Source organism: Streptomyces sp. NPDC046931, assembly GCF_040644655.1.
Lineage (GTDB): Bacteria > Actinomycetota > Actinomycetes > Streptomycetales > Streptomycetaceae > Streptomyces.
In genome coordinates this window covers 112,782-170,452 of sequence record NZ_JBEYWX010000013.1, presented here as the reverse complement: position 1 = coordinate 170,452, position 57,671 = coordinate 112,782, and the positions used below count along the sequence as shown (strand labels likewise).

Below are 57,671 nucleotides of genomic sequence, written 5' to 3'. Positions count from 1 at the left end.
CAGGACGGCCGTGAGCGCCGCGTCGTAGGGGGTCGCGGGCGTCCAGTGGCGGGCCCGTACCCGCCACAGCAGCAGCAGCGCGAAGGCGACCGCGGTCAGGGCGAGCGAGCAGACGGCGACGGCGTGCACATGCGGGCCGACGAACTCGACGGCTCCGTACTGGTAGCGGGTGCGCCCCGGCCAGCCGGCCCGGCGCGCCAGCATGAGCGCCGTACCGCCCAGTGACTCGATCTGCACGCCCCGGCCACCCTGTTGGCGCAGGAAGTCGAACGGGTTGCGGAACAGGGCCGCGAGCAGGGCGAGCAGCGTGACCGCGGTGACCGCGGCCGCCGTCCACGCCTCGCGGGTGCCGCGGCCGCGCGGGGTGCCGAGGAGCGCCAGCGCCGGCCACACCTTCACCAGGGCGCCGAGTGCCGCGAACGCGCCACCCGCGCGCGTGGAACGCGACAACGTCAGCAGCGAGACGACCGCGAAGGCGGTGACCTGGATGTCGTACCGGGCGAGCGGAACGTGCAGCAGCAGCGGCAGGGCCGCCGTCCACAGGGCCGCGCCGCGCAGCGAGCGGCCCGGGCTGGTGCCCGCGCGGGCGAGAACGAGGGTGATCACGGCGTCGGTGAGCAGGGTGAGGACGACGAATGCCTGAAAGTAGGTCAAACCAGGCAGCAGTGCGGGGGACAACAGGACCGCGCCCGCTCCCGGCGGGTACTGCCACAGCCGGTCGCCCGACGGGAACGCGCCGTGCGAGAGGATCCCGTACCAGTGGAAGTACAGCATCCGCACCTCGCGTGCGACCCCTCCCCGGCCGAGCAGGGGGTACTGGTCGTGGGCCAGCAGCCACAGCATCAGCGCCCGGGTGGTGAGCCAGCCGGTGGCGAGCAGAAGCAACCGATGTGTCGTCCGGCCCCTCTTCCGGAATGGTGGCGGCGATGCCGGCACGGGCGGGGGTGCGGGGGGTTCCTTGGCACTCTTCAAAGCACTCATCAAGCCCGGATGGTAAGCCGCTTCGATGACCCGAGTGTGCAGATATATCGTCCATCCGCGGTAAACGTTAGTTAATAGTACTAAGTCAGCACATGTTGAATGCCCTCATGACTGGCTCACCGTTGAGGCGTACGGAGCGCGTGGCTGTCCTCGTGCCCGTGGCCGTCATGTTCGTCCTCGGGCTGTGGGGACTGGACCGCGACGGCATGTGGCGCGACGAGGCGGCCACCTTCCAGGTCGCGCGCCGTTCGCTGCCGCAGATCTGGCGGCTGCTGCACCATGTGGACGCGGTGCACGGCCTGTACTACCTGCTGATGCACGGGGTCCTCGCCGTCCGTCCCGGTGAGGTGCTGCTGCGGCTTCCCTCGGTCTGCGGGGCGGCCGCCGCGGCCGGACTGGTCGCCGCGCTGGGCACACGGCTGTGCCGTCCGCGCGTGGGGCTGTGGGCGGGACTGCTGTACGCGGTCACGCCGATGGTCGGGCACTACGCGCAGGAGGGGCGCAGCTACGCGCTGGTCGCGGCCGGCGTCACGGGCGCGACGCTGCTGCTGGTGCGGGCGATCGAGGGCGGGAGGTGGTGGCCCTACGGCGTCGTCCTCGCCGTCACCTGTGTGCTGCACGAGTTCGCGGTGCTGGTGCTGCTCGCCCACGCCTGCACGCTGGCACTCGCCCGGGTGCCGGGCAGGGTGTGGCGGGGGTGGGCCTGCGCGGCCGGGGCCGTGGCCGTGGTGCTGCTGCCGCTGGCGCTGGTGTCGCGGGGGCAGGCGGAGCAGGTGGCATGGCTGATGCCGCCGGACGGGCGGAGCGTGTGGCGGCTGCTGCGGGGCTTCGCGGGCCCATCGTGGGCGGTGCTGGGGCCGTACCTGGTGCTGATGGCGCCGGCGGTGCGCAAGTCCGGGGCGCGGCAAGGGGTTTCGCCGGCCGGGGTGGCGTTGCCGCTGCTGCTGGTCCCGCCGGCGGTGCTGATGGCGGCGTCCCAGGTCAGCCCGCTCTACGACGACCGGTATGTGCTGTACTCACTGGCCGGGGCGCCCCTGCTGGCCGCGGCCGGTGCCGAGCGGGTGGCCGGGATGTTCTCCCGGCCGGCCGGGAGGACCGCAGCCCCTGTGCGGAGCGGCGCCCCGCACGGCGAATACCCGGCCGCGCGGGTCCCCCTGCCGTCCACGCCGCGCGGACCGGTGCCGGACGGTGCGGGAGTGGCGGCACGGGAGCGGCCACGGATCTCCGTCCCCGGCATCCGCCTGGTCCCGCGGCGGTCCTCCCGGGGGCGCCGGCACGTCGGGGCCCTGGTCGGGGTGTTACTCGTCTGCGGGGTGCTGGTCGCGCAGTTACCCCTGCTCAGGGCCGACCGCAGGGCCGGCAACCGGCCCGACGACCTCGCCGCCGTCTCGGCCGCGGTGGGCCGCACCGTACGGCCCGGAGACCCCGTGCTGTTCCTTCCCTCGCTGGAACGGCGGTCGGCCCTGACCTATCCCGCGGGGTTCCGGGGGGTCCGGGACGTGGCGCTGGACGTGCCCGCGGCCGAAGGCGGGACGCTGTACGGGCAGGAGGTCGGTCCCCGTGAGCTGCGGCGGCGGCTCGGCGGGCTGAAGTACCTCTGGGTGGTCGCCCAGGGCTATGCGCTGCGGCCCTCCTGGACCCCCTGGAACGCCACCGACCGCGCCAAACTCGCGGCCGTGAACGAGGGGTTCGTCACCCGCGCGGAGTACGTGCACCGCGGTGTCACCCTTCGACTCTACGTGCGCCGCGAGGGGGCTCGCGGCGGCGGGCGAACCGCCGCGGACCGCACCCGACCGCGTCCCGCAGGCGGTCCAAGTCCCGCGGGCGGTCCTGGTCCTGCGGGCGGTCCAAGGTCCTACAGGCAGTCCGGAGTCTCGTCCAGCGCAGCCGCGTCCAGCGCCCGGGTCAGCCGGTCGAGGCGGGCTCGCAGATCCGTGATCTCCGCCAGGTCGAAGCCCGTGGCCGCGGAGATCCGGCGGGGCACCAGCAGCGCCCGCTCCTTCAGCGCTGCGCCCTCGTCCGTGAGGTGGACGTGCACGGACCGCTCGTCCCGCGTGCTGCGCTCGCGCCGCACCAGCCCCGCGGCCTCCAGCCGCTTCAGAAGCGGCGACAGCGTCCCGGAGTCCAGCCGCAGGTGCTCACCGAGCTTCTTCACCGGCAGCTCTCCCCGCTCCCACAGCACCAGCATCACCAGGTACTGGGGGTAGGTGAGGTCCAGCTCCTTGAGCACGACGCGGTAGACGCCGTTGAAGGCGCGGGAGGCGGCGTGCAGCGAGAAGCAGATCTGGTGCTCGAGGCGCAGGTACTCCTCGGCCGCGGGGGCGGCAGCGGCCGCCGTGCTGGGGGTCGGCGTGGTCGTCATGGCTCCAGGGTAGCTCCGGCGGCCCACTTAGTTGTACACAACTGAATTGTGTGCTCTAATCACCTCTGTGAGGCGGTCCGGACGGAAGGAAGGCCGGCCGCCGGAAGAGACTTTCGAGAGGGATGGTTTTCCATGGACGCGCTCTACACCGCCGTCGCCACCGCCACCCACGGCCGCGACGGGCGCGCCGTCAGCTCCGACGGCAAGCTCGACCTTCAGCTGGCCATCCCGGCGGAGATGGGCGGCAGCGGCCAGGGCACCAACCCCGAGCAGCTGTTCGCCGCCGGGTACGCCGCCTGCTTCGCCAGCGCCCTCGGTCTCGTCGGCCGTCAGGCCAAGGTCGACGTCAGCGACGCCGCGGTGACCGGCGAGGTGAGCATCGGCAAGCAGGGCGAGGGCTTCGGCCTCGCGGTCACGCTGCACATCGAGCTGCCGGACTCGGTGGACCAGGAGACCGGCCGCAAGCTGGTCGAGCAGGCCCACCAGGTCTGCCCCTACTCCAACGCGACCCGCGGCAACATCCCGGTCGAGCTGGTCGTCGAGTAACCACCGACCCGCGCCCGGCGCCGGTGAGAACCCCTCCCGGCGCCGGGCGCGTTCTCATGCCGTGGTCAGCGCACCCACGTCGCCCGCCGCCGGGGCCGGGATGGACACCGGGACGTCCGGCTCGCGCAGCATCAGCGTCCGCACCACCCGCCGGGCCGCCTGCCCGTCGTCGAACTCGCAGAACCGCGCCCGGAAGCGGGCCCGCAGCCGTGCCGACTCCGCGTCCCGCCAGCACCCCGAGGCGAACAGCCACGCCAGGTCCCGGTACGAGCGCGAGACATGACCCGGCGCCTGTGCCGTGATGTCGAAGTACGCGCCCCGTGCGGCCGTGAACGCGCCCCAGTCGTCGGCGTGCACGACGATCGGCCGGTCCAGGTTGGCGTAGTCGAACATCAGGCCCGAGTAGTCCGTGACCAGGACGTCCGAGGCGAGCATCACCTCCTCGACATGCACCTCGTCGGTGGCGTCGACCAGCACGCCGCGCCGGTGCAGCTCGGCCAGGCCCAGGCCGCGGGCCGGACCCTCCGCGAGCGAGGGGTGCAGACGGACCACCAGGGTGCGGCCCGTCCCCAGGTCCTCGGCGAACCGGGCCAGGTCGAAGCGGTCGGCGTGGCCGCCCCGGACGTGGTCCCGGCGGGTCGGCGCGTACAGCACGACCGTGTGGTCCTCGGGGATGCCGTGCCGGGACCGGAAGGCGGCCCCGTCGCCGGGCCGAGCGCCCACCAGGACGTCGTTGCGGGGGCTGCCGGTGCGGACCGAGGAGAAGTGGCAGGGGTAGGCGCGGTCCCAGACCAGCTCCGAGTGGCGGTTGGCGACCAGGCTGTAGTCCCAGCGGTCGGCGCGGCGCAGCATCTGCGGCACGTCCGCCCCGTAGCGGGCGCCCGGCTTGCCCAGCAGATCGGCCCCCATGTACTTCAGCGGGGTGCCCTGATGGGTGTGGATGTGGACGGTGCCGGGGCGCTTCACAAGGGGGCCGGGCCAGTTGACGTTGTTGACGAAGTACGTGGCCCGCGCGGTGATCCGGTGGTAGGCCAGAGAGTCCGGCAGCACGTACTCGATGTCCGGCGGAAGGTGCTCCGCCTGGTCCTGGCGCACGACCCACACGCCCCGGATGTGCGGGGCGAGCTCACCTGCCGCGCGGTGGATGGCGGCCGGGTCGCCGAGGACGCCCCGGTGCGAGAACGCCGAGTAGACGGCCAGGTTCGGGTCCAGGGGCCGCAGCGCGTGCGCCCGGGACCAGCCGCTCTTGACGCAGCCGGCCACCACCCCGCGGACCTGCTCTTTTCGCCGGCCGAGCGCGCCGCCGAGCGCGGCGGCCCGCTGCCGGGCCCGGTAGCGGGCGTAGCCGCCCTGAAGAACGCGCAGTTCGGCCGGGACCGGCTCCTGAGTGCGGTGCCGGCGGAACAGCTCGGCGGTGCGGCGGAAGAACTCGCCCTTGTCGGAGGCGGGCAGCCGGTCCGGTTTGGCGAGGATGTCCAGACAGTGCTCGCCCATCTTGCGGTGCAGACAGGGGCGCCAGCGGTCCAGTTCCGGGTGGGCGTCGACGTACGCGAAGACCCGCTCGTACTGGTCGTGGATGTCGAAGTGCTTGCGGCTGGTGGTGGACAGGATGTTGCCCTGGCGGCGCTGCCGGTAGTTGAGGCAGATCCGGTCGAGGGCCGCGATCCGCCGGGCGCTCAGCAGAGTGGGGAACGTCCAGGGCGTGTCCTCGTAGTAGCCCGGCGGGAAGCTGAGGTCGTGCGCGGTGACGTAGTCCCGGCGGTAGACCTTGTTCCACACCACCATCAGCAGGTCGAGGATCTCGGGCTTGTCCGCCGCCGTGAAGGTCCCCGCGCCCGCCTCGGCGAGCACCCGGGCCAGGACGTTGCGACGGGTGCCGCCCCACCAATAGGTGCGGGCGTAGTCGAAGACGAGGACGTCGGGGTCGCGGGTCTCCTCCAGCCGGTCGGCGATCGCGCGCAGCGCCCCCGGGGTGAGCGTGTCGTCGCTGTCGAGGAAGAACAGATAGTCCCCGGTGGCGTACGGCATCCCGGCGTTGCGGGCCCGGCCGAGACCGACGTTCTCGGGCAGGTGCAGCACCCGTACGCGCGGATCGCGCGCGGCGTACTCGTCGAGGATCGCTCCGCAGCCGTCGGGCGAGCGGTCGTCGACGGCGATCACCTCGAAGTCGGCGTAGGACTGCCCGAGCACCGAGTCCAGGCACTCGCCGAGGAAGCCCTGCACCTTGAAGACGGGGACGATGACACTGAAGCGGGGCACGAAGGTCAGCTCCTCACCAGGCAGTGGGCCGGGGCCGGGACACGCTCGGCGAGCGGGATCACGGGCGGGATCGACTCGGGCGGCTGCCCCAGCAGCACCCGGCGCACCACGCGCTCGGCGGCGAGCCCGTCGTCGAACTCGCAGAAGCGCTGCCGGAAGGCGGCCCGCAGGGCGGCGGCGGAGGGGTCCGCGTACGCGCCGTCGCGGAAGACCGCCGTGAGCTCCTCGGGCGTACGCGCCACCCGGCCCGGCGGCGTCTCCATCAGGTCGAAGTAGACGCCCCGGACCTCCCGGTAGACGTCCCAGTCGTCCGCGTACACGACGATGGGCCGGTCCAGGTTGGCGTAGTCGAACATGATCGACGAGTAGTCCGTGATCAGCGCGTCGGCGGCCAGGCACACCTCTTCGGAGGAGCGGTGGCCGGTGACGTCGATGATCCGGCCGTCGCCGCGCGCCGGGCCCCGGTCGTAGAAGTAGTGGGCGCGCAGCAGCACCACGTACCCGTCGCCGATCGCCTCGCAGAACGCCTCCAGGTCCAGGCGCGCGTCGAAGCCGGTGTCGTGGTCGCGGTGCGTGGGCGCGTACAGCAGGGCCGTCCTGCCCTCGGGGACGCCCAGCTCACGGCGGATCCGGGCCACGTCGTCCGCGGTCGCCGTGTAGTACACGTCGTTGCGCGGATAGCCGTACTCGAGGGTCTCGTACGACCCCGGGAACGCTCGCTCCCACATCCGGGTCGAGTGCCGGTTGGAGGAAAGGTTGTAGTCCCAGCGGTCCACCCGGGTGAGCAGCTTGGTGAAGCTCCCGGAGGCGGCCGCGACCACGGGATACGTCGACTGGTCGACGCCCATCTTCTTCAGCGGGGTGCCGTGCTGGGTCTGGAGGTGCACGCTGCCCGGGCGCTTGACGACACCGTCCGCGAAGTTGGCGTTGTTGATCAGATACTTGGCGCGGGCGAGCACCTCCCAGGCGGCGCGGCTGCCGATCACCGCGTACTCCACGTCCTTCGGCACGCCGGCCACCGCGTCCGGCTCCACGAGGAACACCGAGCGGATGTGCGGGGCCAGTTCGCGGGCCTTGGCGTGGATCGCGGCCGGGTTGCAGGCGTAGCCCCGGCCCCAGTACGCGCAGTACACGGCGAGTTCACCGTCGAGCGGGCGGTGCAGGTGCAGCGCGTACCGGGCGCGGGTGCGCAGCCCCCGGGGCCGGGGCGTTCGCCGCGCCGCCTGCGCCGCGCCCTGGTTGACGGCCCGCAGCGCACGGAAAGCGTCATAGGCACCGGACGCGAGCAGCCGGTGCTGTACCCCGACACTGCCCGCCGGCGGCCGGAACCCGGCCGGGCGGTGACGGCGGTACAGGCGGCCCGCCCGCCGGAAGAACGCACGCCGCAGATGCGCGGGCAGCCGCTCCGGATGCGCGGCGGTCCGCAGGACGGCGGAGAAGAGCTGCTCGAACAGAGGGCCCAACCGGTCGCCGGGCAGGGCGATGTCGGCGGCCCGGGTGAGGACCAGCTCGACCTGGTCGAGGAGGTCGAGCTGATGGGCTCCGGGGCTGTGCAGCCGGCTGCCCTGCCGGCGCACCAGATGCCGTACGCAGACCGACCGCAGAACCGCCATGCGCTCCGCGGCGAGCGTGACCAGACCGCCCCAGCCGATGTCGGTGAAGTGGCTCGCCGGGAACGTGAGCCGGTGCCCGGTGACGAACGCGCGACGGTAGGCGGCACTCCACGCGGGCACGGACACCCCGGTCAGCGCCGGCGCCCGGCCGGGCGCGAACGCCCCGTCGGGCGCCGGGCCCAGCGGGGGCGTGGACGTCTCGGCGTCCCACCAGTGGACCCGCTCGTGGTCGAAGAAGAGGACGTCCACGTCACCGGTCCCCGTCAGGCGCGCGTCGATCGCGGCGAGCGCACCGGGTGTGAGGACGTCGTCGCCGTCGAGGAACAGCAGATACGTCCCGGTCGCCGCCGCCATCCCCGTCGTACGGGCCACGCCCAGGCCGCCGGAGGGCGGCGAGGTCAGCGCGACGACTTGGGGGTGCCGTTCGGCGTACGCGGCGGCGACCGAGCCCGCGGCGGAGTCCGGGGCGTCGCAGACCGGAATCAGCTCGAAGTCGCCGAAGGACTGGCTGAGAACGGAGTCGAGCGCCTGGGACAGGCGGCCGGCTACCCCGAAGGCGGGGACGATGATGCTGAAGCGGGGCATTCTGGTCTTTCTCTCGGGCCCCGGTTCCTGTGCCGGGGCCTGTGCGTCGTGGGCGTGCGGGTATGTCAGCGCCCGGGCCGTCCGGCGGGGCGGCAGGTGAACGGCCTGGTGGGGGAGGGTCTGCGCGGCATGGGGATCTCCGGGTGGTTCAAAGGGTCACAGGCGCTCGGCGACCGGGACGGGACCTCCGGGTGCCGGGACGACGGCAAGCGGTACGGCGGGCAGGCCCGCGGCGGCGGACGGGACGGGGTGGCGGCCCGCCAAGGGGACCACCGACGGCAGTACGGCGCTCTCCCCGAGCACGATCCGGCGCACGATCCGCTCGGCGGCGCGCCCGTCGTCGTAGGGGCAGAAACGCTCGCGGAACGCGGCCCGCAGCCGCGTCGAACGCGAGCCGTACCAGTGGCCCGTCGCGAAGATGTCGATCAGTTCGTCCTCGCTGTGCGCGACCGCGCCCGGTGGGAAGGCCCGCACGTCGAAGCAGGTGCCGCGGGCCGCCTCGTACGCCTCCCAGTCGTCCGCGTACACCACGATCGGCCGGTCCAGGTTGGCGTAGTCGACCATCAGCGAGGAGAAGTCGGTGACCAGCGCGTCCGAGGCCAGGCACACCGACTCCACGCTCGGATGGTCGCTGACGTCGATCAGCCGGCCGCCGGTCGCCCGTGTCAGCGGCTCGCCGTACGAGGGGTGTGCCCGGGTCAGCAGCACGAAGCGGGGGCCGAGCCTGCTCAGGACACGCTCGAAGTCGAGGCCGGGGCGCGGGCCGCGGCGGTAGTCGCGGCAGGTCGGCGCGTACAGGATCGCCACCGAGTCCGCGGGGATGCCGAACGTCTCGCGCAGCCGGGTCACGTCCGCCGAGGTCGCCCGCGCGAAGATGTCGTTGCGCGGAAGGCCGTACTCCAGGGTCGTGAACCGGGACGGGAACACGCGCTCCCACACCAGGGTCGAGTGGCGGTTGCCGGACACGACGTAGTCCCAGGTGTCGGCGGAGCGGAGCATCCGCGTGAAGTCGGTGTCGCGGGCGGCGGCCGGACGGTCCCGGAGATCCAGGCCCATGCGCTTGAGCGGGGTGCCCTGCCGGGTCTGGACCAGGATCTGTCCGGGACGCTTGACCAGCCGCGGGCCGAAGTCGGCGTTGTGCACGAGGTACCGGGAGCGGGCCAGCGCCGTCCAGTACGCGGCCGAGTCCGGCCGCAGCCGGCGGGTGGCCGCCGGGATGGTGTGGTGGTGCTCGGGGCGGGCGATCCACGCGGTGCGGATCTGGGGGAACAGCCTGCGGAACGCGGACTCCAGGGCGGCCGGGTTGCAGCCGTACCCGTTTGAAGCGTCACTGGCGAAGACGGCCCGGTCGGCGCGCAGCGGGAGGCACCGCTGGAGGCGGTAGTGCACCCGCAGCGCGGCGCGGGCCGACCGGCGTCCCACGCGGGTGGTCAGGCGCCGGACGGCGCGCGCGAGCCGGGAGGTCAGGGACAGCAGCCGGAAGGTGCGGTGCGCGCCGAAGCGGACCAGCAGATGGCGCGGGCGCAGGGGGGTGCCCGGGACACGGTGGCGACGGTGGTGGGCGCGGGCCCGCCGCAGGAACTCGGCGTGGCTGCCCCGGGGCAGCCGGCCGCGCCGGACGAACACCGTGGCCAGGTGGTCGACCATCCGGCGGAACAGCACGGGCCGCCAGTGCGCGAGCTCAGGATGCGCGTCCAGGTGCGCGAAGACCCGGTCGTACTGGTCGAAGACGTCGAAGTGGCTGCGGCTGGTCGAGCCGAGGATGCTGCCCTGCCGGCGCTGGCGGTAGTGGACGCAGACCCGGTCCAGGGTGGCGATGGTCTCCGCGGTCAGCAGCACCGGGAACGTCCACGGCGTGTCCTCGTAGTAGCCCGGCGGGAAGGTGAAACCCTCCCGCTCGACGAACTCCCGGCGGTACGCCTTGTTCCACACCACCATCAGCAGGGAGAGCAGGCCGGGCCGGTCGTCGAGGCGGAAGGGCGCCGGGCCTTGTTCGGTGAGCAGGCCGGAGAGCCGGTTGCGGACCGTCCTTCCCGTCCAGTACGTGCGGGCGTAGTCGAAGACGAGGACGTCCGGTTCGCAGGTCTTCTCCAGCCGGTCCGCGATGTCCTGCAGGGCGTCCGGTGTCAGGCTGTCGTCGCCGTCCAGGAAGAGCACGTAGTCGCCCCTCACCAGCTCGAGCCCCGCGTTGCGGGCCCGGCCGAGTCCCACGTTCTCCGGCAGGTGCAGCGGGCGGACGCGGGCGTCGCGGGCGGCGAACTCGTCGATGACGGCGCCGCAGGCGTCCGGGGAGCAGTCGTCGACGACGATCACCTCGAGATCGGGATACGACTGGTCCAGCACGGATGTCAGGCATTCCTCCAGGTACGCCTGAACCTTGTACGCGGGAACGATGACACTGAACCTGGGCAAGGGGAATCCATGGGTCGGCGCGGGCATACTGCCCGAAAACGGCCGAGGGACTGGTTTGGTTACGCCCGGATGCGACATGCGGGGCAACAGTGAAGGAAACCCCAGGTGAACGGCGTGGGGTGGGCCGCGGTCCGGCCCACCCTGTGAACTGCCGTCCGGGCGACGCTATTTGACGGCACCCGCCATGACCCCCGACACGAACTGGCGCTGGAACGCGAAGAACACGGCCAGCGGGATCACCATCGAGATGAACGCGCCGGGCGCCAGGACGTCGATGTTGTTGCCGAACTGGCGTACCTGTGTCTGGAGGGCCACCGTGATCGGCTGGGTGCCCGACTTGGTGAACACCAGCGCGACCAGCATGTCGTTCCACACCCACAGGAACTGGAAGATGCCGAGGCTCGCGATCGCCGGGCCGCCCAGCGGCAGCACGACCCGTGCGAACAGCCGCAGTTCGCCCGCGCCGTCGAGGCGGGCCGCCTCCAGCAGCTCCCGGGGGATCTCCGCGAAGAAGTTCCGCAGCAGGAACACCGCGAAGGGCAGGCCGAAACCGGTGTGGAAGAGGATCACCCCGAAGACCGTCCCGAACAGGCCGATCCTTCCGAACAGTTCCGCGATCGGGATCAGCGCCACCTGCACGGGCACGACCAGCAGACCGACCACGGCGAGGAACCACCAGTCGCGACCCGGGAACTCCATCCAGGCGAAGGCGTAGCCCGCCAGGGAGCCGATCACCACCACCAGGACGGTCGCCGGGACGGTGATCAGGACCGTGTTCACCAGGGAGTTGGTGATGTCGCCGTTCTCCAGCAGCTTCTGGTAGCTCTCCACGGTCAGCTGCGAGGGCTTGCCGAAGACCGTCCACCAGCCGGACGCGCTCATGTCCGACGGCGAGCGCAGCGAGGACAGCAGCAGGCCGATCGTCGGCACCAGCCAGAACAGGCCGACCACGATCAGGAACAGACGGAGCAGGCCGCCGCCGACGCCTTCCGCGAGCCGCGCGCCGAGGGAGCGCCTCGCCCGGACGACGGTGACGGGCGCCCGCTTCGGCAGAGTTCGGACCTGCGTGGTCATCGCCTGACCTCCCGCCGCAGCCGACGGATGTTGAACAGCATCACCGGGATCACCAGCAGCAGCAGGAACACCGCGATCGCGCTCGCGATGCCCGGCCGGTCCTCCGAGAAGCCCTTGCGGTACAGCTCCAGGGCCAGGACGTTCGCGTCGTCCTGGGACGAGCCCGGCGGAATGATGAAGACCAGGTCGAAGATCTTCAGCACATTGATCATCAGTGTGGCCGTGACCACCGCGAGCACCGGCGCGAGCAGCGGCACGGTGACCCGGCGGAACACCTGCCATTCGTTCGCGCCGTCCACTCGTGCCGCCTCCAGCAGTTCCCGGGGCATCCCCGCGAGCCCCGCAGCGATCAGCACCATCGCGAAGCCGGCCCACATCCACACATACGCGCCGATGATGGCCGGCGTGACCAGCGACGGCCCCAGCCAGTCCACGCCGTTGTAGGGCTCCTTGAAGTTGGCCGCCGGCAGCCGAAGCCGGGCGCCGTCGGCCCGGGCGGGCAGGGTGAACGTGCCGTCGGCGGCGGCCTTCGTCGAGGCCACCACCCTGCCGTCCTTGACCGCCTCGATCCTCATTCCCGCGTAGCCCAGCTCCGGCGGGTCCACCGCGCCGAGCCTGCCGACGCCCTTGCCGCGTGTGAAGTCCTGCCAGGTGGTTCCGGTGATCCTCCCCGGCTCGGGCCCGGCCTGCACGGCCTTCTTCGCGCCGCTCGGCAGCTGGTCGGGGGCCACCCCGACCAGGGGCAGGGCGACCGGGCGGCCGGTGCGGACGGCGGTCCGCGTGATGAAGCCGCCCGCCTGTGCCGTGAGGGGCGACTCACGGCCGGGGTGCGCCTTCGGGAACGCGGACGACTGCGCGAAGGTGTCGTGTACCCCGACCCACACCGCGTTCGCGACGCCCCTGTCCGGATCCTGGTCGTACACCAGCCTGAAGATGATCCCCGCGGCGAGCATCGAGATGGCCATCGGCATGAAGACGACCAGCTTGAACGCCGTGCCCCAGCGGACCCGTTCGGTGAGCACCGCGAAGACCAGCCCGAGCGCGGTGGACACCGTCGGCGCGAACACCACCCAGATGATGTTGTTCTTCAGGGCGGTGCGGATGCCGTCGTCCGTGAACAGCGCCTTGTAGTTGTCGAATCCGGCGAAGCCGTCGCCGGACGCGTCTGCGAAGCTGCGCACGACCGAGTACCCGATCGGGTAGACCACGAGCGCGCCGAGCAGCACCAGGGCGGGCAGCAGGAAGAGGGCCGCCACGGTCTTCCGGGTGCCGGTCACACTCTTGCGACTCTTCGGAGCGGCGGGGGCCGCGGAGGCCCCCGCCGCCGTGGCCGACGTCATCGCCGGTCAGCTCCCGCTCGCGTACGCCGCCGCCGCGTCCTTCTCCAGCTTCGCCTGCGTGCCCGCGATGTCCGCCGGGTTCTTCAGGAAGTCCTGGAGGTCCTTCCACTCGCCCTTGCCGGGCGTGCCGCCGAAGGCCTGCGGGGCCTGGTCGGACATGTCGAAGCGGAAGTCGTCGCCGGCCGCCATCAGCGCCTTGGCCATCTTCTGCTGCACCGCGTTCGGATACGCGGACAGCGGGACCGCCTTGTTCGGTGAGAGATAGCCGCCGAGCCTGGCCTGGATGGTCGCCGCGTCGGGCGAGGCCAGGAAGGTGACCAGCGCCTGCGCCGCCCGGGAGTCCTTCAGGACGACCGCCGCGTCACCGCCGGAGACCACGGGCGCCTGGCCTCCCACCGCCGGGAAAGGGAACACCTTGGCGTCCGCGCCCACCTCGGCCTTGGTCTCGCCGATGTTGACCTGCACGAAGTCGCCCTCGAACACCATCCCCGCCTTCGGTTGGGTGCCTCCGGTGAAGGTCTGGGTGACCGAGGCGGGGAACTCGGTCTGCAACGCGCCGTCGGGACCGCCCGCGATGTAGTCCTTCTTGCCCCAGATCCGCGCCAGCGTGGCCAGCGCGTCCTTCACGGACGGATCCGTCCACTTGATCTTGTGCTGGGCGAGCTGGTCGTACTTGTCCGGGCCCGCCTGGGAGAGATAGACGTTCTCGAACCAGTCCGTCAGGGTCCACCCGTCGGCGCCGCCGATGGAGAAGGGGGTGACCCCGGAGTCGGAGACGTCCTGGGCCACCTTCAGCAGCTCCTCCCAGTGCGCCGGCTCCTTGGTCGCCGCGTTCTGGAAGACCTTGGCGTTGTACCAGATCAGGGACTTGTTGGCGGCCTTGTAGTACGCGGCGTACTGGGCGCCGCCGACCTTGCCGATGTCCTGCCAGCCCTGGGAGTAGTTCTTGGCGATCTGCGCCCGGGCCTCGGCGCCGAGGGGCTTGGCCCACTTCTTCTGCACGGCCTGCTTGATGGCGCCGGGCTGCGGGAGCAGGGCGACGTCCGGCGGCTGGCCGCCCGCGATCTTCGAGCCGAGGAAGTTGATGATCGGGTCCTGGGCGGGCACGAAGGTGACCTTGGCGCCGGTGCGTTTCTCGAACTCGGCGAGCACCTTCTTGAAGTTGGCCTGCTCGCCGCCGGTCCAGACGGCGGCGACCTCCAGGGTCTGGCCGTTCAGCTTGGGGAGGGTGACGGTCGTCGCGGTTTCCGTGCCTTTGCTGCTCTTGTCACTGCTCTTCTTGTCGTCGTCGCTTCCGCCGCACGCGCTCAGCGAGAGCGCCAACGCTCCCGCGACGACGGCGGCTGCGGTCCTGGCGGCCCGGTGTGTCCGGATGGTGCTGCTCGTACTGCGCATCACTGCCCCGTTCTTCGTTCCTCGTCGAACGTCGAGCGCTGTCCCGTGCGCTCTGGTCTACGCGGAGTCGATCGGGGCGGCAAGAGCGCCTGCGCCGTCAACCGGGCGATCGTGACCGCCTCGTGACGTACCGTGAGTGTGCTCTTGCGGTCGCGGAACCTACAGCAGCGAGGGCACCTCCGTGGCCGACACCGAGCGGGCCGCCCGCTCCAGCGCGCTGGCGAGAAGAGCCAAGTCCGTGGGTCCGTTGCCCAGTTCGCGGACCGGGCGGCGCGCGGGCGGGTCGCCCATGCGGTGCCACTCCAGGGGGACGACCGTGGGGCGCAGCGTCGCCGTACGAGGGATGCGTCCGGTGATCCGGCCACCCTGGAAGGGCGTCACCCGGCCGTCCGCACCCGTCAGACGGCCACGCCCGGGCGCCGGTTCGTCCGGTCCCGGCGTCACCGCGTCCAGGGCGATCCGAAGGCAGGCCGTGCGGGCCGGCTCCCATCCGGCCGTCCGTCCGCCCGGGCCCGCGGCGGCGACGAGATGCACCCCGAGCCGCTCCCCGTCCCGGGCCACCGCCTCCAGGGCCCGCACGACCGACCCGGCCGCCGGGCGGCCCGGTGCGCCGAGCGCGGGGGACAGCAGTGCGTCCAGGTCGTCCACCAGCACCACGAGACGGGCCATCGGCGGACCGGTCCGAGCCTGCTGCCGCGTCGCCGCCGGCCGCAGTCGCAGAGTCGTGCTCGCCGGGGAGTCGAGGTCGCCCGAGGCGGAACCGCCCGTGCGCTGCGGTCCGATCCGCTCCGACACCTGCCGCTGGGTGTGCCATTCGGCGAAGCCGAGCCGCCCCAGCAACTCGGCACGCCGCTTCAGCTCGGCGCTGAGCGACTGCGCGAACTCCCGCATGCGGACCGGGTCGTTGGCCGCCAGGAGGGTGGTGACGTGCGGCAGGTCCGTGCAGACCCGCAGGCCCTCGCCGTCGGTGGCGCCGTTCGGACCGCAGCCCCCGCCCTCGACGAGCACGATTCCCAGCCGGTCCGGACGCTCGGCCGCCGCGAGCGACGCGGCGATCGAACGCAGCAGCTCCGTACGCCCGCTGCCGGGCGGCCCCTCCACCAGCAGATGCGGTCCGTCGGCGGCGAGGTCCGCGGTCACCGGACCGCGGGGCCCCGCGCCCAGGACCGCCCAGGCGCGCCCGCCCGGCGACCTCGTGTCGTCCGCCGCGTCGGCCCAGCGCGCCATCAGGGAAGCAGGGGTGGCCCGTGCCAGGCCCAACTCGTCCAGCAGCCGGGCTGTCTGCGGCAGCGGCGCCGACACCCGCGGGTGCCGGTCACCGCCGCCGTCCGTGCGCAGCGGGGCGAGCGCCCGCGCGAACCGCTCCGCCCATGCCGGGGACACCGCGTCCACGACGGCGACCGTGCCATGCCCCAAGGGGGCCCGCCGCCCGCGTGCGGAGTCCCCGCCCCCTCCCGGCGCGACCCGCAGCAGCCGTAGTGCCGTCGCCACGTCACCGCACAGCAGCGCGACGGCGCCGCACTCCCGGAACGCGGGCGACGCCGCACACGCCGCCTCGTACGTCTCGGTGACCGGGGAGGCGGGGGAGGCGGACGGCGCGTCGGCCAGACACAGGACGTGGATACCGGCCCGCGCCCCCTCCTGCGCCAGCCGTGCCACGGCCTCGCGCACCCCGGAGCCACCGGGGTCGCCGTCCACGACCACCACGGTGTACGGCCCGGGGAAGGCGTCGCTCGCCTCGTCCTCCTCCCGCGCCCAGGAGGGGCGCCGGAGGGCACCTCGCACCCCGGGACCGGCGTGCGGGTCGGGCCCGGGGGAGGGGGCGGCGGATTTCTCCATGCCGGGAGTGGTTGTCTCGGAGCCGGGGCCGGCCGGGGGGCGGCCCCCGGAGGGTGTGTGGTCCGACAGGTGGTCCTCGAGGCGGCGCAGCAGCTCGTCGGTGCGGGCCGTGGCCTGTTCGCGGTCGTACGCCAGCAGAAGCCGGCAGTCCTGGCCGTGCGCCGGGCGCAGGTGTGGCAGCCAGCCGAGCCAGGCCCAGTCCGCGGTGCGTTCCTCCAGCGGACGTGCGCGGTCGGCGCTGATCAGGACCAGCTCCAGCGTGTCGGGGGAGTGCAGCGCGGCGAGCTGTGCCACCACCGCGCGCGCCAGCCCGGTCAGCCGCGCGCGGGGCCCGGCCAGGCCGAGCGCACCCACCTCACGCAGCCCGGCCGTCACCGGCACCGCGGGCAGCAGCGCCCCGCCGTCCGGCGCCGTACGGTCGGCCGTGCCCAGCCGCACGGTGAGTGTCTCCGGGTGGCCGGGTCCGCGCTCCCACAGCCGGGGCCCGGGACCGAGCGCACTGAGCAGCAGCGCCGCGAGGTCGGGCCACATCTCGGGGACCGGGGCGGCGAAGGACGCGGGCGGCGATGCGAACCGGTCCCCGTCGACGCCCTGTCGTGCGGTGCCGGCCTGTTCCCCGCGGCTTCCGGTCAGACGCCGCGCCCAGGCGGTGAGGCCGCCGCGCCTGCGCACTCCCGCGGGCGGCTCCGTGCCCCGCGGCGGGGTGCCCCTGCGGGTGCCCCCGGCGGAGGGACCGGACGCCGGACCCCGGTTCCCGGTTCCCACGGCTCCGTCCTGCCCGGGTACGACGGGTGTGGGGACGGGCGGCTCCACCGGGCCGTGCTCCTGTGCCCCGGGGGCGGTCCCGTCGGAGGCGCCCCAGGCGCTGACGCCGAAGCCGTGATGGGTGTCTCCGGAGGCGATGCCGTCCGCGGCCGGGTGCCCCGCGCCGGTGGGGCCCCCGTCCGTGACGCGGAGTCCGTCGGGGGCAGAGGTGCCGGGGTGGTGCCCGTCCTGGGGGCCGGTGAGCGGCCCTAGGCCCGTGCCGTCGGCCCCCGCGATCCCTTGGGCCTCAGCGACCTCATATGCCCCAGTGGCCCCCTGGGCTCCCGTGATCCATCGGGACCCCGCGGCCTCCGCGTCCCCCGCCGTGCCGTAGGCGCCGGGGAGGTCCATTGCGCCGGAGTCCCCGCCCGAGGTGCTCCCCGCGCCCGCGTGCGGCACGGTCGCCGGGCCCGTGGAATCCGCAGGGCTCGCCGGAGCCTCCTCGCCCAGGATCCGCACCTGCCCCTCTCCGTCCGGTGCCGTCCGCAAGGGCAGCGCCGCGCCGGGCGGGGCCAGCCGCAGGGCCGATTCCCCGAGCCGCAGCAGCGCGCCCGGGGCCAGCCGCACCGGGCGGTCGCTCACCTGCCTGCCGTCCAGCACGGTGCCGTTCGTGGAGCCCAGGTCGGCGACCGAGACGCGGCCGTCGGCGGCGACCGTGACCGCGCAGTGCAGCCGGGAGACGTCGGGGTCGTCCAGCGGGACGTCCGCGTCGGCGGAGCGGCCGATGCGGACCGTACCGCCGTGCAGCAGATGGACGCCGCCGGCGTCCGGGCCCGCCACCACATGCAGCTGGGCCGTGTCCTTGTCGGGCTCGGGGCCCGGCTCCGCGGGCGCGCCGAGGGTCAGCACCGCCCCGTCCAGCAGCGGCGGCTCGCCCAGCGTGCAGCGCTGCGGATCGAGCCGCTCGGAGCCCGCGTACAGCACCAGGGAACCCGCACCGGGCTCCCGGCCGCGCTCGGGCGCGCCCCCGGCCGCGCCGACCGCCGAGGCCAGGCCCGACGCCACCGCGGCCAGTGCCGTACCGGCGGGAGCGGTGACCAGCACGTCGCAGCTTGCGGCGCGCGCCCGTGACTCCGGGGGCGGGCCCAGCGGGTCTACGACGGTCAGCCGGATCTGCATCGCCGTCAGCGGTCCCTTCTGCGCGGGCGCCCGCGCACGAGGACGGAGCCGCGCCGCGGTCCCCCCACCGCGAACTCCCCCCACCGCGCACGAGCACAGCGGCCAGTACGGAATGCATCCTCGCACCTGCGACCGACAACACGCCCGCCGCCCAGCCTCAAGTGATCTTGATTGGTCGGCTCTGCCCGCAAAAGTGCCTGACCAGTGCGCGGCCGGTGTCCGCTTGAGATCGGTCACGTCCGGCCGCGGCAACCAACGGACCGGGGCAAGCGTCTTTTCTTCGAACATGTACGGGAAGCGGAACGTAAGACGGTCAGGACGACAGGGAGCGCCGCCCAACACGGCACTACAGTGGATCGGAACACGCTCGGCACGCCGGGAGCGGTGACCGGAACCGGCGTACGGACCAGGCAAGCAAGCAGCAGGGAGCCCATGACGTGCGGCCGGTAGGCAGCAAGTACCTGCTCGAGGAGCCGCTCGGACGCGGCGCCACGGGCACCGTCTGGCGAGCCCGCCAGAGGGAGACCGCGGGGGCCGAGGCGGCGGTGCCCGGTCAGCCGGGCGAGACGGTCGCGATCAAGGTCCTCAAGGAGGAGCTCGCAAGCGACCCGGACATCGTGATGCGATTCCTGCGGGAGCGCTCCGTCCTGCTCCGCCTCACCCACCCGAATATCGTCCGGGTGCGCGACCTGGTCGTCGAGGGTGATCTGCTGGCGCTGGTCATGGACCTCGTCGACGGCCCCGACCTGCACCGTTACCTCCGTGAGAACGGCCCCTTCACGCCGGTCGCCGCGGCCCTGCTCACCGCACAGATCGCCGACGCGCTGGCCGTGAGCCACTCCGACGGCGTCGTGCACCGCGACCTGAAGCCCGCGAACGTACTGCTGCAGCAGCACGACGGCCAGATGCACCCGATGCTGACCGACTTCGGCATCGCCCGGCTGGCCGACTCGCCGGGCCTCACGCGCACACACGAGTTCGTGGGCACGCCCGCGTACGTGGCCCCCGAGTCGGCCGAGGGCCGCCCGCAGACCTCCGCCGTCGACATCTACGGCGCCGGCATCCTGCTGTACGAGCTGGTCACCGGCCGTCCGCCGTTCGCCGGTGGGACCGCTCTCGAGGTCCTCCACCAGCATCTGAGCGCCGAACCGCGCCGCCCCTCGACCGTCCCGGACCCGCTGTGGAGGGTGATAGAGCGCTGTCTGCGCAAGAACCCGGACGAACGGCCGAGCGCCGAGAACCTCGCACGGGCCCTGCGGGTGGTCGCCGAGGGCGTCGGCGTGCACGCGAACGCCGCGCAGATCGCCGCCGCGGAGGGCGTGGCCGCGCTGCTCGCCCCGGACCCGGCTCCGGCGCCCGTGCCCGGTTCGGCCGACCCCACGCAGGTGCTGCCGCAGGGCCCGGCCGGCTCCTACGACCCGAACGCGGCGACCAGCGTCCTGCCGCACACCCCGGGCGCCGCGGACCCCACGGCCGTCCTGCCCCACAGCGGAGCCGCCGATCCGACGGCCGTGATGCCGCCGGTGCCGCAGCGCCAGCCCGGCGGGCAGCAGCGGCCCGAGGAGCCCCACCCCTGGCAGAACCAGCTGCGCGCGGCCCGCGACCGCAACGAGCAGACGCAGGTCCAGGCGTACCTCGACCCCGGCGAGGACCCGCTGCGGCGCCGTCCGCAGCGCCAGGTGGCGCGCCCGCAGCAGCGGCAGCAGCCGGCGCCGGGGTACGGCTATCCGCAGCAGCAGCCCCAGCAGTACGCGCCCCAGCGGCAGCAGTACGCCCCCGCTCCGCAGCAGCAGCCGCAGCGGTACGCGCCGGCGCCGCAGCAGCCGGCGCCGCGTCCGGCGCGCGAGCCGCGGCCTCCGCGTCAGCGCAGCGCCAACCCGATGAAGATCCCGGGGCTCGGCTGCCTGAAGGGCTGCCTCTTCATGATCGTCATCCTGTTCGTCGCCGGGTGGCTGGTCTGGGAGTTCAGCCCGCTTCAGGACTGGATCGGCTCCACGAAGTCGTACTGGGCGCAGCTGAGCGACTGGTTCGGCAAGGTGACCGGCTGGCTCGGCAAGCTGGGCTCCAACTAGCGGGCCGGGCCGGCCTCCGCGGAACGGGGCCAACTTTCCCCGCCTCCTGCCAGGTTGGGGATTTGTCGACATCTGAGGGGTGATTTCCGTCTCGGCGGTGAACGTTGCCCCTCCGGGCGCGTAGTTTTGTCGACCGGGGCCGGCAGACCACGGCGTCAGCCCGTGCCGCCGCCCCGCGATGGCGCAGCGTCGGCAACAGGCGTCCCCAGTAGGAGCAGTCTTGGCACGGAAGATCGGCAGCCGGTACACCGCGAACCAGATCCTGGGACGGGGGAGCGCCGGCACGGTGTGGCTGGGCGAGGGGCCGGACGGGCCCGTCGCCATCAAGCTCCTGCGGGAGGACCTCGCGTCCGACCAGGAGCTCGTGGGCCGCTTCGTCCGGGAGCGTACGGCGCTGCTGGGGCTGGACCATCCGAACGTGGTGTCGGTACGGGACCTGGTGGTCGACGGCAACGACCTGGCGCTGGTCATGGACCTGGTCCGGGGCACCGATCTGCGCACCCGCCTGGAGCGGGAGCGCCGCCTCGCGCCCGAGGCCGCGGTGGCGATCGCGGCGGACGTGGCGGACGGGCTGGCGGCGGCGCACGCGGCGGGGATCGTGCACCGGGACGTCAAGCCGGAGAACGTGCTGCTGGACATGCAGGGGCCGCTGGGCCCGGGCGGCTCGCACCCGGCGCTGCTGACCGACTTCGGCGTGGCCAAGCTGATCGACTCGCCCCGCCGGACCAAGGCGACCAAGATCATCGGCACCCCGGACTATCTGGCACCGGAGATCGTGGAGGGGCTGCCGCCGCGGGCGGCGGTGGACATCTACGCGCTGGCGACGGTCCTGTACGAGCTGCTGGCGGGCTTCACGCCGTTCGGCGGCGGTCACCCAGGGGCGGTGCTGCGCCGCCATGTCACCGAGACCGTGGTCCCGCTCCCCGGCATCCCCGAAGAGCTGTGGCAGCTGATCGTGCAGTGCCTGGCCAAGGCGCCCGCCTCCCGGCTGCGGGCCTCGGAGCTGGCGTCGCGGCTGCGGGAGCAGCTGCCCCTGCTGGCGGGGATGCCGCCGCTGGACGTCGACGAGCCGGACACGGAGGCGAGGGAGGAGCCGCTCGAGGCGGCCGCGCCCGGAGAGCCCACGGCGGCCCGGGTACGGCGCGGGGCGGTGCCGCTGGTGCCGGGGGCGAAACCGGACTCCAACCGTGACACCCACACCTCGATGCGGGTGCCGGGACCGGACGAGCTGGCGGGCGGCGCCCGTGGGACGGCCCGCGCGCCCCGGGCCACGGGAGCCCCCCGCCCGGGCTCGGCCCGCCACCGGGCGCAGGCCCGCCGCCGCCGGATCGTGCTGGGGGTGGCCACGGCGGCGCTGCTGGCGGCGGTCGGAGCCGGCGCGTGGCTGGCCACCTCGGGAGACGACGGCGCGGACCCCGCGAACACGAAGAGCTCGGCCCCGGCGTCCCCCTGAGCCCGGCCGGCCCCCGGCATCCCCGTGAGCCCGGCCCGGTGCGGACAACCGGGTGCGGTGCGGCCGTGGGGGCCGGTCCCGGCACGGGTCTCCCGGTCTCGGGTCGTCCCGGGTCCGCTCCGAAATCTGTAGCGATGACTCGGATGTCGAGTTCCGGCTCCCCGATGTCGTCTGAGCCCGGCCCGGAGCCTGAGAACCGGATGCGGGGCCGCCCTGGGACCCGTCCGGCACCGTAGGCCGGCAGCGGCGTCGTCCGGGCCCGGCCGAGGCCCGTAGACCGGTCCCGGTGTCGCCTGAGACTGGCCCGGACCCGCAGAACCCCGCCGGGCGTCCCCGGGCCCGGGTACCGCCCCGGACGCGAAGGGCCTGACCGTGGCGTCCCTCGACTCCGGCCTGGACCCGACGAAACCCGGCCCGGTGACACCCCCGAGCGGGGCTCGCCGCCCCGGCGTCGGTCCGCGGCCGGCCCGGGCGTTCGCTCCGCCGCCGGGTGCCCCTGGTGCCCGCCCTGCCCCCGGCACCTCCGGTAACCCGCGGTCACTCGGCACTGGCTTTCCGGCGGAGCCGTTACGCTGGATGCGTGGCAGTCGTCGATGTATCCGAAGAGCTCAAGTCCCTCTCCTCGACCATGGAGTCGATCGAGGCCGTTCTGGACCTCGACAAGATGAGGGCAGACATCGCCGTGCTCGAGGAGCAGGCGGCCGCGCCGTCCCTCTGGGACAACCCGGACGAGGCGCAGAAGATCACCAGCAAGCTCTCCCACCTCCAGGCCGAGGTGAGGAAGGCCGAGAACCTGCGCGGCCGGATCGACGACCTCGGTGTGCTCTTCGAGCTCGCCGAGGCCGAGGACGACCTGGACACCCGGGCGGAGGCGGAGGCCGAGCTCACCGAGGTGAGGAAGGCGCTGGACGAGATGGAGGTCCGGACGCTCCTCAGCGGCGAGTACGACGCCCGTGAGGCGCTCGTCAACATCCGCGCCGAGGCCGGCGGTGTCGACGCCGCCGACTTCGCCGAGCGGCTCCAGCGCATGTACCTGCGCTGGGCCGAGCGGCACGGGTACAAGACGGAGATCTACGAGACGTCGTACGCGGAAGAGGCGGGCATCAAGTCCACCACCCTCGCGGTCCAGGCGCCGTACGCATACGGCACCCTCTCCGTCGAGCAGGGCACCCACCGGCTGGTCCGTATCTCCCCCTTCGACAACCAGGGCCGCCGGCAGACCTCGTTCGCCGGTGTCGAGGTCCTTCCGGTCGTCGAGCAGTCCGACCACGTCGAGATCGACGACTCCGACCTCCGGGTCGATGTGTTCCGCTCCTCCGGCCCCGGCGGCCAGGGCGTCAACACGACCGACTCGGCGGTGCGCATCACGCACCTGCCCACCGGCATCGTCGTCACCTGCCAGAACGAGCGGTCCCAGATCCAGAACCGGGCCTCCGCGATGAACGTCCTGCAGGCCAAGCTTCTGGAGCGGCGCCGTCAGGAGGAGCAGGCCAAGATGGACGCCCTCAAGGGCGACGGCGCCAACTCCTGGGGCAACCAGATGCGTTCGTACGTCCTGCACCCGTACCAGATGGTCAAGGACCTGCGCACCGAGCACGAAGTCGGCAACCCGGAGGCCGTGTTCAACGGTGAGATCGACGGGTTCATCGAAGCCGGCATTCGCTGGCGCAAGCAGCAGGAGAAGTAACACCGGCGACCAAGGGCGACACCGCCGCCGGGAAACAGCGCTTTGTCGACAAGGCAACTGCCCCCGTCCGTGGGGCAGTTGCCTTTTCCGTTGCCCGATGTCTGGGTTTTGCATCACACTTACGGCCCGACCTCTCCCGCAAAAGACGCCTTCCAGGACATCGCGCGCGCAACGACCTTGACGTTGCTTTGAAAAATCGGAAAGGTAAGCGCGGCATGCGTATCTATGGGGCGCATGTGAACCGGGGGACTTGAGTTTGAGCACAGTCGTCCCCGACGCCGTGGCCCCGTGCGCTGCTCCATTGACGATGAGCTACTGGGGGTAGCAGCCATATGACGAAGAAGACGCGGATCCGCCTGGCGCGGATAGCCGCAGGCGCCGTGATCGCCGCGGGTGCGTCGCTGACCGCGGCGGGCGCGGCCTCGGCACTCGACGTGAACGTCGGTATCAGCGTCACCGGTGGGCCCGACGACCCGGCCTCTCCTCCGGCGACCACGATCCCGACCGACCCGGGTACGCCGACCGACCCGGGGATCCCGACCGACCCGGGGATCCCGACCGACCCGGGCACGCCGACCGACCCGGGAATCCCGACCGACCCGGGCACGCCGACGGACGACCCGACCCAGCCCACCGACAACCCGACCGAGCCGACGGACGACCCGACCGGAGGCACGGGCGGCCACGGCAACGGCGGCGGCCACGGCAACGGCGGCGGCCACGGCAACGGCGGCGGCAACGACACCAACCCGGACGGCGGCAACAACCCGGTCCAGCAGGGCAAGGGCTCCTCGGTCCTGACCGACACCGGCGCGGACACCTCGAACGCCTCCGCCCAGGGCGGCGGCAAGCAGCTGGCCGAGACGGGTGCGGGACAGACCGCGTTCCTGCTGATCGGCGCCGCCACGATGATTGCCGGAGGCATCGGCTTCCGTGCGCTGCCGCGCTTCATGGAGGGCCGCGGCCAGGCTGCGGCCTGACACACGCCGTGGCGCCCTTCATACCCTGCTCCGGAAGCGTGAGCAGGGCGAGAACGGCAAGAAACTCGTGAGATACATGAGAAGGGCCCGGGGCATCAACCGCCCCGGGCCCTTCTTCGTGCGTCGGCAGGTCCTCGTCGACCGGTCACCCGCCCCACGTACGCCATCTCGCCGTACGTCGTCCCGCCCTACGCCCGGCCCGGGGCCGTCGGCCGTGCGCTACGCCGTCTGGTGCGCCAGCAGCGCCGCCGCCGCGATCAGTACGGCCAGGAGCGCGATCAGCGCCACCGGATTCAGCCCTGACCATGGGCTTTCCTGCTGGAGCCGCTCACGGCTCGCCCGGCATACGGGGCAGCGGCCCTCACTCACGGGGGCCGCGCAGTTCGCGCACACCAATCGGTCGTACGTCATGCGCCTCGCCCTCCTTGTGCCGCTTTCACGTACACAACGTTTCCCGGAACGCAACCGTTCCCCACTCCACTGTGCCAGGTTCCGCGAGCCGCTGCGCGGGGTCGGCCGGTCACGCACTCAACAGCAGGGACAAAACGCGCAACTCTCACGCAACCCCTCCCGGCGACTGCGCTCGTACACCCGGTTCGCGTATGGTCACGCTCACCTACCCCAACGGCCCGTGGTGCATCCGTGATCCGATTCGACAACGTCTCCAAGATCTACCCCAAGCAGAACCGCCCTGCCCTCAGGGATGTCTCCCTGGAGGTGGAGAAGGGCGAGTTCGTCTTTCTCGTGGGATCCTCCGGCTCCGGAAAGTCCACCTTCCTGCGGCTGATCCTCCGCGAGGAGCGGTGCAGCACCGGGCAGGTGCACGTCCTGGGCAAGGACCTCGCCCGCGTCTCCAACTGGAAGGTGCCGCAGATCCGGCGCCAGCTGGGGACGGTGTTCCAGGACTTCCGCCTCCTGCCGAACAAGACGGTCGCCGAGAACGTGGCCTTCGCGCAGGAGGTGATCGGCAAGTCGCGCGGCGAGATCCGCAAGTCCGTGCCCCAGGTGCTCGACCTCGTCGGGCTCGGCGGCAAGGAGGACCGTATGCCCGGCGAGCTGTCCGGCGGTGAGCAGCAGCGTGTCGCCATCGCGCGGGCCTTCGTCAACCGGCCCAAGCTGCTCATCTGCGACGAGCCCACCGGCAACCTCGACCCGCAGACCTCCGTCGGCATCATGAAGCTGCTCGACCGGATCAACCGGACGGGCACGACCGTGGTGATGGCGACCCACGACCAGAACATCGTGGACCAGATGCGCAAGCGCGTCATCGAGCTGGAGCAGGGCCGCCTCGTCCGCGACCAGGCGCGCGGCGTCTACGGCTACCAGCACTGAGTTCCACGGAAAGGCTTGAGCAGACGCCATGCGCGCCCAGTTCGTTCTGTCGGAGATCGGTGTCGGTCTCCGCCGCAATCTGACGATGACCTTCGCGGTGATCGTCTCGGTCGCCCTCTCCCTCGCCCTCTTCGGTGGCTCACTCCTGATGAGCGACCAGGTGAACCAGATGAAGGGCTACTGGTACGACAAGGTCAACGTCTCGGTCTTCCTCTGCAACAAGAGCGACGCGGAGTCCGACCCCAACTGCTCCAAGGGTGCGGTCACCGAGGAGCAGAAGAAGCAGATCGTCGGCGATCTCGACAAGATGACGTCTGTCGTCCAGAAGGTCACCTACGAGTCCCAGGACGAGGCCTACAAGCACTACAAGGAGCAGTTCGGGGACTCCCCGCTGGCCAGCTCGCTGACCCCGGACCAGATGCAGGAGTCGTACCGCATCAAGCTGAAGAACCCGGAGCAGTACGAGGTCATCGCGAGCGCCTTCAACGGCCGTGACGGCGTGCAGTCGGTGCAGGACCAGAAGGGCATCCTCGACAACCTCTTCGGCCTGCTGAACGGCATGAACTGGGCCGCCCGCGCGGTCATGGCGATGATGCTGATCGTCGCCCTGATGCTGATCGTCAACACGGTGCGCGTCTCCGCGTTCAGCCGTCGTCGTGAGACCGGCATCATGCGTCTGGTCGGCGCCTCCGGTTTCTACATCCAGGCGCCGTTCATCATGGAGGCCGCGGTCGCCGGCCTCATCGGCGGCACGGTGGCGTGCGGATTCCTCCTGATCGCGCGTTATTTCATCATCGACCACGGTCTGGACCTGTCCCACAAGCTGAACCTCATCAACTTCATCGGCTGGGACGCCGTTCTCACGAAGCTCCCCCTGATACTCGCCACAAGCCTGCTGATGCCGGCGCTGGCGGCGTTCTTCGCGTTGCGCAAGTACCTGAAGGTGTGACACATGCCAACAGGGTCGTACGAGCAACCGTCCGTACGGCCCTGTGCGTTGTCCTAGACTCACCCGCATGTCCGGCCGTGACCTGTTCTGTCAGCCCCGCCGCGTTCGCCACGGGGCGGCTCTGACGTTGGTCTTCGCGAGTGTCCTCGTGGCGGGCGCCGCGACGGGCTCCTTCGGCGAGACCGCCGCCAGGACCCCTTCCGCCGAGCCCGCGGCCCCGGCGTGGCACGGCGACGCCGTCACCGAGGCGGCCGCGCGGGCGGTGGCTGACGGCAAATCGCCCATGGAGGCCGCCCAGCGCGCCGTCAGCCGCAGCGGCGACCGCTGGAGCGCCGTCTACTCCCAGGGCGAGTACCAGGAATTCCAGGAGGCCCTCGACGGCCAGTACACCGGCGTCGGTCTGTCGGCCCGGCGCGAGCGCGACGGCCGGATCGAGGTCACCCATGTGCAGCCCGGCTCCCCCGCGGCCGTCGCCGGGATCCGCGGCGGCGACCGGCTGCGCAGTGTCGACGGCGAGGACGTCGACGGCAGACCCGTCACCGAGGTCGTCTCCTTACTGCGCGGCGACAGCGACGGCGCATCCGCCGGCACCCGGGTCAGACTCGGCCTGGAGCGCGGGACGCACACCTGGAGCGAGGTACTGCGCCGGGCCAGGCTCTCCACGGACTCGGTGACCGTGCACCGGCTGGCCGGCGGTGCCACCCTGATCAAGATCGCCGCCTTCACCAAGGGCTCCGGCGACCTCGTACGGAACGCCGTCGACCGCGCCCCCGAGGGCGGCGGGATCGTCCTCGACCTGCGGGGCAACTCCGGCGGCCTGGTCACCGAGGCCGTCACCTCCGCCTCCGCCTTCCTCGACGGCGGGCTCGTGGCGACGTACGACGTCAACGGCGACCAGCGCGCCCTGCACGCCGACCCGGACGGCGACACCACCAGACCCCTGGTCGCGCTCGTCGACGGCGGCACGATGAGCGCGGCCGAGCTGCTCACCGGTGCCCTTCAGGATCGCGGCCGGGCGGTCGTCGTGGGCACCCGCACCTTCGGCAAGGGCTCCATCCAGATGCCGAGCCGGCTGCCCGACGGCTCCGTGGCGGAGCTGACCGTCGGGCATTACCGCACCCCCTCGGGGCACAAGGTCGACGGCCGTGGCATCACCCCCGACCTGGAGGCCGGGGACGAGGTGCTCGAGCGGGCCGAGACGGTGCTCAGCGGCCTGGGCTACGCTCCGTAGCGGCAGCTGTCACTCCTCGTCATCGACGCGTCGCACCTCCCCCGTAATCGGCTTCCCCCGGAACCCCCCTGTAGTGCGAAAATGGTCGGCACTATGGCAAAGGAAAAAGGGCGCAAGCTGATCGCGCAGAACAAGAAGGCGCGGCACGACTACCACATCCTCGACACATACGAGGCCGGTCTCGTCCTGACCGGGACCGAGGTCAAGTCGCTGCGCCAGGGGCGAGCCTCGCTGGTCGACGGCTTTGTGCAGCTGGACGCGCACGAGGCGTGGCTGCACAACGTGCACGTGCCGGAGTACACCCAGGGCACCTGGACGAACCACAGTGCGCGCCGCAAGCGGAAGCTGCTGCTGCACCGCGCCGAGATCGACAAGCTGGAGTCCAAGTCCCAGGAGACGGGTCACACCATCGTGCCCCTCGCCCTGTACTTCAAGGACGGCCGGGCCAAGATCGAGATCGCGCTGGCCAGGGGTAAGAAGGAGTACGACAAGCGGCAGACACTCCGCGAGAAGCAGGACCGCCGCGAGGCGGACCGGGCGATGTCGGCGGTGCGGCGCCGGCAGCGGGCCTGAGCGGCCCCGACCGCGGACCTGAAGCGGCCCCGGGCGGGGGAATGAACCGGCGCCCGGCACTGTTGAACCAGGTACCACGGCGGGGTGACCGCCGGGAATGCGCTGGCATCGAGGTGTGTGGTCACGTATCATGGCGGCTGCACCGCGTGCCGGTGTGCGCATTGAAAAATCAACATGGGGATGATCGGTTTCGACAGCGGTTGTCGAAGCAGGGGAAGCGTGTCGAGGAAGCGGCCATGATCTCGTAAACCACAGGCCGAAAAAAATAATCGCCAACACCAAGCGCGATTCCTTCGCCCTCGCTGCCTAAGTAGCGACTTGCGAAGTGTCAGCCCGGGGCTGTTCCCGACCCGGATCCTGGCATCAGCTAGGGAACTAAACCTTGATCCCGGTCACGGGGTGAAGAGGGAAACCAAACAGTGACTGAGCCCGTCGGAGACTTGTCCGCGTGATCTCCGGGGCTGAGAAAAGCGAAGCGGACTGCACACGGAGAAGCCCTGGTTCCGCACCGTTGGACGCGGGTTCGATTCCCGCCATCTCCACTTACCCCATGTGGGCAAGGCCCTGCTGCTTTCGGGTGGCGGGGCCTTTGTCGTTCCCGTACGGCATCCTCTGCCTGGTCGGCGACCGCCACCATCTGCATGCCCATTATGGTGCGGAGCCCCATATCGGCGGTCGGTGAGGGGTCCTACCGTCCCTCCGCATGACACACACCAGAGCCGCAGCCCGAAGCCGCATCGCTGTCCTCACGACGCTCCTCGTCGCCCTTCTCGCCGCCTTCCTCACTCCCGGCCGTGCCGCGGCCGCCTCCCTCCAGGAGGTGACCGGCTTCGGGACCAACCCCGGCGCCCTGCGCATGTTCCGTTACGTCCCGGCCGGGCTCCCCGCCGGGCGGCCCGTGGTCGTCGCGCTGCACGGGTGCACCCAGGACGCCGCCGGGTACGGCACCGGCAGCGGATGGATCCAGCTCGCCGACCGCTGGGGCTTCTCCGTCGTGCTGCCGCAGCAGCAGTTCGCAAACAACATCTCCAACTGCTTCGACTGGTTCCAGAGCGGGGACATCGAGCGCGGTCAGGGCGAGGCCGCCAGCATCGCGCAGATGGTCGACCGCCAGCTCACCGATGTGCCGGGCGATCCGGCGCGCGTGTACGTCACCGGGCTGTCGGCCGGAGGCGGGATGACCGCCGTGATGATGGCCGCCTATCCCGAGAAGTTCGCGGCCGGCGGGATTGTCGCCGGGCTGCCGTACGGATGCGCGCAGGCCGCCGGATCGCCGTACGTCTGTATGTACGTCGGCGCCACCCAGACCCCGAAGCAGTGGGGCGACCGGGTGCGGGCGTCCCGCCCGGGGTATGGCGGGCCATGGCCGACCCTGACCGTCTTCCAGGGCACGGCCGACTACACCGTGAAGCCCGTCAACATGACCGACCTGATGAGGCAGTGGACGGACGTGCACGGCGCCGATCAGACGGCGGATGCGAGCGACACCGTCGCCGGGTATCCGCACCAGGTCTTCCGGGATACGGCGGGCGAACCCGTCGTGGAGACGTACTCCCTCACCGGGATGGGACACGGTCAGCCCGTCGACCCGGGCAGCGGGACCGAGCAGTGCGGGGCGGCCGGTGCCTACTTCCTCGACGTGAACCTGTGCGCCGCGTACCGGCTCGGGCGGGCCTGGGGGCTCGGCTGAGCGGTCGGGTCATCGATCAGGGCTGGGGAGCGGGTAGTTCGAACCAGACCGTCTTGCCGATGCCGCCGGGGCGGGATTCGGCGCAGCGGTACGCCTTCGTGGACGGGCAGTCGACGGGGGCCCTGTACTCCGACGGCGACAAGCTGAGTGCGTTGACGCAGCGCTATGGCATGATCCGGATGCAGGCGCTTAGCGTTGAGGAGTCGGCCCGGTTCATCAGAAAGGTGGCGGGGGAGCTGTGAGCGACGAACTGTCATGGTTCAAGTCCAGCTATAGCGACTCCGAAGGGAGTGCCTGCCTCGAAGTCGGCCACACCTTGCGCGAGTCCAGCCACAGCAGTGACCGCGCCATCCACATCCGTGACTCGAAGCTCGGAGCTCGAAGCCCCCGCTTCGCCGTCCCCCTGGCCGCCTGGACCGCGTTCCTCGCGTACGCCTCTCTCGACGCCTGAGCCCCGGGCTTCGGACCCCGAGGAACGGGCGGATCAACTGCAAGCGGATCATCGCAGTGATCCGGGAGTTCTGGAGGTGGCTCGACGGGCGGTGACCGGCAGTCCTGAGCAATATTGAGGGCTCCCGGTCGGTAACCGCCTTTACCGGTGAAAGGGTCCCGGTTGGAACACCGGTCCGGGCGGGGGCCTCTCCACCTTGGAACCACAACGGGCGCCCCACGCGAGTGCACTCCCGCGCACTGCTCAGCGCAGGCTCGGGCCGCGCCTCAGCGGCTGCCTGCTTTTCGAGGGCGTCCATGGAGGACCTGTGCATCGGTGGATATTCGAACCACACGGCTGAGACCCGCCGCGATCAGCAGGGCGAGTACCGCCGCGGCTGAGGGTGCGGTGAAGCCGGCCGTCGGTGACAGGTGCTCCACCGCCCAGCCGCCGGTGGCGGAGCCGCAGGCCACGCCGCCCAGCAGGGCCGTCACCGCGAGGGTCATGCCCTCGTTGAGGCGGCCCTTCGGTGTGCGCTGCTGAACCAGGGTCATCGCGGTGACCATCGTGGGCGCGGTGGCCATGCCCGCGAGGAGCAGGGCGGGGGCCAGCGCGGCGAGGGAGCCGGTGGTGCGGGCCGCGAGCAGGGGCAGGGACATCAGGGCGGCCATCAGCGCCAGACACCACAGGTAGCGGCGTTCGGGAGGGCCTGCGGGCCGCAGGGTGCCGTAGAGCAGGCCGGCCGCGCACGATCCGGCGGCCTGGAGCGCCAGGACCGGGCCGGCGACGGCCTTGTGGCCGTGCGCGTCCGCGAATGCGATGGTGACGACCTCCATCGAGCCGAACACCGCTCCCGTGGCGAGCAGGCCGAGCAGCAGCGGGGGCATTCCGGGCGCGCGGAACGGTGCCGTCGCGTGGGCGCCCCGGCTGGGCGGCGGTTCCGTGGTGCGCTGTGCCGTGAACAGCAGCATGCCCGTGAGCAGAAGGATTCCGCCGATCAGGGTCCCGGCCTCCGGGAAGAGCCGGGTGCAGAGAAGGGCGGCTACCACCGGGCCGAGCATGAAGCACAGTTCGTCCGCCGCCTGTTCGAAGGCGTTCGCGGTGTGCAGGGCGTCCGGGTCGCTCCGGAAGAGGTGGGCCCAGCGGGCGCGGGACAGTCCGCCGATGTTGGGTGTCGTGGCGGTGGCGGCGTAGGCGGCGAACAGGGTCCAGTCGGGGGCGCCGTAGTGCACGCAGAGCAGCAGGGCCAGACCACCGAGCAGGGCGAACGCGGTGGCGGGCACGGCGATCCGGGCCTGGCCGTGGCGGTCGACGAGCCGTGCGATCCAGGGGGCGGTCACCGCCGTCGCCGCGAGGCCGGTGGCGGTGACGGCGCCGGCGAGGGCGTACGAGCCCCGGGACCCCGCGATCATGATGACCGCGCTCACGCTGAACATACCGACGGGCAGACGGGCGATGAGGTTCCCGGTCGTGAAGGCGCGGGTGCCGGGGTGGGCGAAGAGGCGGCGGTACGGGTTGCGGGACACGGCGGCGCCGGAGGTCGATTGCGGCATGGAGCAACCGTCGCCCGCGCTCTGACCTGCGGTCCAACACTTACTCGGTGGTGATTGACGCACCTGGGTTGTAAGTTCTGCGGATGCCTGCCGCCTCCGTCGAGCCCCGCCTGCTCCGTGCCTTTCTCGCCGTTGCCGAGGAACTGCACTTCACCCGCGCCGCGACCCGCCTGTACGTGGCCCAGCAGGCGCTCAGCCGTGACATCCGCCGGCTGGAGCGGGAGCTGGGCGCCGAGCTGTTCGTCCGGACGACCCGGCAGGTGACGTTGACCCCCGACGGCGAGCGGCTGCTGCCGTACGCCCGCCGGGTGCTTCAGGCCCAGGACGAGCTGCTCACAGCGTTCGGGCAGGCACGGCCGCTGCTGGTGGACCTGAACTCCCCGGGCCTGGCCACGGGTCGCCGGGTGCTGCACAGGGCCCGGGAACTCGCCCCGGACCAGGAGCTGATGGCCCGCTTCGAGAGCGGTCTCACGCATGCCGCCGCCGAACTGCTCGCGGGCCGGCTGGACGCGTCGTTCGGACGTTTCGCGGGCCTTGCCCCGGCGCTGCGGACCGGCCTGGACCAGCAGCCCGTCCGTTACGAGCCGATGGTGGTCGTTCTGCCCGAGGACCACCCGCTGGCCCCACTGGAGGGGGTGCCGATGAAGGCGCTCGCCGGGGAGACGGTGTACGCAGGCGCCGGGAACCCGCGCACACAGGAGTGGACGGACCTCGCGCACCGCCTGTTCGAGGGGCGTGACATCCGGGTCGCGCCGCCCGTTCCGCTGGCCGTGGGGGAGGAGGAGTTCCAGCGGATCATCGCCAGGACGGGCAACCCGGTCCTCGCGTGGTGGACTTCCCGGCCCTGCCGCACACGGTCGTGCGCCCGCTGGTGGACCCGGTCCCGCTGTCGCCGGTCTCGCTCGTGTGGCGGAAGGGCCTGGCGCACCCCGGCATCCATGCGCTTCGCCGGGCCGCCGTCGAACTCGGGGAGGCGCAGGCGTGGTTGAGCCCGCCGGAAGGGGCCTGGATCCCGGACGCCGACGCGCGCGTGATGGGGCGGCGGTGATGGGCGGCGGTGAGGGCGCCGGGGTGAGGGTGCCGCGGGACCAGGGCCCGTTGTCAGCGGGGTCGGCATGGAACGGGCCCTGGTGACTGCGTGGCCCGCTACACCGCGAGCCAGGCCGCGTGGTCCGCAGGCAGTACGCCGCCTTCGACTGGGCCGCTGGCCAGCAGGACCGAGGTGTGGTCCGGCAGGGCGTGCGCCTGGTCCGAGAGGTTGACCACGCACACGAAGCCGGGGGCACGGCCGAAGGCAAGGACTCCGGTGGGGGCGTCCAGCCAGGAGAGGCTGCCGTCGCCGAGGGCCGGATGCTCACGGCGCACCCTCAGGGCGCTGCGGTACAGCTCCAGCATCGACGTCTCGTCTGCGGTCTGCGCCTGGACACTGAGCCGGCTCCAGTCCGCCGGCTGCGGCAGCCAGGGGGCGGCGGAGGCGTTCTCGGGGCTGAAGCCGAACGGCGCGATACGACCCGACCAGGGGATCGGCACCCGGCAGCCGTCCCGTCCGCGGTCGGTGTGCCCGGAACGCTCCCAGACGGGGTCCTGGAGCACCGCCTCGGGCAGGTCCTCGACCTCGGGCAGGCCGAGCTCCTCCCCTTGGTAGATGTAGGCGCCGCCGGGCAGGGCGAGCATGAGCAGGGCGGCCGCACGGGCCCGCCGGGTGCCCAGTTCCAGGTCCAAGGGGCCCTCGGGACGGTACGTTTCACCGGCGACCCACCGGCGGACCGTCCTGCGCCCGTAGCGGCTGGTGTGGCGCATCACGTCGTGGTTGGACAGCACCCAGGTGGCGGGTGCGCCGACGGCGCCGAGCATGGCGAGCGAGTCGTCGATGACCGCGCGCAGGTCCTTCGCGTTCCAGCTCGACATCAGGAAGTCGAAGTTGAACGCCGTGTGCAGACCGTTGGGGCGGACGTAGGCCGCGAGCCGCTCGGGGGCGTCCGCCCATGCCTCGGCGACGAACGACCGGTCGCCGGGGAACTCGTCGGCGACCCTGCGCCACGCGCGGTAGATCTCGTGCACCTCGTCGCGGTCCCAGTGGGGGTGCTCGACGTGCTGCCGCGGCCGCTCCTCGGGGTGGTCCCGGGCGACGAGCGGACCCAGCACCGCCGGTTCCCGGCGGGGCGGCAGGTCGGGCAGCTCGGGATCCTTGACGAGTCCGTGGGCCACGTCGATGCGGAAACCGTCCACGCCCCGGCTGAACCAGAAGCGCAGGATCGACTCGAACTCGGCCCGCACGTCCGGGTGTTCCCAGTTGAGGTCCGGCTGCTGAGGGGCGAACAGATGCAGGTACCACTCCCCGTCCGGCAGTCGCGTCCAGGCCGGGCCGCCGAAGCAGGAGACCCAGTCGTTGGGCGGCTCGGCGCCGTCGGGTCCGCGGCCGGGGCGGAAGACGTAGCGTTCCCGTTCGGGACTTCCGGGTCCGGCGGCCAGCGCGGCCTGGAACCATGCGTGCTGGTCGGAGGTGTGGTTGGGCACGATGTCGGGGATGACCCGGAGCCCGTGCCGGTGGGCCTCCTCGATGAGTTGCTCCGCCTCGGCCACCGTGCCGAACAGCGGGTCGATCTCGCGGAAGTCGGCCACGTCGTAACCGTGGTCCGCCATGGGGGACTTGTACCAGGGGTTGATCCAGAGGGCGTCGACGCCGAGCGCCTTGAGATAGGGCAGACGCGACCGGAGGCCGGCGATGTCACCGACGCCGTCACCGTTCCCGTCGGCGAAACTGCGGATGTAGACCTGGTAGATGACGGCGCTGCGCCACCACGGGGCGGTAACGGACATACTGCTGCGTCACTCCTTGGACGGGCGAAGGGAAGGGCGGTGTGGCGCCCGGGGTCTACTTGGCGGCGCCGGCGGTGAGCCCGGCGACGATGCGGCGCTGGAAGACGAGCACCATCACCACCAGCGGTACGGTGACGAGCACGCCTGCCGCCATCTGGCTGCCGAACGGGGTCTCGAACTGCGTTGCGCCGGAGAACTTGGAGATGGCGACGGGGGCGGTCTGCATGCCCTGCTTGTTCGTCATCGACAGGGCGATGAGGAACTCGTTCCAGGCGGCGATGAAGGTGATGATCGCCGTGGTGAAGATGCCCGGCGCCGCGAGCGGCACGATGATCTTGCGGAAGGCCTGGCCTCTGGTGCAGCCGTCGATCATGGCCGCCTGCTCCAGTTCGTCGGGCATCTGCCGGAAGAACGTGGTCAGGTTCCACACCGCCAGCGGCAGCGCGAAGGACATGCTCGGCACGATCATGGCCTGGTAGGTGTTGATCCAGCCGATGTCCGTGAACAGTTTCAGCAGCGGGACCACGATGGACACCACCGGGAACATCGAGGTGGCGATCATCAGGGTGAGCACCAGCCGCTTGAACCGGAACTCCAGCCGGGCCATGGCGTAGGCGGTGAACGTGGCCAGCAGCAGGGCAAGCGCGGTGGTGATGCCCGAGACGATCAGACTGTTGCCGAGCGCGCGGGTGAAGCCCTGGGAGGGCTCGAACACCGCCCGGTAGTTCTCGAACGACACCGCGGAGGGAAGCAGCGAGGTGTCGAAGACGTCGGAGCTGCGGCGCAGGCTGGAGACCACCATCCAGTAGAACGGGGCCAGGCAGTAGGCCACCACCGCCGCGACCCCCGCGTACAGCAGCCGGGCGCGCCATTTCGCCGAGGCGGTCATGCCGTCGCCTCCGCCCCGTACCTCACCGCACGGCGCCGGTGCCGGTGCCGGCTCCGGTTGCCGCGTGCCGCGCCGCCGTCGCCGGTGACATCGGCGCCCAGCAGCCGGACGAAGCCGAGCGCGATGAGGAAGACGTAGAGGAAGAGGATCACCGCGTAGGCCGCGGCCGGTCCGAAACGCACATTGGACGCCTGGTCCTGGGCGAGCATGGACAGCGTTTCCACCGAGGTCTTCTGCGCGCCGACGAGGATGTAGGGCAGATCGAACATCCGCAGCGCGTCGAGGCAGCGGAACAGCACCGCGACCAGCAGCGCGGGTTTCACCAGGGGCAGGGTGATGCGCCAGAACTGGCTCAGTGGGCCTGCCCCGTCGATCCGGGCCGCCTCGTACACCTCCTTCGGGATCACTTGGAGGCCCGCCAGAACCAGCAGCCCGATGAACGGCGCGGTCTTCCAGACCTCGGCGATGATCACCGCGACCTTGGCGTGGAAGCCCTCGGTCGTCCACAGGACCTGGTGTCCGATGAGGGCGTTGGCGATGCCGTCGCTGTGGAATATCCACCGCCACAGCAGCGCGGAGATGGCCGTGGGAACCGCCCAGGGCACGAGGATGCTCGCCCGCACCAGGGCCCGGCCCCGGAACGCCTTGTGCATGACCAGCGCCATGGTCACGCCGATCACGGTCTCCAGGCCCACGGTGACGACGGTGAAGAACGTGGTGTTCCAGAAGGCGTTCCAGAACCGGTCCGAGGCCTCGCCGAAGATGTCGGCGTAATTCCTCAGACCGACGAACGGTTCGGTGGTGCGGATGAATCCGGTCTTCGGGTCCAGCCCCTTGGTCCCGTACAGCGACTCCCTCAGGGCCATGATCGTCGGATACAGCACGACCACCGTCAGCACCAGAAGCGTCGGGGACACCAGCAGTGCCGCCATGCGTCCCGAGCCCGCGGCCGGTCGGCCCGGCCCGCGGCGGCGCACCGCCGCCGCGGGCCGCCGGGAGCGGGACCGGTCGCCGAAGGTGCCGCCGGGCTCGTCCGCGGCGGTTCCGGGCGGGGTCTCGGTGTCTACCATGCTCCCGTTCCTCACTGCGCCGCGGTCTTCTGAAGGTCGCCTTGCAGATCCTTCAGCGCCTGGGCGCTGCTCTTGGCGCCGGTCAGGGCCGCGTAGGCCTGCCGCTCGATCACCGACGACACATCGCCGTACTGCACCACCCGGGGGCGGGGCACGGCGCGCAGGATCGACTGCTTGAGGACGGGCAGATACGGATACTGCTTGGTCAGTGCCGTGTCGTCGTACAGGCTCGCGTACGGCGGGGCGAGGGAGGCGTCCTTGAGGTTCCTCGCCGCGCTGTCCTCGTCGGTGAAGAACTTGATGAAGTCGAGGGCGGTGGCCTTGTTCTTGGCGAAGGACGACAGGGCCAGATTGTGACCGCCCAGGCTGGAGGAGCCGGGTCCGGTCAGGCCGGGCAGGGGTGCGACGGCGAACTTGCCCGCCACCTTGCTCTTCTGCGCCAGGGAGTACATGTACGGCCAGTTGCGCAGGAAGACCAGCTTGCCGGACTGGAATGCCTGGCGGCCGTCCTCCTCCTGATAGGTGATGGCCTCCTTGGGGATCGTGCCGTCCTTGAAGGAGTCGACGAGGAAGTCGAGTCCCTTCTTCGCCTCCGGCGTGTCGACGCGGGGGTTGCCGCGTGCGTCGGTGACCACGCCGTCCGCGGAGTTCACGGCCTCGGAGAAGTTCACGGTCAGGCCCTCGTACTTCTGGAACTGCCCGGCGTAGCAGGACATGTCCTTGGCCTCGGGCAGCTTCTTCACCTTGGCGCAGTCGGCCTTCATCTCCGACCAGGTGGCCGGGGGCCCGCTGATGCCGGCCTTCTTCAGCAGGTCGCTGCGGTAGTAGAGCAGTCCGCCGTCCGAGCTGGACGGGGCGGCGTACAGGCCGCCGCGGTACCTGGCCGTCTCCACCACCGGGGTCAGCATCTTGCGCAGCGGGAACTGCTTGTCCGGAAGCCGGTCGACCCACTGGTGGGCGGCGAACTCCGATGTCCACACGACGTCGAGGGAGAGCACCGTGTAGGCGTCGGACTTCGTCTCCGCGTTCTGGATCATCTGCTGACGCTGGGAGTCGGCGTCCGTCGGCAGCTGTACGAAGGTGACCTTCTCCTTCGGGTGCAGCTTGTTCCAGCGGTCGATCGCCGCCTGGACGCTGCCGGTGCTGTCCTTGCCGGCTACGTAGGTGATGGGGCCCCGGCCTGTGAACGACGGGCTCCCCGCCTGCCCGGCGGAGCCGGTGCCGTCCGACGAGCCGCAGGCGGCAAGGGCCAGTTGGGCGGCGACGAGCATGGCGGAGCACCGGATCGCTCTGGTGGTTCTGGTCTTCACTGTCTCTCCTGGTCGTGCGGAACCGAGGTCGTGGCTGATCACCCGGTAGGGGAGCCACTACGAGATGACTCTGGAAGGACTCGGGTTGTGAGACCGCGTTGTCACAGCATGATTTCAATTAAATCCGCAGGTCAAAGCCGGGAAGGTTCGCTTCACAGGAGCAGCTTTGACCAGGTCGGGACAACGCTTGCACGCTAGGAGTGCACCTGCGGGAAGTCAATGCGTTACTTCCTGGTAATGCCCGGGGGTTTCCTTGCCGGGCCTGCCGCCTTCTCCCTTTGCTTAGGCGGAAGAGTCTCTGACAGCGTTGTCAGTCCCTGCTTCGTGCAAGCGCTGTCATCTGTGCTACCTTCCGTTCATGCCACCAGCCCAGCGACACTCCACGATGGCTGACGTCGCCGAACGGGCCGGGGTGTCCACATCCACCGTCTCCCGGACCCTGCGTGGCCTGACCACCGTCTCGCCGGAGGTCCGCGCCCGGGTCGAACAGGCCGCACGCGAGCTGAACTTCGCGGTCTCGCGGCAGGCGTCGAGCCTGGTCACCGGCAGGACCGGAGTGGTGGCGGTGCTGGTGCCCACACTCAACTCGTGGTTCGTGGGCTCCGCGCTGTCCAGCCTGGGCCCGCTGCTGCGGGCCGCGGGCCTGGAGCTGACGGTCTATGTGACCCCCGATCTGTCCGAGCGGGCGTCGTTCTTCGAGCACCTTCCGGCCCGGCGGAACGCCGACGCCCTGCTGGTGTTCTCCTTCGACCTCACCGAAGAGGAGACCGCGCGGCTGGACGACCTAGGGATGCCGGTCATCTACGTCAGCCAGCACGTCGAGGGGCGCCCCAGTGTCTACGTCGACGACGTGGCCGGGTCCCTGCACGGCACCCGGCATCTGCTGAACCTCGGACACCGTCGGATCGCCTTTGTGAAGACGGAGCCGACCAGCGGCTTCTCCTTCAGCTCGCACGAGCGGCTCCTGGGCTACCGGCAGGCGCTCACGGAAGCGGGTCTGGCCGCGGACGACGGCCTCGTGGTCGCCGCGCAGTTCGGTGACAAGCGCAGCGTCGCGGAGGCGGTCGGGGCGCTGCTGAGTCTGCGGGAGCCGCCCACGGCGGTCTTCGCCGAGCAGGACGAGCTGGCCATCGCCCTCATCACGACCCTGCGCAGGGCGCAGGTGGAGGTGCCCGGGCGGATCTCCGTCCTCGGCTTCGACGACCACCGGATGGCCGAGTGGTTCGGCCTGTCCACGGTGGCCCAGGCGCCTTCGGACATCGGCCGTGCGGCGGGTGAACTGGCCCTGGAGCTCATGAACGACTCCGGGGCGGACCGTGAGCGGCACGTCGTCCTGCCCACGCACCTGATCCCGCGGTCCACCACCGCCCCGGTGCCCGGCGATCAGGGGCAGCGGGAGGACGCCGACGCGCCTGCGCCGTCCTGAAGTTCATCGGACGCGGCGCGAACCGCCCGTCGTCTCCCGGGAGATTTCCCGGTCATCCCTCACCGCACCCCTCCGCGCCGCGTGAGAGCAACGTTCCCTCGAGGTCACCCGCGGGCACAGTGCGGAAACGCGTCCTTCCTACCTTCGGGACTCACGACACCTGGGCACCGGAGAACCGTGGAGGCGTCATGACAGCCCCGAGCACAACCCCGGCACCGAGCAGGAGGGGCCGCTGGATCGAGCACTGGGATCCGGAGGACGAGGCCTTCTGGCGCACGACCGGGCAGCGGATCGCCCGGCGCAATCTGTTCTTTTCCGTCCTGTCCGAGCACATCGGGTTCTCGGTCTGGGCCATGTGGTCCGTGCTGGTCCTGTTCATGGGCCCCGAGTACGGGCTCAGCCCGGCCGACAAGTTCCTGCTGACCTCGGTGGTCACGCTCGTCGGGGCGGTCGTCCGTGTGCCCTACACCTTCGCCGTCGCCGTCTTCGGCGGGCGGAACTGGACGATCATCGCCGCCTGTCTCCTGCTCGTCCCGACGATCGCCGCCTTCGCCGTCATGAAGCCCGGCACGTCCTTCTCCACCTTTCTGTGGGTCGGACTGCTCGCCGGTGTGGGCGGCGGCAACTTCGCCTCCTCCATGACCAACATCAACGCCTTCTTCCCGCTGCGGAAGAAGGGGTGGGCCCTCGGGCTCAACGCGGGCGGCGGCAACATCGGCGTGCCCGTCATCCAGCTCGTGGCCCTCGCCATCATCGGGGCGAACGGCGGGCCGCGCGTGCTGCTCGGCATCTACATCCCGCTCATCGTCGTCGCCGCCGTCCTCGCCGCCCTCTTCATGGACAACATCGCCTCCGTGCGGAACGACACCGGCGCCGCGAAGGACGCCGCCAGGGACGCCCACACCTGGATCATGGCCTTCCTCTACATCGGCACCTTCGGCTCCTTCATCGGCTACAGCTTCGCCTTCGGACAGGTGCTTCAGAACGAGTTCGGGCGGACCCCGCTCCAGGCGGCCTACCTCACCTTCATCGGCCCGCTCCTCGGCTCCCTCATCCGTCCCGTCGGCGGCCGGCTCGCCGACCGGTACGGCGGCGCGCGGATCACGCTCTGGAACTTCGTCGCCATGGCCGCGGCGGCCGCGGTCCTGATCGTGGCCGGCATGCGCAAGTCGCTGCCGCTGTTCGTCTGCGTCTTCGTGGTGCTGTTCGTGCTCAGCGGTCTCGGCAACGGATCGACGTACAAGATGATCCCGGGGATCTTCCAGGCCAAGGCCGCAGCCCAGGGGCTCCGGGGCGAGGAGGCCGCGGCGTACGGGCGGCGGCTGTCCGGCGCCTCCATGGGGCTCATCGGCGCCGTGGGTGCGCTCGGCGGCGTCGGCATCAACCTCGCCTTCCGGCAGTCCTTCCTCGCCTACGGCTCCGGCACGGGCGCCTTCGTCGCCTTCCTCGCCTTCTACGGCGTGGCCCTCGTGGTCACCTGGGCCGTATACCTTCGCCGTCCGGCCGGCCAGACCCGGGCGGAGGCCGCTCCTTCGGAGGCGGAGCCCCGCCTCGGGTATGCGGAGGTGTGACGTAACACGGGCGACATGAAGCGGAACCGGGCCTGTCACGCGCCGTTGGCAGGCTCGACCGGCACGCAGGTATGGCGCGTACGACGATATGCCGACCATATGCCGACTCGAGTGCGGGACGAGAGCCATGTACGACGAACAGCAGCGGCCAGAACACGGCCCACTCGCGGGGTTCACCGTGGGCGTGACGGCCGCGCGGCGGGCCGAGGAACTGGGCACCCTGCTCCAGCGCCGCGGCGCGACCGTCCTGTACGCGCCCGCCCTGCGCATCGTGCCGCTCGCCGACGACGGTGAACTGCTCGCCGCCACCAAGAAGTTGATCGACAGGGCGCCGGACGTGGTGGTCGCCACCACCGCGATCGGCTTCCGCGGCTGGGTCGAGGCCGCGGACGGCTGGGGGCTCGGCGAGGACCTGATCAGCCGGCTGCGCGGGGTGCGGCTGCTCGCGCGCGGGCCCAAGGTGAAGGGGGCGATCCGGGCCGCCGGGCTGACCGAGGAGTGGTCGCCCACCTCCGAGTCCCTGGCCGAGGTGCTCGACCGGCTCCTGGAGGAGGGCGTCGAGGGCCGCCGGGTCGCCGTCCAGCTGCACGGCGAACCGCTGCCCGGCATCGTGGAGGCGCTGCGCGCCGGGGGCGCCGAGGTCGTGGGGGTGCCGGTGTACCGGTGGATGCCTCCGGAGGACGTCGCGCCCCTCGACCGGCTGCTGGACGCGACCGTCACCCGTGGTCTTGACGCGCTCGCCTTCACCAGCGCGCCCGCCGCCGCGTCCGTGCTCTCCCGCGCCGAGGAGCAGGGGCTGCTGCCCGGGCTGCTCGCCGCACTCCACCACGACGTGGTGCCCGCCTGCGTCGGACCCGTCACCGCACTGCCGCTCCAGGCCCACGGCGTCGACACGGTCCAGCCCGAACGCTTCCGGCTCGGCCCGCTCGTGCAGCTGCTGTGCCAGGAACTGCCCGCCCGGGCCCGTACGTTGCCCGTCGCCGGCCATCAAGTGGAGATCCGCGGGCACGCGGTGATGGTGGACGGGAGGATGCGGCCCGTACCCCCCGCCGGGATGTCCCTGCTGCGTGCGCTGTCCAGGCGTCCCGGCTGGGTGGTCGCCCGCGCCGAGCTGCTGCGGGCCCTGCCGGGCGCGGGCAGTGACGAGCACGCGGTGGAGACGGCGATGGCCCGGCTGCGCACGGCCCTGGGGTCGCCCAAGCTGATCCAGACGGTGGTCAAGCGCGGTTACCGCCTCGCGCTCGACCCGGCGGCGGAATCCAAGTACGCCGAGGCGTGAGCACCCACGCACGCCGAGGCGTGAGTGCCCGCATGCGGCGAGGTGTGAGCGCCCGCATGCGTCGAAGTGTGAGCGCCCACATACTCCGAGGCGTGAGTGCCCGCATGCGTTGAGGCGTGAAGCCCGCGGATCTGTTCGCCGCCTCCCGCGCTGCCGGGAAGTAGGCTCCCCGTCATGACCATGATCAGTCCCTCCAGTGGGGGCGGACCCGTCGGCGGGGCACCCCGGCTTCTCGCCCGGTGCGCGCAGGGCGCGATAGCGGCGGCGGCCGGCGCTTCCGTATTCCGGGCCGTGGCCCTCAGGGCCCGCCGTCCGCACCCCACGGACGCCTCGGCGAACACCTCCGCACTCGCCTCGATGGTGCTGGTGTACGTGATGACGGCGGCGGCCGTGCTGTTCCTGGTGTGGTTCAGTCGCTGCCGGCGGAACGCGCGCCTGCTCACCCCGGGTGCCGCCGCCGGACCCGACGTCTGGGCGGTGCTGGCCTGGCTCGTTCCGGTGGTCAACCTGTGGGCACCGCGAGGGCTCCTCCTCGAGGTGCAGCATGCGAGCGGTGGCGCGCAGGGGAAGAGCGCCGACGACCGCCTGGTGAACGCGTGGTGGGTGGCGTGGGCCGCTCACGGTGTGATCGCCGCGGTCTCCCAGACCGTCCCAATCGACTCCCTGGTCCTTCTGGTGGTCTCGGAAGCCCTGTCCGTCGCCGCCGCGGTCCTCGCGATCTGCGTGATCCAGCGCATCACCGCACTCCAGAGCACCGGCCTCCGGCCGGCGTCACCCGCCGAACCGCTCAGCCGGACCTGAACCGTACCGGCGCACCCGGCGCCGGAGCCGCGCCTCGCCCGTGTCCCGCGCGTACGCGCGCGTGCCGCGCGCGTGCGGAGCCGTACGGGGCCTTCCCGGGGCGGGTGCGGGCGGGCACTGTAGGGGGTACGAACGAGGGTACGACGCCCGGGTACCCAGCACGGACACGTCCCCGGCGGACCTCACCGGCCGTCGCTCGCGGCGGCAACTCCAAGGCGGTGACAGCCACATGGCATCGGACACGGCCACGGCCCCGTACGAGCTGCGGTTCGACTCCGGTCGGATCTGTCTGGACCTGCTGGCGACGACGCATCCCGAGGAACGGCTCGACTCGGTGGAGCGGTTGCGGGCCTGGATCGCCGGCGCCGGGCTGGTGCCCGCGGGCACACCGCTCGCGGAGGTGGACGCGGCATGGCTGAGGGCCTTCCGGGAACTGCGCCTGCACCTCGGGACATTGGTGCGCGGGGAACTGGACGGGCGGCCCGCGGACGGGGCGCTGGCACGGGTGAACTCGGTGGCGCGGCAGGCGCCGCCCGTGCCGTGCGCGGTCCGTGCGGAGGACGGCGTGCTGGTACGGCGGCTGCGCGCGCTGCCGCGATGCGAGGAACTGCTGGCGGCGGTTGCCCGCGAGGCGATCGAGCTGCTGACGGACCCCGGGGCCCGGGCGAGCCTGCGGCAGTGCGCGGGCGACAACTGTCCCATCGTCTATCTGGACACGTCCCGCGGCCGTCGCCGTCGCTGGTGCTCCAGTGAGATCTGCGGAAACCGCGAACGAGTGGCCCGCCACCGTCGCCGGGCCGCTCTTGCACGGGCGTAAGCGGGGGATCCACAGAAGTCGCGGAAAACGGGCGAGTCGCCCCAACGTTGACCGAAAGTGATGGCTGAAGTCGCGAACCTCGACGATTTCCCCATCAAAGTCGAGCCAAATTTTCACACGATGATCAAGCACCGTCCGGGAGTGAAGCTCCCGCCCGCTGTGACCTGGGTCTCGCCGGTGTGGCGGCCCTATGTCCCGTTGGGTCAGAAATGAGTGCCCAGGGGCGGGGGTTGCCACACCTCGTCCAAGAAATTTCTGCTGTCGCATTGAACACAGCGGCCGTTGTCTGCGTATCCGGATGTGAGCGACCGACTGGGGGAACCCCCGGACACCGGAGGTAGGCGTGCGCAAGGATTCCGCCGTGGCTGATGAACGAAGGCCAAGGGCCCGACATCGCATGACCTCGTCCTCGGCGTCTTCTTCGAGCGAGCCGGACGAGGAGCTGATGCGCGCCCTCTACCGGGAACACGCGGGACCTCTGCTCGCCTACGTGCTGCGCCTGGTCGCGGGCGACCGGCAGCGCGCCGAGGACGTCGTGCAGGAGACGCTCATCCGTGCCTGGAAGAACGCCGGCCAGCTCAATCGAGCGACCGGTTCGGTACGCCCCTGGCTGGTGACGGTCGCCCGGCGCATCGTCATCGACGGCCACCGCAGCCGGCAGGCCCGGCCGCAGGAGGTCGACCCGTCGCCGCTGGAGGTCATCCCCGCGGAGGACGAGATCGACAAGGCGTTGTGGCTGATGACACTGTCGGACGCGCTGGACGACCTGACCCCGGCACACCGGGAGGTCCTGGTCGAAACGTACTTCAAAGGGCGTACGGTCAATGAGGCGGCCGAAACGCTCGGCATCCCCAGCGGAACGGTGCGCTCCAGGGTGTTCTACGCCCTGCGGTCCATGAAGCTGGCACTGGAGGAGCGGGGGGTGACGGCATGAGCAATCTGTACGGGGGGTTCGGTACTGGCGACCCCGGGGCGGCAAGAGGCCCCCAGGGCCCACAGGGCCAGGGCGACATCCACGAAACGGTCGGCGCCTACGCCCTCGGCATACTGGACGACGCCGAGGCGACGGCCTTCGAGGCCCACCTCGCCACCTGCGAATGGTGCGCCCAGCAGCTGGACGACCTCGCGGGCATGGAGCCGATGCTGGCCGCACTCGCGGACCTGCCCGGCAGCCAGGGCAGCCCGGCCATCGGCGAGTCCCTGTCCGCGAAGCCCAGTCCACGGCTGGTGGAGCGGCTGGTCGACGAGGTGTCCGAGCGGCGCGCCCAGAAGCGCCGACGCGGCTTCTACCTCGTGGCGGCCGCGGCAGCGCTGATCATCGGCGGCCCGCTCACCGTGATGGCGGTGAACGGCGGCGGCGACAGCGGTACCGCTCAGGACCCGATGGCCATGGGGCCCGCCCAGCAGGCCTTCCAGGTCATGAAGGACAAGCACGCCGCGACCGACCCGAACACCAAGGTCGACGCCGTGGTCGCGGTCGAGTCCAGGGACTGGGGCACCCACGCCGTTCTCCAGCTGAAGAACGTCAAGGGCCCGCTCAAGTGCTCCCTGATCGCCGTCGGCAAGAACGGCGAGCGCGAGACGGTCACCTCCTGGTCCGTCCCCGAGTGGGGCTACGGCATCACGAACGCCAAGACCGAGGAGGCGAAGAAACCGCTGTACGTGCACGGTGGCGCCGCCTTCACGCCGAACCAGATCGACCACTTCGAGGTCATGACCTTCGACGGAAAGCGGCTGGTGGAGGTGAACGCCTAGGCGTTCGCGCATCCGTCTGAGCACCTCCCGCGGCGTACGGGGAACCACGCCGCGGGCCGACGTGCGCAAGGGGTCCGTAGCAGGTCCGTAGCCTCTTCGGGCCCCCTTCGCGTACGGTGGACGGCTGCCCAGCACGTCAGAAGGGGGCCCGGTGGCCGCTCAGGTTCAACAGGAAACGGCGCTCGGCCCGGTCGGCAAGTCCGTGCACGACTCGCTCCGCGACCGGGAGATCAGCGTCGAACAGGAACACCTGGACCGGGTGTACCGGCGTCTCGAGGAGAAGATCCACGAGGCGGAGTTCCTGATGAACGACGCCGCCAAGCGCGGCCAGGTCGGCACGCCCGGGGCGCTGGCCGAGCGGGACGCGCAGGTCTTCCGGGCGGGCGTCCACCTCAACCGGCTCAACAACGAGTTCGAGGACTTCCTCTTCGGCCGGATCGACCTGCTGCTCGGCAAGGACGGCAAGAAGGGACCGGACGGCGCGTACACCGCCGTCGAGCCCGCCGAGGGCGCGGTGCGCCCCGACAACACCGCCGACATCGCCGAGACCCTGCACATCGGCCGCATCGGCGTGCTCGACGAGGACTACGCGCCCCTGGTCATCGACTGGCGGGCGCCCGCCGCGGCTCCGTTCTACCGCTCCACCCCGGTCGACCCCGGTCGGGTCGTCCGCCGCCGGGTCATCCGCTCCAAGGGCCGCCGGGTACTCGGCGTCGAGGACGACCTGATGCGTCCCGAGCTGAAGGCGAGCCTCGGCGGCCATGAGCTGCCCGTGATCGGCGACGGTGCCCTGATGGCGGCCCTCGGCCAGGCCCGCACCCACACCATGCGGGACATCGTGGCGTCCATCCAGGCCGAGCAGGACCTGGTCATCCGCGCCCCCGCCGCCTCCGTGACCTACGTCGAGGGCGGCCCCGGCACCGGCAAGACGGCCGTCGCGCTGCACCGGGCCGCGTACCTGCTCTACCACGACCGGCGCCGGTACGCGGGCGGCATCCTGATCGTCTCGCCGACCCCGCTGCTGGTCGCCTACACCGAGGGTGTGCTGCCCTCCCTCGGCGAGGAGGGCCAGGTCGCCATCCGCGCCATCGGCTCGCTCGTCGACGGCACCGAGGCGACGCTGTACGACTCCCCGTCCGTGGCCCGTGCCAAGGGCTCGTACCGCATGCTCAAGGTGCTCCGGAAGGCTGCCCGCGGGGCCCTGGAACTGAACGGCGCGCCCACCCGGCTGCGGGTCGTCGCCTTCGGCCGCCGCCTGGAACTGGAGGCCGAGGAGCTGGAGCGCATCCGGCGCAACGCCCTGAGCGGCACCGCCCCCGTGAACCTGCTGCGCCCGCGTGCCCGCAAGCTCCTGCTGGACGCCCTGTGGGCGCGCTCCGGCGCGGCCGGCCGGCACACCGACCCCGAGCTGGCCGCGGAGCTGCGCTCCTCCTTCGACGAGGACGTCTCCTTCGAGGACTCCTTCCTCACCTTCCTGGACGCCTGGTGGCCGGAGCTGACCCCGGCCGCCGTACTGGAGGCGATGGCCGACGAGAGGCGGCTGGGCCGGTGGGCCCGGCGCATCCTCAACCCCGGCGAGGTGCGCAGGGTCGCGCGCTCCCTGAAGCGGGACGGGCTGTCCGTGCACGACGTGGCGATGCTGGACGAGCTGGGGGCCGTCCTCGGGCTGCCGGCGCGCCCGAGGAAGAAGCGCGAGTTCGACCCGCTGGACCAGCTGACCGGGCTCGAGGAGCTGATGCCCGTACGCGAGGAGTCGCAGCGCGAGCGCGCCGAGCGGCTCGCGGCGGAGCGGACCGAGTACGCGCATGTGATCGTCGACGAGGCGCAGGACCTCACGCCGATGCAGTGGCGGATGATCGGACGGCGCGGCCGGCACGCCACCTGGACCGTGGTCGGCGACCCGGCCCAGTCGTCCTGGTCCGACCCTGACGAGGCGGCCGAGGCCCGGGACGAGGCCCTGGGCACCCGGCCCCGCCGTCGCTTCACGCTCACGGTCAACTACCGCAACCCGGCGGAGATCGCCGAACTGGCGTCGAAGGTGCTCGCGCTGGCCATGCCGGGCTCGAAGGCCCCGTCGGCAGTTCGCTCCACCGGCGTCGAGCCGCGCTTCGCCGTGGTCCGCGACTCCCTGGCCAAGACCGTCCGCGCGGAGGCGGCGCGCCTGCTCGCCCGCGTCGACGGCACGGTCGGCGTGGTCGTCGCGATGAACCGGCGCGAGGAGGCGGCCCGCTGGCTGGACGGGCTCGGCGACCGGGTCGTCGCGCTCGGCAGCCTGGAGGCCAAGGGGCTGGAGTACGACGCGACGGTCGTCGTCTCACCCGCGGAGATCGCCGACGAGAGCCCCGCGGGCCTGCGGGTGCTGTACGTGGCACTGACCCGGGCCACCCAGCAGCTGACGGTTCTGTCGGCCGACCGGGACGAACCGGACGCGACAGGGGTACCGGACCTACTGCGCGACTGACCCGCCCAGAGCCCCGACCGGCCACGCCTGCCCGGCCCGGACACCTGCGCCCGGCCCGGAAGGGCGGCGCGGCGGACCAGGGCGGGGACCCGCATCCGCTCTGGGCGGGAGCCGGCGCCCGGCCCGGGCGGAGGCCCGCGCCCGTCCGGGGCCGAAGCCCGTGACTGGTCCGGACGCGAGCATGCGACCGATCGGGGCGCAAGCCTGCGCCTTGCCTGCGAGGCGGTCGGGCCGCGCCTGACCGGGGCGGCGCTCGGTGGCCGGGGAGGAGGGGGCGGTGCCTGGTCGGGCGGGAACTGCGACTCACCGGCAGGGGCCGTGCCCGCCCCGCGCGGCGACCGCGTCCGGCCCGGGCGGAGGCCCGCGCCCGTCCGGGGCCGAAGCCCGTGACTGGTCCGGACTCCGGTTCACGGCCGGGGGCGGAGGTCTCTGGCTGACCGGGGCGGAGACCCGCGGCGGGCCCCGGGCCGAAGTCCGGTGCCGGTCTGTGACCGGTCGGGGCGGCGGTGTGCGGGCCTCGCCCGGGCACGGAGCGCGCCTGACCCCTGCTGGACCGCTCGTACGGAAAATGCTCTCGGTGTGGGAATGGCCTTGCCGGATCCGTTTGTTAGCCTTGATGTGACACCGGCCCGATCCAAGCCCCCGGGCCCAACCTTCGTCGCTACGAGCGACCACTTGCCGCGAGGCGAGCATGGCGGGTCGGTGTCACTGAACGTTCGGAGGCCCACGTCACCACGTGACGTGGGCCTCTTTCACTGCCGCGCCAGCCTCTCGTATCGTGGAATCGACTTTCCGGACTCGTGCCTCCGTGGGAACAAAACGTACGCAATCCATGGCGACTACCACGTACTCAGGGGTAGGTGCGACGATCGGACGGCACAACCCAGCGACACGGTGAAAGCAGAGGAAGTCGGCCATGGCAACGGCGCCCAGCGTCTCCTACTCGATGACCATCCGGTTGGAGGTGCCCGCGAGCGGAACCGCCGTCTCGCAGCTCACCACCGCCGTGGAGTCCTCCGGAGGCTCGGTCACCGGCCTCGACGTCACCGCATCCGGCCATGAGAAGCTCCGCATCGACGTCACCATCGCCGCCACCTCGACCTCCCACGCCGAGGAGATCGTCCAGAAGCTGCGCGGCATCGAGGGCGTGACCCTGGGCAAGGTCTCGGACCGTACGTTCCTCATGCACCTCGGCGGCAAGATCGAGATGGCGTCGAAGCACCCCATCCGCAACCGTGACGACCTGTCCATGATCTACACGCCGGGTGTGGCACGCGTGTGCATGGCGATCGCGGAGAACCCCGAGGACGCCCGCCGGCTCACCATCAAGCGCAACTCCGTTGCGGTCGTGACGGACGGCTCGGCCGTGCTGGGCCTCGGCAACATCGGCCCCAAGGCCGCGCTGCCCGTCATGGAGGGCAAGGCCGCCCTCTTCAAGCGCTTCGCCGGCATCGACGCCTGGCCGATCTGCCTCGACACCCAGGACGCCGACGCGATCGTGGAGATCGTCAAGGCGATCGCCCCCGGCTTCGCCGGCATCAACCTCGAGGACATCTCCGCGCCCCGCTGCTTCGAGATCGAGGCCCGGCTGCGCGAGGCCCTGGACATCCCCGTCTTCCACGACGACCAGCACGGCACCGCGATCGTCGTGCTCGCCGCGCTCACCAACGCACTTCGCGTGGTGGGCAAGGCGATCGAGAACGTACGCGTCGTGATGTCGGGCGCCGGCGCGGCCGGTACGGCCATCCTCAAGCTGCTGCTCGCGGCGGGCGTGAAGAGCGCCGTCGTCGCCGACATCCACGGTGTCGTGCACGCCGGCCGCGAGGACCTGGTGGACGCCGCCGCGGACTCCCCGCTGCGCTGGATCGCCGACAACACCAACCACGAGGGCCTGACCGGCACCCTCAAGGAGGCCGTGCGCGGTGCCGACGTCTTCATCGGCGTCTCCGCCCCGAACGTACTCGACGGCGACGACGTGGCCGCCATGGCCGAGGGTGCGATCGTGTTCGCGCTCGCGAACCCCGACCCCGAGGTCGACCCCGCAATCGCCCGCCAGACGGCGGCAGTTGTGGCCACCGGCCGCTCCGACTTCCCGAACCAGATCAACAACGTCCTGGTGTTCCCGGGCGTCTTCCGCGGCCTGCTGGACGCGCAGTCCCGCACGGTCGGCACGGACATGATGCTGGCCGCCGCGACCGCCCTCGCGGACGTGGTGACCGAGGACGAGCTGAACCCGAACTACATCGTCCCGAGCGTGTTCAACGACAAGGTCGCGGGCGCCGTCGCCGGAGCGGTGCGCGAGGCCGTGAAGGCGGCGGGGGAGTCGGCGACGGGCGCGTAGGCTCCGGCCGAGGGCTGTGACCATTGCCACGGTGGCCGGGTACGGCGCGTCGTTGAAGGCGCTCGTCCCGGCCGCCCCCTAGGGTGGCGCCCAGGCTCAGGCCCCCCAAGGCCCTGCGAAGCGTTTCCGGGAGTGGACCCAGCGTCACCACGCCGAGGCGTTGGCGCTTTTCGTGTGACTCCCAAGAGTGTTCTCACGACTCCTACGGGTGCCGGATTGGCTTTACCGCCGCAGGTGGGGGCAGGATGCGTCTTCGGGCGCGAGGGTCTGACGAAGGACCCGGGTCCGGGGACTCACCGAGGACCCTGGCAGCATCGACTTCGCTGTGCCCATCATGCGGCTCCGCCGCGTGGCACGCCTCAACGGCAAGAAGAACACGGGAGTAACAACATGAACCGCAGTGAGCTGGTGGCCGCGCTGGCCGACCGCGCCGAGGTGACCCGCAAGGACGCCGACGCCGTGCTGGCCGCGTTCGCCGAGACCGTCGGCGAGGTCGTCGCCAAGGGCGACGAGAAGGTCACCATCCCTGGCTTCCTGACCTTCGAGCGCACCCACCGTGCCGCTCGCACCGCGCGCAACCCGCAGACCGGCGACCCCATCCAGATCCCGGCCGGCTACAGCGTGAAGGTCTCGGCGGGCTCCAAGCTCAAGGAAGCCGCGAAGGGCAAGTGATCTTGCCGTCGTACGCCACGGGACTGGCGTACGAGCCGCACGCCGCGGAACGGTGTACGAAGCCGTACCGCCAGGGAACGGCGTACGAGGCCGTACCCGCCACGGAAGCGGCAGCACGAGGCCCGGTGACGCCCCTCGGGACGGCGTACGGGCCCAGCAATGCCTAAGGGGCGGTCACCCGATACGGGTGACCGCCCCTCGCGTGGATGCGGACGTGTGTGCACAGGCGCCCGTGCACGGACACGCAGGCGCGCACGCGGGCCCCCGGTGTCCCGGAGGCCCGCACGCAAAGCCGTCAGGCCAGGGCCTTGCCCGGGAGTTCGACCTTCGCGCCCAGTTCGATGAGCTTCTCCATGAAGTTCTCGTAGCCGCGGTTGATCAGTTCGATGCCGTGCACCCGGGACGTGCCCTGGGCCGCCAGGGCCGCGATCAGATACGAGAAACCGCCGCGCAGGTCCGGGATGACGAGGTCCGCACCCTGGAGCCTCGTCGGACCCGAAACGACCGCCGAGTGCAGGAAGTTGCGCTGCCCGAAGCGGCAGTCGGAGCCGCCGAGGCACTCGCGGTAGAGCTGGATGTGCGCGCCCATCTGGTTGAGCGCGGAGGTGAAGCCGAGGCGGGACTCGTAGACCGTCTCGTGGATGATCGACAGACCCGTGGCCTGCGTCAGAGCGACCACCAGCGGCTGCTGCCAGTCCGTCTGGAAGCCCGGGTGCACGTCCGTCTCCAGCGCGATGGACTTCAGCTGGCCGCCGGGGTGCCAGAAGCGGATGCCCTCGTCGTCGATCTCGAAGGCGCCGCCCACCTTCCGGTAGGTGTTCAGGAACGTCATCATCGACCGCTGCAACGCGCCGCGGACGTAGATGTTGCCCTCGGTCGCCAGCGCCGCCGACGCCCAGGACGCGGCCTCCAGACGATCCGGGAGGGCACGGTGGGTGTAGCCGCTGAGGCTCTCGACACCGGTGATGCGGATCGTGCGGTCGGTGTCCATCGCGATGATCGCGCCCATCTTCTGCAGCACGCAGATGAGGTCCTCGATCTCCGGCTCCACGGCCGCGTTGGACAACTCGGTGACGCCCTCGGCGAGGACCGCCGTCAGCAGCACCTGCTCGGTCGCGCCGACGGACGGGTACGGCAGCCGGATCTTGGTGCCGCGCAGCCCCTTGGGCGCCTCCAGGTACTGGCCGTCCGCGCGCTTCTCGATGACCGCGCCGAACTGCCGCAGCACATCGAAGTGGAAGTCGATGGGGCGGCCGCCGATGTCACAGCCGCCGAGGCCGGGGATGAACGCGTGCCCCAGGCGATGCAGCAGCGGGCCGCAGAAGAGGATCGGGATGCGCGACGAGCCCGCGTGGGCGTCGATGTCAGCGACGTTCGCGCTCTCGACGTGCGTGGGGTCGAGCACCAGCTCGCCCGGTTCCTCGCCCGGACGGACCGTCACGCCGTGCAGTTGGAGCAGCCCGCGCACCACACGCACGTCGCGGATGTCGGGGACATTGCGCAGCCGGCTCGGCGCACTGCCCAGCAGGGCGGCGACCATGGCCTTCGGTACGAGGTTCTTCGCACCGCGGACACGGATCTCACCCTCCAGCGGGGTTCCGCCGTGGACAAGGAGGACATCGTCGTTGACGGTCATGAATCTCGCGTTCCGTTGGGTGGGGCAGGGGCCGAAGACGTAAGACTAATGGCCGCCTACCCCCCTTCAGTAAGCCCAAGTACCTCCCAGCAAGGTCATAGGTTTGCCACAACACGAGCCGTATGTGGCCGGACGCACCGGGTGACCGTCCGGCGTGCGCCCGTGCCGCATCCGTGAGCCCTGTTCCGCATTCACCCGCGTACCCGGATTGCCTCCCCATCCCGGGGCAAGATGCGGGATCATGTCTGGCATGACCGAGGTGTCCTCGCTCACAGGGCGGCTGCTCGTGGCCACGCCCGCCCTGGCGGACCCGAACTTCGACCGTGCTGTGGTGCTCCTCCTCGACCACGACGAGGAGGGCTCGCTCGGTGTGGTCCTCAACCGCCCCACGCCCGTGGACGTGGGCGACATCCTGGAGGGCTGGGCGGACCTGGCCGGGGAGCCCGGTGTCGTCTTCCAGGGCGGACCGGTGTCGCTGGATTCGGCGCTCGGCATCGCGGTCATCCCGGGCGGCGCCTCGGCGGAGCGCGCCCCGCTCGGCTGGCGGCGGGTGCACGGCGCGATCGGCCTGGTGGACCTGGAGGCCCCGCCCGAACTGCTCGCCAAGGCGCTGGGCTCGCTGCGGATCTTCGCCGGGTACGCGGGCTGGGGGCCGGGCCAGCTGGAGGACGAGCTCGTCGAAGGGGCGTGGTACGTGGTCGAGTCGGAGCCCGGCGATGTGTCGTCTCCGGCGCCGGAAAGACTGTGGCGGGAGGTGCTGCGGCGGCAGCGCAGCGAGCTGGCGATGGTGGCCACCTATCCGGACGACCCTACGCTCAACTGATGCGTGCGGGCTTCAGTACCCTTGCCGTATGAGCACTCTCGAGCCCGGGCGCGGTACCGGTACGGGGACCCTCGTAGAGCCGACACCGCAGGTGTCGCACGGCGACGGTGACCACGAGCGCTTCGCCCACTACGTCCAGAAGGACAAGATCATGGCGAGCGCCCTCGACGGCACGCCCGTCGTGGCGCTGTGCGGCAAGGTGTGGGTACCGGGCCGCGACCCCAAGAAGTACCCGGTCTGCCCCATGTGCAAGGAGATCTACGAGTCCATGGGCAGCGGCGGCGACGAAGGCAAGGGCGGCGACAAGTAGCCGGCCGGACTCCCGCCCGACGACCGCAGGGCCCCCGGGACGCGTGAGGCGCGCCCCGGGGCTCTTCGTGTCCGTCCGACCGCTTCCGTCGTCCTCCGCCGATCCACGGACGTCGTTCCGCTCGGGTTCAGGCGTTCCGCTCGGGTTCAGGCGTTCCGCTCCGGTTCACGCGTTCCCGACCGGTTCACGCATCCGGCTTCCGTTCGCACGGCCTTGTCGATCAGGCTTCCCGTCACCGGGACGGCACGGCCGCCCGGGCCTTCGTGAAGACCGCACGGACCGGAAGGGCTGGATGCGATGGGCTTCGAGGAACTGATCCCGGCACCCCGCAAGGGCTGGTGGGTGCCCCCGCAGGGGCTGTTCGTGCTCGACGAGGAGACGGCGCTGCGCGCGCGGCCCGGCACCGAGCGCGTCGCCCACTGGATGCGCGACGTCCTGGGCGCGGCCACCGGGCTGCCCTTCCGGGAGGGCGGCGCGGAGAACGGCATCGTGCTGGGCATCGACCCGGCGATGGAGCCCGAGGCCTACCGCATCGTCATCGACGGATACGCCGTCCGTCTCGACGGGGGCAGCGCGGCCGGCGTCTTCTGGGGAGCGCAGACCTTCCGCCAGCTGCTGGGGCCGGAGGCCTTCCGGCGGGCGCCGGTCGACCCGGCCCGCCGCGCGTGGGAGGTGCCGGGGGTGGTCGTCGAGGACGCGCCCCGCTTCCCCTGGCGCGGTCTGCTGCTCGACGTCGCCCGGCACTTCATGCCCAAGGACGGCGTCCTGCGGTGTCTGGACCTGATGGCCGCCCACAAGCTGAACGTCCTGCATCTGCATCTCACCGACGACCAGGGCTGGCGACTGGAGATCAAGCGTCATCCGAAGCTCACCGAGGTGGGATCCTGGCGGTCCCGCTCCCGGTTCGGGCACCGGGCCTCGCCGCTGTGGGAGGAGAAGCCGCACGGCGGTTTCTACACGCAGGACGACATCCGCGAGATCGTCGCGTACGCGGCCGCGCGGCATATCACCGTGGTCCCCGAGATCGACATACCAGGACACAGTCAGGCGGCCATCGCCGCGTATCCGGAGCTCGGCAACGCGGACGTCGTCGACACGGCCTCCCTCTCGGTCTGGGACGACTGGGGCATCTCGGCCAACGTACTCGCCCCCACCGACACCACCCTGCGGTTCTACGAAGGGGTGTTCGAGGAAGTTCTGGAACTGTTCCCCTCGACGTTCATCCATATCGGCGGCGACGAGTGCCCGAAGGACCAGTGGCGGCGCTCCGCGGCCGCCCAGGCACGCATCCGGGAACTGGGGCTCGGCGACGAGGACGGACTCCAGGCGTGGTTCGTCCGGCACTTCGACACCTGGCTCACCGCCCGCGGCCGCCGGCTCATCGGCTGGGACGAGATCCTCGAGGGCGGTCTTGCCGCGGGGGCCGCTGTGTCCTCCTGGCGTGGATACGCCGGCGGTGTCACGGCCGCGCGGGCCGGACACGACGTCGTGATGTGCCCGGAGCAGCAGGTGTATCTGGACCACCGTCAGGACGGCGGCGAGGACGAGCCGGTGCCCATCGGATATGTGCGCACCCTGGCGGACGTCTACCGCTTCGAGCCGGTCCCGCCGCAGCTCAGCGCGGTGCAGGCGGGGCATGTGCTCGGCACCCAGGCCAATGTCTGGACCGAGGTGATGGAGGATCAGGCGCGGGTCGACTACCAGACGTTCCCGAGACTCGCGGCCTTCGCCGAGGTCGCCTGGAGCGCCCTGCCCCCACCCGCGGAGCGCGACTTCGCGGACTTCGAGCGGCGGATGGCCGTCCACTACCGCCGACTTGACGCCCTGGGGGTCGCCTACCGGCCGCCGGCGGGGCCCCTGCCGTGGCAGCGGCGACCGGGTGTGCTCGGACGCCCGATCGAGGGTGCGCCCCCGAACGTGTGAGGCCGCCGCCGAGGGGCAGCCGAGGGGCCGGGCGCCCTGGAAACGTGACCTCGCATGGGAGAAGTCGCAGCAGGGCCACCGGAGAGCGGCAATCAGCGCTCATGGGGAACCTCATGGCAAAACGGACCATCTCCCTGGTGAAGGGGCGAATGCCTCCTAGCGGACCCCTGCGTCGGGGGCCGGGAAAGATGTGCCAGAGTTGCCACGTCCGGCCTGTCAGCACGTACCGTACGGCAACACAGGTGGGACCAGGTGGGGCAGCGGGAAGGGGCAGCCGGTTTGACCACGCACGCACCGCAGGCGGCGCAGGCCGTGACGCTGCCTGCCTCACTGGACGAGGCCGTGGCGGCCCTGGCCGCCATGCCGGCCGCCGTCCCCGTGGCGGGCGGCACGGATCTGATGGCCGCGGTGAACTCCGGGCAGCTGCGGCCCGCCGCGCTGGTCGGTCTCGGCCGCATCAGCGAGATCCGCGGCTGGCAGTACCAGGACGGCCACGCGCTGCTCGGCGCCGGCCTCACCCACGCGCGCATGGGCCGCCCCGACTTCGCGGCCCTCATCCCCGCCCTCGCGGCGGCCTCGCGCGCCGCCGGACCTCCGCACATCCGCAACGCGGGCACCCTGGGCGGCAACATCGCCTCGGCCGCCCCCACAGGGGACGCGCTTCCGGTGCTGGCCGCTCTGGAGGCCACGCTGATCATCGCGGGCCCGGGCGGAGCCCGCCGCGAGATCCCGGTCTCGCACCTGCTCGCCGGCATGGAGATGCTGCGCGCCGGCGAACTCATCGGCTACGTGCGCGTACCGCTGCTGCACGCCCCCCAGGTCTTCCTGAAGGCGACCGGACGCACCGGCCCCGGGCGGGCCGTCGCGTCCGTGGCGCTCGTCCTCGACCCGGCCCGGCGCGGCGTGCGCTGCGCCGTGGGCGCCATAGCGCCCGTGCCGCTGCGCCCCCTGGACGCCGAGCAGTGGGTCGCCCAGCTCATCGACTGGGACAACAACCGCGCGATCGTCCCGGAGGCGCTCGCCGCCTTCGGGGAGTACGTCGCCGCGGCCTGCATCCCCGATCCCGCCCCGGCGGAGGACGGCACCGTGCAGCAGCTGCCGCCCGCCGTACTGCACCTGCGGCGCACCCTCGCCGCGCTGGCCCGACGAGCACTGGGGAGGGCACTGTCGTGACCGACGACCGGCACCCGGAGGGGACCCCGCAGGGGGGCACCCACGGCTCCTGGGAGCGACTGCCGCAGGGGGACTACGACGACGGCGCCACCGCCTTCGTCCAGCTCCCCGAAGGGGGCATCGACGCCCTCCTCGCCTCCGACAGCCCGCTGGCCGCGCCGGGCCACGGCTATGTGCCGCCGACGTTCGGCCCGGCCGCCGAGGAGGGCCACGACGCGGCGGCCCAGGACGGCTGGGCGGCGCCCGCGCGGGGCGCGGGCTGGCCCGACCCGAACCAGGCCCCCCCGCAGAACACGGGAGACCGGTTCACGTACC

The 57,671-nt window shown here is 71.6% G+C and carries 42 protein-coding genes, 1 other RNA gene and 2 pseudogenes (2 of these 45 cut by a window edge); 29 read left to right on the top strand and 16 right to left on the bottom strand.

The window, feature by feature from the left end:
• Positions 1–843: the 5' portion of a glycosyltransferase family 87 protein gene (locus ABZ876_RS23010; protein WP_361784270.1), read on the bottom strand. Its footprint begins 357 nt before the window's first position; the window shows 843 of its 1,200 coding nt (coding positions 1–843); the start codon lies at positions 841–843; its stop codon lies beyond the left edge, outside the window.
• A gap of 305 nt (positions 844–1,148) precedes the next feature.
• Between ABZ876_RS23010 and ABZ876_RS23005 the strand changes: the two are divergent.
• Positions 1,149–2,729: pseudogene (locus ABZ876_RS23005) on the top strand (glycosyltransferase family 39 protein); the annotation flags it as partial.
• A 107-nt stretch (positions 2,730–2,836) separates the two neighbouring features.
• Here ABZ876_RS23005 and ABZ876_RS23000 read toward each other — a convergent pair.
• Positions 2,837–3,343: a MarR family transcriptional regulator gene (locus tag ABZ876_RS23000; RefSeq protein WP_361784163.1), complete on the bottom strand. Its 507-nt coding sequence runs from the start codon at positions 3,341–3,343 to the stop codon at positions 2,837–2,839.
• A gap of 132 nt (positions 3,344–3,475) precedes the next feature.
• Between ABZ876_RS23000 and ABZ876_RS22995 the strand changes: the two genes are divergently transcribed.
• A complete protein-coding gene (locus ABZ876_RS22995) occupies positions 3,476–3,889 on the top strand; it encodes an organic hydroperoxide resistance protein (RefSeq protein ID WP_361784160.1) in 414 nt (137 codons plus the stop codon).
• Positions 3,890–3,943: 54 nt separating this feature from the next.
• Here ABZ876_RS22995 and ABZ876_RS22990 read toward each other — a convergent pair whose 3' ends face one another.
• The 7 genes from ABZ876_RS22990 to ABZ876_RS22960 all read right to left on the bottom strand — a co-directional run bounded on the left by ABZ876_RS22990 (position 3,944) and on the right by ABZ876_RS22960 (position 18,329).
• Positions 3,944–6,148, bottom strand: coding sequence for a CDP-glycerol glycerophosphotransferase family protein (locus ABZ876_RS22990; protein ID WP_361784157.1), 2,205 nt, complete (start codon positions 6,146–6,148; stop codon positions 3,944–3,946).
• A gap of 5 nt (positions 6,149–6,153) precedes the next feature.
• Positions 6,154–8,346 (bottom strand): bifunctional glycosyltransferase family 2 protein/CDP-glycerol:glycerophosphate glycerophosphotransferase, encoded by a 2,193-nt coding sequence (locus ABZ876_RS22985; protein WP_361784154.1) that lies wholly within the window; start codon positions 8,344–8,346, stop codon positions 6,154–6,156.
• 156 nt (positions 8,347–8,502) lie between these two features.
• Positions 8,503–10,758 carry a bifunctional glycosyltransferase family 2 protein/CDP-glycerol:glycerophosphate glycerophosphotransferase gene (locus ABZ876_RS22980; protein ID WP_361784151.1) on the bottom strand — a complete coding sequence of 752 codons (2,256 nt, stop codon included), beginning with the start codon at positions 10,756–10,758 and terminating at the stop codon, positions 8,503–8,505.
• A 165-nt stretch (positions 10,759–10,923) separates the two neighbouring features.
• A complete protein-coding gene (locus tag ABZ876_RS22975; RefSeq protein WP_361784148.1) occupies positions 10,924–11,832 on the bottom strand; it encodes a carbohydrate ABC transporter permease in 909 nt (302 codons plus the stop codon).
• Positions 11,829–13,172 carry a sugar ABC transporter permease gene (locus ABZ876_RS22970; RefSeq protein ID WP_361784145.1) on the bottom strand — a complete coding sequence of 448 codons (1,344 nt, stop codon included), beginning with the start codon at positions 13,170–13,172 and terminating at the stop codon, positions 11,829–11,831. Before ABZ876_RS22970 ends, ABZ876_RS22975 begins: the two co-directional genes overlap by 4 nt.
• Before the next feature lie 6 nt (positions 13,173–13,178).
• Positions 13,179–14,567, bottom strand: coding sequence for an ABC transporter substrate-binding protein (locus ABZ876_RS22965; protein WP_361784142.1), 1,389 nt, complete (start codon positions 14,565–14,567; stop codon positions 13,179–13,181).
• Positions 14,568–14,726: 159 nt separating this feature from the next.
• Positions 14,727–18,329 carry an FHA domain-containing protein gene (locus tag ABZ876_RS22960; protein ID WP_361784139.1) on the bottom strand — a complete coding sequence of 1,201 codons (3,603 nt, stop codon included), beginning with the start codon at positions 18,327–18,329 and terminating at the stop codon, positions 14,727–14,729.
• Between the two features lie 437 nt (positions 18,330–18,766).
• On the opposite strand from ABZ876_RS22960, the gene ABZ876_RS22955 reads away from it, so the two are divergent.
• From ABZ876_RS22955 to ABZ876_RS22940, 4 genes are all read left to right on the top strand, one after another.
• Complete coding sequence (locus tag ABZ876_RS22955) at positions 18,767–20,401, top strand: serine/threonine-protein kinase (RefSeq protein ID WP_361784136.1); 1,635 nt, start codon at positions 18,767–18,769, stop codon at positions 20,399–20,401.
• 220 nt (positions 20,402–20,621) lie between these two features.
• Positions 20,622–21,854: a serine/threonine-protein kinase gene (locus ABZ876_RS22950; RefSeq protein WP_361784133.1), complete on the top strand. Its 1,233-nt coding sequence runs from the start codon at positions 20,622–20,624 to the stop codon at positions 21,852–21,854.
• Positions 21,855–22,434: 580 nt separating this feature from the next.
• On the top strand, positions 22,435–23,541 hold the full coding sequence (gene prfB, locus ABZ876_RS22945) for a peptide chain release factor 2 (protein ID WP_361784130.1): 1,107 nt from the start codon (positions 22,435–22,437) through the stop codon (positions 23,539–23,541).
• A 332-nt stretch (positions 23,542–23,873) separates the two neighbouring features.
• Positions 23,874–24,521, top strand: a complete 648-nt coding sequence (locus ABZ876_RS22940) for a hypothetical protein (protein WP_361784127.1) — start codon at positions 23,874–23,876, stop codon at positions 24,519–24,521.
• A 219-nt stretch (positions 24,522–24,740) separates the two neighbouring features.
• On the opposite strand, the gene ABZ876_RS22935 is transcribed toward ABZ876_RS22940, so the two are convergent.
• Positions 24,741–24,932 (bottom strand): hypothetical protein, encoded by a 192-nt coding sequence (locus ABZ876_RS22935; protein ID WP_361784124.1) that lies wholly within the window; start codon positions 24,930–24,932, stop codon positions 24,741–24,743.
• A 231-nt stretch (positions 24,933–25,163) separates the two neighbouring features.
• Here ABZ876_RS22935 and ftsE point away from each other — a divergent pair, with 231 nt between their 5' ends.
• The 7 genes from ftsE to ABZ876_RS22900 all read left to right on the top strand — a co-directional run bounded on the left by ftsE (position 25,164) and on the right by ABZ876_RS22900 (position 30,747).
• A complete protein-coding gene (gene ftsE / locus ABZ876_RS22930; RefSeq protein WP_361784121.1) occupies positions 25,164–25,853 on the top strand; it encodes a cell division ATP-binding protein FtsE in 690 nt (229 codons plus the stop codon).
• A gap of 28 nt (positions 25,854–25,881) precedes the next feature.
• Positions 25,882–26,802 (top strand): permease-like cell division protein FtsX, encoded by a 921-nt coding sequence (ftsX, locus tag ABZ876_RS22925; protein WP_361784118.1) that lies wholly within the window; start codon positions 25,882–25,884, stop codon positions 26,800–26,802.
• Between the two features lie 67 nt (positions 26,803–26,869).
• The gene (locus ABZ876_RS22920; protein WP_361784115.1) at positions 26,870–28,033 is read left to right on the top strand and encodes a S41 family peptidase; all 1,164 of its coding nucleotides are present in this window, start codon (positions 26,870–26,872) and stop codon (positions 28,031–28,033) included.
• Between the two features lie 93 nt (positions 28,034–28,126).
• Complete coding sequence (gene smpB, locus ABZ876_RS22915) at positions 28,127–28,606, top strand: SsrA-binding protein SmpB (protein WP_361784112.1); 480 nt, start codon at positions 28,127–28,129, stop codon at positions 28,604–28,606.
• Positions 28,607–28,782: 176 nt separating this feature from the next.
• Positions 28,783–29,151, top strand: a transfer-messenger RNA (tmRNA) gene (ssrA, locus tag ABZ876_RS22910).
• Positions 29,152–29,309: 158 nt separating this feature from the next.
• Complete coding sequence (locus tag ABZ876_RS22905) at positions 29,310–30,296, top strand: PHB depolymerase family esterase (protein ID WP_361784109.1); 987 nt, start codon at positions 29,310–29,312, stop codon at positions 30,294–30,296.
• A gap of 238 nt (positions 30,297–30,534) precedes the next feature.
• Positions 30,535–30,747, top strand: coding sequence for a DUF397 domain-containing protein (locus tag ABZ876_RS22900; RefSeq protein WP_361784106.1), 213 nt, complete (start codon positions 30,535–30,537; stop codon positions 30,745–30,747).
• A 266-nt stretch (positions 30,748–31,013) separates the two neighbouring features.
• On the opposite strand, the gene ABZ876_RS22895 is transcribed toward ABZ876_RS22900, so the two are convergent.
• A complete protein-coding gene (locus ABZ876_RS22895) occupies positions 31,014–32,279 on the bottom strand; it encodes an MFS transporter (protein ID WP_361784103.1) in 1,266 nt (421 codons plus the stop codon).
• 83 nt (positions 32,280–32,362) lie between these two features.
• Here ABZ876_RS22895 and ABZ876_RS22890 point away from each other — a divergent pair.
• Positions 32,363–33,327 (top strand): annotated as a pseudogene (locus ABZ876_RS22890) (LysR family transcriptional regulator).
• Positions 33,328–33,425: 98 nt separating this feature from the next.
• On the opposite strand, the gene ABZ876_RS22885 reads toward ABZ876_RS22890, so the two are convergent.
• The 4 genes from ABZ876_RS22885 to ABZ876_RS22870 are packed head-to-tail and all read right to left on the bottom strand — an operon-like array spanning position 33,426 to position 38,368.
• The gene (locus tag ABZ876_RS22885; RefSeq protein ID WP_361784100.1) at positions 33,426–35,099 is read right to left on the bottom strand and encodes a glycoside hydrolase family 13 protein; all 1,674 of its coding nucleotides are present in this window, start codon (positions 35,097–35,099) and stop codon (positions 33,426–33,428) included.
• 55 nt (positions 35,100–35,154) lie between these two features.
• Complete coding sequence (locus ABZ876_RS22880) at positions 35,155–35,988, bottom strand: carbohydrate ABC transporter permease (protein ID WP_361784097.1); 834 nt, start codon at positions 35,986–35,988, stop codon at positions 35,155–35,157.
• Positions 35,985–37,058, bottom strand: coding sequence for a sugar ABC transporter permease (locus tag ABZ876_RS22875; RefSeq protein ID WP_361784094.1), 1,074 nt, complete (start codon positions 37,056–37,058; stop codon positions 35,985–35,987). The genes ABZ876_RS22880 and ABZ876_RS22875 overlap by 4 nt, the downstream gene beginning before the upstream one ends.
• Before the next feature lie 11 nt (positions 37,059–37,069).
• A complete protein-coding gene (locus ABZ876_RS22870) occupies positions 37,070–38,368 on the bottom strand; it encodes an ABC transporter substrate-binding protein (RefSeq protein WP_361784091.1) in 1,299 nt (432 codons plus the stop codon).
• Between the two features lie 385 nt (positions 38,369–38,753).
• Between ABZ876_RS22870 and ABZ876_RS22865 the strand changes: the two genes are divergently transcribed.
• From ABZ876_RS22865 to ABZ876_RS22820, 10 genes are all read left to right on the top strand, one after another.
• On the top strand, positions 38,754–39,794 hold the full coding sequence (locus ABZ876_RS22865) for a LacI family DNA-binding transcriptional regulator (protein WP_361784088.1): 1,041 nt from the start codon (positions 38,754–38,756) through the stop codon (positions 39,792–39,794).
• A gap of 188 nt (positions 39,795–39,982) precedes the next feature.
• Entirely contained in the window at positions 39,983–41,365 is a 1,383-nt protein-coding gene (locus ABZ876_RS22860; RefSeq protein WP_361784085.1) for a nitrate/nitrite transporter, read from the top strand.
• A 127-nt stretch (positions 41,366–41,492) separates the two neighbouring features.
• Positions 41,493–42,644 carry a uroporphyrinogen-III synthase gene (locus ABZ876_RS22855; RefSeq protein WP_361784082.1) on the top strand — a complete coding sequence of 384 codons (1,152 nt, stop codon included), beginning with the start codon at positions 41,493–41,495 and terminating at the stop codon, positions 42,642–42,644.
• A 174-nt stretch (positions 42,645–42,818) separates the two neighbouring features.
• A complete protein-coding gene (locus ABZ876_RS22850) occupies positions 42,819–43,445 on the top strand; it encodes a DUF4328 domain-containing protein (protein ID WP_361784079.1) in 627 nt (208 codons plus the stop codon).
• Positions 43,446–43,674: 229 nt separating this feature from the next.
• Positions 43,675–44,262, top strand: a complete 588-nt coding sequence (locus ABZ876_RS22845) for a CGNR zinc finger domain-containing protein (RefSeq protein ID WP_361784076.1) — start codon at positions 43,675–43,677, stop codon at positions 44,260–44,262.
• Between the two features lie 397 nt (positions 44,263–44,659).
• Entirely contained in the window at positions 44,660–45,196 is a 537-nt protein-coding gene (locus tag ABZ876_RS22840) for a sigma-70 family RNA polymerase sigma factor (protein ID WP_361784073.1), read from the top strand.
• The gene (locus tag ABZ876_RS22835; protein ID WP_361784070.1) at positions 45,193–46,017 is read left to right on the top strand and encodes a zf-HC2 domain-containing protein; all 825 of its coding nucleotides are present in this window, start codon (positions 45,193–45,195) and stop codon (positions 46,015–46,017) included. The genes ABZ876_RS22840 and ABZ876_RS22835 overlap by 4 nt, the downstream gene beginning before the upstream one ends.
• Positions 46,018–46,168: 151 nt before the next feature.
• Positions 46,169–48,478 carry a UvrD-helicase domain-containing protein gene (locus ABZ876_RS22830; RefSeq protein ID WP_361784067.1) on the top strand — a complete coding sequence of 770 codons (2,310 nt, stop codon included), beginning with the start codon at positions 46,169–46,171 and terminating at the stop codon, positions 48,476–48,478.
• A gap of 916 nt (positions 48,479–49,394) precedes the next feature.
• Complete coding sequence (locus ABZ876_RS22825; protein ID WP_361784064.1) at positions 49,395–50,819, top strand: NAD-dependent malic enzyme; 1,425 nt, start codon at positions 49,395–49,397, stop codon at positions 50,817–50,819.
• 390 nt (positions 50,820–51,209) lie between these two features.
• Positions 51,210–51,491: an HU family DNA-binding protein gene (locus ABZ876_RS22820; protein WP_007498188.1), complete on the top strand. Its 282-nt coding sequence runs from the start codon at positions 51,210–51,212 to the stop codon at positions 51,489–51,491.
• Between the two features lie 295 nt (positions 51,492–51,786).
• On the opposite strand, the gene murA is transcribed toward ABZ876_RS22820, so the two are convergent.
• Entirely contained in the window at positions 51,787–53,127 is a 1,341-nt protein-coding gene (gene murA / locus ABZ876_RS22815) for a UDP-N-acetylglucosamine 1-carboxyvinyltransferase (RefSeq protein ID WP_361784061.1), read from the bottom strand.
• A 250-nt stretch (positions 53,128–53,377) separates the two neighbouring features.
• Between murA and ABZ876_RS22810 the strand changes: the two genes are divergently transcribed.
• The 5 genes from ABZ876_RS22810 to ABZ876_RS22790 form a co-directional block, all read left to right on the top strand.
• Complete coding sequence (locus ABZ876_RS22810; RefSeq protein ID WP_361784058.1) at positions 53,378–53,950, top strand: YqgE/AlgH family protein; 573 nt, start codon at positions 53,378–53,380, stop codon at positions 53,948–53,950.
• Positions 53,951–53,978: 28 nt separating this feature from the next.
• Complete coding sequence (locus tag ABZ876_RS22805; protein ID WP_361784055.1) at positions 53,979–54,260, top strand: DUF3039 domain-containing protein; 282 nt, start codon at positions 53,979–53,981, stop codon at positions 54,258–54,260.
• Positions 54,261–54,557: 297 nt separating this feature from the next.
• Positions 54,558–56,183 (top strand): beta-N-acetylhexosaminidase, encoded by a 1,626-nt coding sequence (locus tag ABZ876_RS22800; protein ID WP_361784052.1) that lies wholly within the window; start codon positions 54,558–54,560, stop codon positions 56,181–56,183.
• 279 nt (positions 56,184–56,462) lie between these two features.
• Positions 56,463–57,356, top strand: a complete 894-nt coding sequence (locus tag ABZ876_RS22795; RefSeq protein ID WP_361784049.1) for an FAD binding domain-containing protein — start codon at positions 56,463–56,465, stop codon at positions 57,354–57,356.
• Positions 57,353–57,671, top strand: the beginning of a protein-coding gene (locus tag ABZ876_RS22790) for a 2Fe-2S iron-sulfur cluster-binding protein (RefSeq protein WP_361784046.1). 1,169 nt of this gene lie beyond the right edge of the window; 319 of the gene's 1,488 nt are visible here — the first part of the coding sequence; its start codon is at positions 57,353–57,355; its stop codon lies beyond the right edge, outside the window. Before ABZ876_RS22795 ends, ABZ876_RS22790 begins: the two co-directional genes overlap by 4 nt.

What these genes read in the sequence shown, in the direction of transcription:
- ABZ876_RS23000 (WP_361784163.1), bottom strand. Translation starts at nt 3,343, where the DNA reads ATGACGACCACGCCGACCCCCAGCACGGCGGCCGCTGCCGCCCCCGCG.
- ABZ876_RS22995 (WP_361784160.1), top strand. Translation starts at nt 3,476, where the DNA reads ATGGACGCGCTCTACACCGCCGTCGCCACCGCCACCCACGGCCGCGAC.
- ABZ876_RS22985 (WP_361784154.1), bottom strand. Translation starts at nt 8,346, where the DNA reads ATGCCCCGCTTCAGCATCATCGTCCCCGCCTTCGGGGTAGCCGGCCGC.
- ABZ876_RS22975 (WP_361784148.1), bottom strand. Translation starts at nt 11,832, where the DNA reads ATGACCACGCAGGTCCGAACTCTGCCGAAGCGGGCGCCCGTCACCGTC.
- ABZ876_RS22970 (WP_361784145.1), bottom strand. Translation starts at nt 13,172, where the DNA reads ATGACGTCGGCCACGGCGGCGGGGGCCTCCGCGGCCCCCGCCGCTCCG.
- ABZ876_RS22965 (WP_361784142.1), bottom strand. Translation starts at nt 14,567, where the DNA reads ATGCGCAGTACGAGCAGCACCATCCGGACACACCGGGCCGCCAGGACC.
- ABZ876_RS22960 (WP_361784139.1), bottom strand. Translation starts at nt 18,329, where the DNA reads ATGCAGATCCGGCTGACCGTCGTAGACCCGCTGGGCCCGCCCCCGGAG.
- ABZ876_RS22940 (WP_361784127.1), top strand. Translation starts at nt 23,874, where the DNA reads ATGACGAAGAAGACGCGGATCCGCCTGGCGCGGATAGCCGCAGGCGCC.
- ABZ876_RS22935 (WP_361784124.1), bottom strand. Translation starts at nt 24,932, where the DNA reads ATGACGTACGACCGATTGGTGTGCGCGAACTGCGCGGCCCCCGTGAGT.
- ftsX (WP_361784118.1), top strand. Translation starts at nt 25,882, where the DNA reads ATGCGCGCCCAGTTCGTTCTGTCGGAGATCGGTGTCGGTCTCCGCCGC.
- ABZ876_RS22920 (WP_361784115.1), top strand. Translation starts at nt 26,870, where the DNA reads ATGTCCGGCCGTGACCTGTTCTGTCAGCCCCGCCGCGTTCGCCACGGG.
- smpB (WP_361784112.1), top strand. Translation starts at nt 28,127, where the DNA reads ATGGCAAAGGAAAAAGGGCGCAAGCTGATCGCGCAGAACAAGAAGGCG.
- ABZ876_RS22905 (WP_361784109.1), top strand. Translation starts at nt 29,310, where the DNA reads ATGACACACACCAGAGCCGCAGCCCGAAGCCGCATCGCTGTCCTCACG.
- ABZ876_RS22895 (WP_361784103.1), bottom strand. Translation starts at nt 32,279, where the DNA reads ATGCCGCAATCGACCTCCGGCGCCGCCGTGTCCCGCAACCCGTACCGC.
- ABZ876_RS22885 (WP_361784100.1), bottom strand. Translation starts at nt 35,099, where the DNA reads ATGTCCGTTACCGCCCCGTGGTGGCGCAGCGCCGTCATCTACCAGGTC.
- ABZ876_RS22880 (WP_361784097.1), bottom strand. Translation starts at nt 35,988, where the DNA reads ATGACCGCCTCGGCGAAATGGCGCGCCCGGCTGCTGTACGCGGGGGTC.
- ABZ876_RS22875 (WP_361784094.1), bottom strand. Translation starts at nt 37,058, where the DNA reads ATGGTAGACACCGAGACCCCGCCCGGAACCGCCGCGGACGAGCCCGGC.
- ABZ876_RS22865 (WP_361784088.1), top strand. Translation starts at nt 38,754, where the DNA reads ATGGCTGACGTCGCCGAACGGGCCGGGGTGTCCACATCCACCGTCTCC.
- ABZ876_RS22860 (WP_361784085.1), top strand. Translation starts at nt 39,983, where the DNA reads ATGACAGCCCCGAGCACAACCCCGGCACCGAGCAGGAGGGGCCGCTGG.
- ABZ876_RS22855 (WP_361784082.1), top strand. Translation starts at nt 41,493, where the DNA reads ATGTACGACGAACAGCAGCGGCCAGAACACGGCCCACTCGCGGGGTTC.
- ABZ876_RS22850 (WP_361784079.1), top strand. Translation starts at nt 42,819, where the DNA reads ATGACCATGATCAGTCCCTCCAGTGGGGGCGGACCCGTCGGCGGGGCA.
- ABZ876_RS22845 (WP_361784076.1), top strand. Translation starts at nt 43,675, where the DNA reads ATGGCATCGGACACGGCCACGGCCCCGTACGAGCTGCGGTTCGACTCC.
- ABZ876_RS22840 (WP_361784073.1), top strand. Translation starts at nt 44,660, where the DNA reads ATGACCTCGTCCTCGGCGTCTTCTTCGAGCGAGCCGGACGAGGAGCTG.
- ABZ876_RS22835 (WP_361784070.1), top strand. Translation starts at nt 45,193, where the DNA reads ATGAGCAATCTGTACGGGGGGTTCGGTACTGGCGACCCCGGGGCGGCA.
- ABZ876_RS22825 (WP_361784064.1), top strand. Translation starts at nt 49,395, where the DNA reads ATGGCAACGGCGCCCAGCGTCTCCTACTCGATGACCATCCGGTTGGAG.
- ABZ876_RS22820 (WP_007498188.1), top strand. Translation starts at nt 51,210, where the DNA reads ATGAACCGCAGTGAGCTGGTGGCCGCGCTGGCCGACCGCGCCGAGGTG.
- murA (WP_361784061.1), bottom strand. Translation starts at nt 53,127, where the DNA reads ATGACCGTCAACGACGATGTCCTCCTTGTCCACGGCGGAACCCCGCTG.
- ABZ876_RS22810 (WP_361784058.1), top strand. Translation starts at nt 53,378, where the DNA reads ATGACCGAGGTGTCCTCGCTCACAGGGCGGCTGCTCGTGGCCACGCCC.
- ABZ876_RS22805 (WP_361784055.1), top strand. Translation starts at nt 53,979, where the DNA reads ATGAGCACTCTCGAGCCCGGGCGCGGTACCGGTACGGGGACCCTCGTA.
- ABZ876_RS22800 (WP_361784052.1), top strand. Translation starts at nt 54,558, where the DNA reads ATGGGCTTCGAGGAACTGATCCCGGCACCCCGCAAGGGCTGGTGGGTG.